The 57,671-nt window shown below is 71.6% G+C and carries 46 protein-coding genes and 1 pseudogene (2 of these 47 running past the window's edge); 24 read left to right on the forward strand and 23 right to left on the reverse strand.

The annotated features are described in order from the left end of the window. Together ACFYRY_RS25305 and ACFYRY_RS25310 are read left to right on the forward strand one after the other, a co-directional pair. A protein-coding gene (locus ACFYRY_RS25305) for an antibiotic biosynthesis monooxygenase (RefSeq protein WP_389149826.1) crosses the window boundary here: on the forward strand, positions 1–563 show its 3' portion. It extends 4 nt beyond the left edge of the window; 563 of the gene's 567 nt are visible here — the last part of the coding sequence; its start codon lies off the left edge, out of view; its stop codon occupies positions 561–563. A 169-nt stretch (positions 564–732) separates the two neighbouring features. Then, positions 733–3,138: a SpoIIE family protein phosphatase gene (locus ACFYRY_RS25310; protein ID WP_389150290.1), complete on the forward strand. Its 2,406-nt coding sequence runs from the start codon at positions 733–735 to the stop codon at positions 3,136–3,138. Positions 3,139–3,395: 257 nt separating this feature from the next. On the opposite strand, the gene ACFYRY_RS25315 is transcribed toward ACFYRY_RS25310, so the two are convergent. Continuing rightward, on the reverse strand, positions 3,396–3,887 hold the full coding sequence (locus ACFYRY_RS25315) for a flavin reductase family protein (protein WP_389149829.1): 492 nt from the start codon (positions 3,885–3,887) through the stop codon (positions 3,396–3,398). Positions 3,888–4,037: 150 nt separating this feature from the next. Further along, entirely contained in the window at positions 4,038–4,790 is a 753-nt protein-coding gene (locus ACFYRY_RS25320; protein WP_389149831.1) for a peptidoglycan-binding protein, read from the reverse strand. Positions 4,791–4,964: 174 nt separating this feature from the next. Between ACFYRY_RS25320 and ACFYRY_RS25325 the strand changes: the two genes are divergently transcribed. Together ACFYRY_RS25325 and ACFYRY_RS25330 are read left to right on the forward strand one after the other, a co-directional pair. Continuing rightward, a complete protein-coding gene (locus ACFYRY_RS25325; RefSeq protein WP_389149834.1) occupies positions 4,965–5,699 on the forward strand; it encodes a TetR family transcriptional regulator in 735 nt (244 codons plus the stop codon). A 188-nt stretch (positions 5,700–5,887) separates the two neighbouring features. After that, positions 5,888–6,316 carry a Zn-ribbon domain-containing OB-fold protein gene (locus ACFYRY_RS25330; protein WP_389149837.1) on the forward strand — a complete coding sequence of 143 codons (429 nt, stop codon included), beginning with the start codon at positions 5,888–5,890 and terminating at the stop codon, positions 6,314–6,316. A 97-nt stretch (positions 6,317–6,413) separates the two neighbouring features. Here ACFYRY_RS25330 and ACFYRY_RS25335 read toward each other — a convergent pair whose 3' ends face one another. Further along, positions 6,414–7,763 (reverse strand): Gfo/Idh/MocA family protein, encoded by a 1,350-nt coding sequence (locus ACFYRY_RS25335; protein ID WP_389149840.1) that lies wholly within the window; start codon positions 7,761–7,763, stop codon positions 6,414–6,416. Positions 7,764–8,017: 254 nt separating this feature from the next. Between ACFYRY_RS25335 and ACFYRY_RS25340 the strand changes: the two genes are divergently transcribed. Then, on the forward strand, positions 8,018–10,810 hold the full coding sequence (locus tag ACFYRY_RS25340; RefSeq protein WP_389150293.1) for an alpha/beta hydrolase family protein: 2,793 nt from the start codon (positions 8,018–8,020) through the stop codon (positions 10,808–10,810). A gap of 43 nt (positions 10,811–10,853) precedes the next feature. On the opposite strand, the gene ACFYRY_RS25345 is transcribed toward ACFYRY_RS25340, so the two are convergent. Continuing rightward, positions 10,854–11,240, reverse strand: coding sequence for a PPOX class F420-dependent oxidoreductase (locus tag ACFYRY_RS25345; RefSeq protein ID WP_389149843.1), 387 nt, complete (start codon positions 11,238–11,240; stop codon positions 10,854–10,856). Positions 11,241–11,303: 63 nt separating this feature from the next. Next, on the reverse strand, positions 11,304–12,488 hold the full coding sequence (locus ACFYRY_RS25350) for a MalY/PatB family protein (protein ID WP_389149846.1): 1,185 nt from the start codon (positions 12,486–12,488) through the stop codon (positions 11,304–11,306). Between the two features lie 24 nt (positions 12,489–12,512). Between ACFYRY_RS25350 and ACFYRY_RS25355 the strand changes: the two genes are divergently transcribed. Both ACFYRY_RS25355 and ACFYRY_RS25360 read left to right on the forward strand, forming a co-directional pair. Then, on the forward strand, positions 12,513–13,544 hold the full coding sequence (locus tag ACFYRY_RS25355; RefSeq protein ID WP_389149850.1) for a hypothetical protein: 1,032 nt from the start codon (positions 12,513–12,515) through the stop codon (positions 13,542–13,544). Between the two features lie 91 nt (positions 13,545–13,635). Further along, positions 13,636–14,988 carry a S1 family peptidase gene (locus ACFYRY_RS25360; protein ID WP_389149853.1) on the forward strand — a complete coding sequence of 451 codons (1,353 nt, stop codon included), beginning with the start codon at positions 13,636–13,638 and terminating at the stop codon, positions 14,986–14,988. A gap of 199 nt (positions 14,989–15,187) precedes the next feature. On the opposite strand, the gene ACFYRY_RS25365 is transcribed toward ACFYRY_RS25360, so the two are convergent. After that, the gene (locus ACFYRY_RS25365) at positions 15,188–15,349 is read right to left on the reverse strand and encodes a hypothetical protein (RefSeq protein ID WP_356772064.1); all 162 of its coding nucleotides are present in this window, start codon (positions 15,347–15,349) and stop codon (positions 15,188–15,190) included. A 113-nt stretch (positions 15,350–15,462) separates the two neighbouring features. Then, positions 15,463–16,623, reverse strand: a complete 1,161-nt coding sequence (locus ACFYRY_RS25370; protein ID WP_389149856.1) for an ROK family protein — start codon at positions 16,621–16,623, stop codon at positions 15,463–15,465. 172 nt (positions 16,624–16,795) lie between these two features. Here ACFYRY_RS25370 and ACFYRY_RS25375 point away from each other — a divergent pair, with 172 nt between their 5' ends. From ACFYRY_RS25375 to ACFYRY_RS25390, 4 genes are read left to right on the forward strand one after another with little or no spacing between them, the layout of a single operon-like run. Further along, positions 16,796–17,761: a carbohydrate ABC transporter permease gene (locus ACFYRY_RS25375; protein ID WP_389149859.1), complete on the forward strand. Its 966-nt coding sequence runs from the start codon at positions 16,796–16,798 to the stop codon at positions 17,759–17,761. Positions 17,762–17,778: 17 nt separating this feature from the next. Next, positions 17,779–18,708: a carbohydrate ABC transporter permease gene (locus tag ACFYRY_RS25380; protein ID WP_389149862.1), complete on the forward strand. Its 930-nt coding sequence runs from the start codon at positions 17,779–17,781 to the stop codon at positions 18,706–18,708. Positions 18,709–18,718: 10 nt separating this feature from the next. Continuing rightward, entirely contained in the window at positions 18,719–20,062 is a 1,344-nt protein-coding gene (locus tag ACFYRY_RS25385) for an ABC transporter substrate-binding protein (protein ID WP_389149864.1), read from the forward strand. Between the two features lie 38 nt (positions 20,063–20,100). After that, positions 20,101–21,300 (forward strand): Gfo/Idh/MocA family protein, encoded by a 1,200-nt coding sequence (locus tag ACFYRY_RS25390; RefSeq protein WP_389149867.1) that lies wholly within the window; start codon positions 20,101–20,103, stop codon positions 21,298–21,300. A 27-nt stretch (positions 21,301–21,327) separates the two neighbouring features. Here ACFYRY_RS25390 and ACFYRY_RS25395 read toward each other — a convergent pair whose 3' ends face one another. The 4 genes from ACFYRY_RS25395 to ACFYRY_RS25410 form a co-directional block, all read right to left on the reverse strand. Then, positions 21,328–22,023, reverse strand: coding sequence for a L,D-transpeptidase family protein (locus tag ACFYRY_RS25395; protein ID WP_389149870.1), 696 nt, complete (start codon positions 22,021–22,023; stop codon positions 21,328–21,330). A 153-nt stretch (positions 22,024–22,176) separates the two neighbouring features. Then, a complete protein-coding gene (locus ACFYRY_RS25400) occupies positions 22,177–23,091 on the reverse strand; it encodes an SDR family oxidoreductase (protein ID WP_389150296.1) in 915 nt (304 codons plus the stop codon). 140 nt (positions 23,092–23,231) lie between these two features. Then, entirely contained in the window at positions 23,232–23,861 is a 630-nt protein-coding gene (locus tag ACFYRY_RS25405; RefSeq protein ID WP_389149873.1) for an MBL fold metallo-hydrolase, read from the reverse strand. Continuing rightward, positions 23,861–24,949, reverse strand: a complete 1,089-nt coding sequence (locus ACFYRY_RS25410) for an S-(hydroxymethyl)mycothiol dehydrogenase (protein ID WP_389149875.1) — start codon at positions 24,947–24,949, stop codon at positions 23,861–23,863. The genes ACFYRY_RS25405 and ACFYRY_RS25410 overlap by 1 nt, the downstream gene beginning before the upstream one ends. A 151-nt stretch (positions 24,950–25,100) precedes the next feature. Here ACFYRY_RS25410 and ACFYRY_RS25415 point away from each other — a divergent pair, with 151 nt between their 5' ends. Both ACFYRY_RS25415 and ACFYRY_RS25420 read left to right on the forward strand, forming a co-directional pair. Then, a complete protein-coding gene (locus tag ACFYRY_RS25415; RefSeq protein ID WP_389149877.1) occupies positions 25,101–26,855 on the forward strand; it encodes an ABC transporter ATP-binding protein in 1,755 nt (584 codons plus the stop codon). 139 nt (positions 26,856–26,994) lie between these two features. Next, the gene (locus tag ACFYRY_RS25420) at positions 26,995–27,360 is read left to right on the forward strand and encodes a nuclear transport factor 2 family protein (protein WP_389149880.1); all 366 of its coding nucleotides are present in this window, start codon (positions 26,995–26,997) and stop codon (positions 27,358–27,360) included. A gap of 23 nt (positions 27,361–27,383) precedes the next feature. Here ACFYRY_RS25420 and ACFYRY_RS25425 read toward each other — a convergent pair whose 3' ends face one another. Further along, the gene (locus ACFYRY_RS25425) at positions 27,384–28,046 is read right to left on the reverse strand and encodes a TetR/AcrR family transcriptional regulator (protein ID WP_389149882.1); all 663 of its coding nucleotides are present in this window, start codon (positions 28,044–28,046) and stop codon (positions 27,384–27,386) included. Between the two features lie 191 nt (positions 28,047–28,237). Here ACFYRY_RS25425 and ACFYRY_RS25430 point away from each other — a divergent pair, with 191 nt between their 5' ends. Continuing rightward, positions 28,238–29,494: a YncE family protein gene (locus ACFYRY_RS25430; protein WP_389149885.1), complete on the forward strand. Its 1,257-nt coding sequence runs from the start codon at positions 28,238–28,240 to the stop codon at positions 29,492–29,494. On the opposite strand, the gene ACFYRY_RS25435 is transcribed toward ACFYRY_RS25430, so the two are convergent. The 3 genes from ACFYRY_RS25435 to ACFYRY_RS25445 form a co-directional block, all read right to left on the reverse strand. After that, positions 29,487–31,352, reverse strand: coding sequence for a cellulase family glycosylhydrolase (locus tag ACFYRY_RS25435; protein WP_389149887.1), 1,866 nt, complete (start codon positions 31,350–31,352; stop codon positions 29,487–29,489). The two genes, ACFYRY_RS25430 and ACFYRY_RS25435, sit on opposite strands and share 8 nt — an antisense overlap. Positions 31,353–31,439: 87 nt before the next feature. Then, positions 31,440–33,410: a GTP-binding protein gene (locus ACFYRY_RS25440; RefSeq protein WP_389149890.1), complete on the reverse strand. Its 1,971-nt coding sequence runs from the start codon at positions 33,408–33,410 to the stop codon at positions 31,440–31,442. A 189-nt stretch (positions 33,411–33,599) separates the two neighbouring features. Beyond that, entirely contained in the window at positions 33,600–34,100 is a 501-nt protein-coding gene (locus tag ACFYRY_RS25445) for a metallophosphoesterase family protein (RefSeq protein ID WP_389149893.1), read from the reverse strand. 249 nt (positions 34,101–34,349) lie between these two features. On the opposite strand from ACFYRY_RS25445, the gene ACFYRY_RS25450 reads away from it, so the two are divergent. Beyond that, entirely contained in the window at positions 34,350–36,293 is a 1,944-nt protein-coding gene (locus ACFYRY_RS25450) for a glycosyltransferase family 2 protein (RefSeq protein WP_389149895.1), read from the forward strand. 195 nt (positions 36,294–36,488) lie between these two features. Here ACFYRY_RS25450 and ACFYRY_RS25455 read toward each other — a convergent pair whose 3' ends face one another. From ACFYRY_RS25455 to ACFYRY_RS25480, 6 genes are all read right to left on the reverse strand, one after another. After that, positions 36,489–37,292 carry a class I SAM-dependent methyltransferase gene (locus tag ACFYRY_RS25455; RefSeq protein ID WP_389149898.1) on the reverse strand — a complete coding sequence of 268 codons (804 nt, stop codon included), beginning with the start codon at positions 37,290–37,292 and terminating at the stop codon, positions 36,489–36,491. Further along, positions 37,289–38,164 carry a dTDP-4-dehydrorhamnose reductase gene (rfbD, locus tag ACFYRY_RS25460; protein WP_389149900.1) on the reverse strand — a complete coding sequence of 292 codons (876 nt, stop codon included), beginning with the start codon at positions 38,162–38,164 and terminating at the stop codon, positions 37,289–37,291. The genes ACFYRY_RS25455 and rfbD overlap by 4 nt, the downstream gene beginning before the upstream one ends. Continuing rightward, the gene (rfbB, locus tag ACFYRY_RS25465; RefSeq protein ID WP_389149902.1) at positions 38,161–39,138 is read right to left on the reverse strand and encodes a dTDP-glucose 4,6-dehydratase; all 978 of its coding nucleotides are present in this window, start codon (positions 39,136–39,138) and stop codon (positions 38,161–38,163) included. The genes rfbD and rfbB overlap by 4 nt, the downstream gene beginning before the upstream one ends. Further along, positions 39,135–40,202 carry a glucose-1-phosphate thymidylyltransferase gene (locus ACFYRY_RS25470; RefSeq protein WP_389149905.1) on the reverse strand — a complete coding sequence of 356 codons (1,068 nt, stop codon included), beginning with the start codon at positions 40,200–40,202 and terminating at the stop codon, positions 39,135–39,137. Before ACFYRY_RS25470 ends, rfbB begins: the two co-directional genes overlap by 4 nt. A 96-nt stretch (positions 40,203–40,298) precedes the next feature. Next, positions 40,299–40,478 (reverse strand): hypothetical protein, encoded by a 180-nt coding sequence (locus ACFYRY_RS25475; protein WP_389149908.1) that lies wholly within the window; start codon positions 40,476–40,478, stop codon positions 40,299–40,301. 192 nt (positions 40,479–40,670) lie between these two features. Then, the gene (locus ACFYRY_RS25480) at positions 40,671–43,136 is read right to left on the reverse strand and encodes a SpoIIE family protein phosphatase (protein WP_389149910.1); all 2,466 of its coding nucleotides are present in this window, start codon (positions 43,134–43,136) and stop codon (positions 40,671–40,673) included. A gap of 188 nt (positions 43,137–43,324) precedes the next feature. Between ACFYRY_RS25480 and lanKC the strand changes: the two genes are divergently transcribed. The 4 genes from lanKC to ACFYRY_RS25500 all read left to right on the forward strand — a co-directional run bounded on the left by lanKC (position 43,325) and on the right by ACFYRY_RS25500 (position 50,076). Beyond that, entirely contained in the window at positions 43,325–46,054 is a 2,730-nt protein-coding gene (lanKC, locus tag ACFYRY_RS25485; protein ID WP_389149913.1) for a class III lanthionine synthetase LanKC, read from the forward strand. 41 nt (positions 46,055–46,095) lie between these two features. Next, positions 46,096–46,212, forward strand: coding sequence for a SapB/AmfS family lanthipeptide (locus ACFYRY_RS25490; protein ID WP_054233519.1), 117 nt, complete (start codon positions 46,096–46,098; stop codon positions 46,210–46,212). Between the two features lie 139 nt (positions 46,213–46,351). Then, positions 46,352–48,154 carry an ABC transporter ATP-binding protein gene (locus ACFYRY_RS25495; protein ID WP_389149915.1) on the forward strand — a complete coding sequence of 601 codons (1,803 nt, stop codon included), beginning with the start codon at positions 46,352–46,354 and terminating at the stop codon, positions 48,152–48,154. Further along, positions 48,151–50,076, forward strand: a complete 1,926-nt coding sequence (locus ACFYRY_RS25500; protein WP_389149918.1) for an ATP-binding cassette domain-containing protein — start codon at positions 48,151–48,153, stop codon at positions 50,074–50,076. The genes ACFYRY_RS25495 and ACFYRY_RS25500 overlap by 4 nt, the downstream gene beginning before the upstream one ends. On the opposite strand, the pseudogene ACFYRY_RS25505 reads toward ACFYRY_RS25500, so the two are convergent. After that, a pseudogene (locus ACFYRY_RS25505) lies at positions 49,999–50,553 on the reverse strand (LuxR C-terminal-related transcriptional regulator); the annotation flags it as partial. The gene ACFYRY_RS25500 and the pseudogene ACFYRY_RS25505 overlap by 78 nt on opposite strands. 295 nt (positions 50,554–50,848) lie before the next feature. On the opposite strand from ACFYRY_RS25505, the gene ACFYRY_RS25510 reads away from it, so the two are divergent. Then, positions 50,849–53,002, forward strand: a complete 2,154-nt coding sequence (locus ACFYRY_RS25510; RefSeq protein ID WP_389149921.1) for a SpoIIE family protein phosphatase — start codon at positions 50,849–50,851, stop codon at positions 53,000–53,002. 299 nt (positions 53,003–53,301) lie between these two features. On the opposite strand, the gene ACFYRY_RS25515 is transcribed toward ACFYRY_RS25510, so the two are convergent. Then, positions 53,302–54,756, reverse strand: coding sequence for a S1 family peptidase (locus ACFYRY_RS25515; RefSeq protein ID WP_389149924.1), 1,455 nt, complete (start codon positions 54,754–54,756; stop codon positions 53,302–53,304). A 190-nt stretch (positions 54,757–54,946) separates the two neighbouring features. Here ACFYRY_RS25515 and ACFYRY_RS25520 point away from each other — a divergent pair, with 190 nt between their 5' ends. The 4 genes from ACFYRY_RS25520 to ACFYRY_RS25535 form a co-directional block, all read left to right on the forward strand. Next, positions 54,947–55,321 carry a thioesterase gene (locus tag ACFYRY_RS25520; protein ID WP_389149927.1) on the forward strand — a complete coding sequence of 125 codons (375 nt, stop codon included), beginning with the start codon at positions 54,947–54,949 and terminating at the stop codon, positions 55,319–55,321. Between the two features lie 595 nt (positions 55,322–55,916). Further along, complete coding sequence (locus tag ACFYRY_RS25525) at positions 55,917–56,132, forward strand: type A2 lantipeptide (RefSeq protein ID WP_389149930.1); 216 nt, start codon at positions 55,917–55,919, stop codon at positions 56,130–56,132. A gap of 121 nt (positions 56,133–56,253) precedes the next feature. Further along, positions 56,254–57,060 carry an HlyD family efflux transporter periplasmic adaptor subunit gene (locus ACFYRY_RS25530; protein WP_389149933.1) on the forward strand — a complete coding sequence of 269 codons (807 nt, stop codon included), beginning with the start codon at positions 56,254–56,256 and terminating at the stop codon, positions 57,058–57,060. Beyond that, a protein-coding gene (locus ACFYRY_RS25535; protein ID WP_389149936.1) for an NHLP family bacteriocin export ABC transporter peptidase/permease/ATPase subunit crosses the window boundary here: on the forward strand, positions 57,057–57,671 show its 5' end (the start). It continues 1,608 nt past the right edge of the window; only the first 615 of its 2,223 coding nucleotides appear in the window; the start codon lies at positions 57,057–57,059; its stop codon lies off the right edge, out of view. The genes ACFYRY_RS25530 and ACFYRY_RS25535 overlap by 4 nt, the downstream gene beginning before the upstream one ends.

The raw sequence follows: 57,671 nt of genomic DNA on the forward strand, positions 1-57,671 counted from the left end.
GTACCACCGAAGCACGGCGCGGCGAGCCGATCACCACGGTCCTCACCTGGCAGGTGCGCCCGGGCCACGAGCAGGAGTTCGAGGAGTGGACGCACCAGATCGCCGACTGCGCCAGACGGTTCCCGGGCAACGAGGGCGTCTCGTGGCTGCGCCCCGAGGACGGTCACCGCTATCACGCGGTGCTGCGCTGGTCGGATCCGAGTCGGCTCACCGCCTGGCTGGAGTCGGACGAGCGCGGCACCTGGCACGAGCGGATCGAGGGCATCGCCACTGAGATCGGCAGCGAGCGCCAGTCGACGACCGGCATGGAGGCCTGGTTCAGGCTGCCGGGCACGACCGTGCAGGCCCCGCCCCGCTGGAAGATGGTGCTCACCACGTTCCTCGGCGCCTATCCCTTCACGGTGCTGATCCAGTGGCTGGTGACTCCCGTCTCCGCCGGCTGGCCGCTGCCACTGCGCGCCGCCGTGTTCCCGCTGATCCTGCTGCCCGTTCTGACCTACCTGGTGATGCCGCTGCTCAGCCGCCTGCTGCGGCTGTGGCTGTACCCCCCGCCGGACCATTGACGTCGTGGGCAGGCACCCGGACAGGCCGGCGGGCGCCCGGCGGTTACCGGTCTCATCGGTACCTGCGATCTACGGGCACAAGCACGCGATTCAAACGGGCCTGATGTGCCATGCTCGTCATGTGACGAGCGAGTCCGCCGGCCCCGCCGAGCCCGGCACCCTGCCCGAGATGGTTGCGCTGGCCAAGGTTGTTGCCCGGCAGCGGGCCGAGATGGACCGGTTGCGGGACCAGGCAGTCACGTCCGCCGTGCTGGAGCGGGCCACGGGCGCACTGATGGCGCTGAGCAGGTGCACCCCCGACGAGGCCGTCGAGGAGCTGCTGCGGCGGGCCAAGGCCGCCAACCGCACCCTGGCGGAGGAGTGCTGGATCACCCTGGGCGGCCTGGTCCCCCCGTTGCACGGCACCGTGCACGAGCCCCGGTCCCCCCTCGCGGGGTCCGGCGACCCGGTGCACTGGACCGGCGTCCCGACCGCCCGCCACACGACCGGCACCGACGCAGACGCCGACGCCGAGGCCTACGGCCCGAACGATGTCGAGGGCGCTGACGACGACGTCGCCGCCCTGGGCCGCCTCGGTGAGGCCCTGATCCACGTGCGCACCCCGCCGGAACTCGCCCGGTGCCTGCTGGAACACCTCTCGCCGGCCGCCGGAGCCGACGGGATCATGCTCTACCAGCGACTGGCCACCGGGGGCCTCGAACTCATCGGGCACGCCGGCATCGACGACACGCTCGCCGCCCAGTGGTGTCACGTGCCGCCGCTGACCGGGGTGGCCGCGCTGGACGCGCTGCGGGCACGGGAGCCGCAGTGGCTGGAGGACATCGAGGCCGACCGGAAGCGGTACCTGCTCATCGGGGATCCGCCCGAGCGCTGGCGCTCCCGGGCCTGGCTGCCCCTGTCCGCCGAGGAGACGGCCGATGTCTGCATCGGCGTCCTGCGCACCCGCGAGGGCGCCTTCACACCGTCGGTCCGACGCCTGTTGCGGGCGGTGCCGCGGCTGTGCGCCGGACGGCTGCGTACGTTCGGCACCCGGCAGACACCGGCCGCCGACCCGACCGGATCCGCGCAGGCGGTGTTCGGTTCGCTGCCGGGTGTCGCGATCCTGATGACCCCGCTGCGGGCAGGGTCCTTGGAGGTCGAGGACTACCGCATCGACGCGGCGACGGCGGACGCGGTCGACATCGTCGGCCGCGCCGGGGACGAGCTGGTCGGCCGCAGGATCCTGGAGTGCTTCCCGAGCCTGGCGGACGAGGAGTTGTGGCAGGGCTGCCTGCGCGCGCTCACCACCGGGGAGCCGTTCGAAAGCGAACCGTTCGCCCGCCAGGAGATCATGGCCGGGGTCGCGGAACTCTCCCTGTACACGGTGCGGGCGGCCCGGCTGGCCGACGGACTGGTGGTCACCTGGATCCGGCGGGAGTCCTCGGACCGGCAGGAGCAGCGGCTGGCGGACGTGCAGCGGCTGGGCAATCTGGGGTGGGCGAACTGGAACCTGGTCACGGACGAGGGCAACTGGTCGTCCCAGGTCTTCGCGATCTTCGACCGGGCCCCCGATCAGGGGACGATCCCCCTCGCCGAGCTTCCGGCCCACACCCTGCCCCAGGACGCTCCGTCCCTGGCCCGCGCCATCCGGGAACTGGTGCGGACGGGACGGGCCTTCGACGTGCCGTTCCGGATCCGGGCGGACGGCGGGATCCGGCATCTGCGGGTCGTCGCCGAGGCGCTCACCGACCTCGACGGCACGCCCGTCGAGGTGCACGGCTTCGTCCAGGACCTCACCGCGCAACGCAGCGTGGAGCTGGCCCTGGTGGAGAGCGAGCAGCAGAACCTCACCCAGCACGGCGTGCTGCGCGCCGAGCGCACCCTGGCCGCCCGGCTCCAGCACGCGCTGCTGCCGCTGCCCACCAGGCCGGTGCGGCTGGCCGGGCTGCGGGTCGAGGTCGCCTATCTGCCCGCCCAGACGGGGCTGCACGTCGGCGGCGACTGGTTCAGCGCGATCGAACTGCCCGACGGCGACGCGCTGTTCGTGGTCGGCGACGTCGCCGGTCACGGCATCGACGCCGTCGCCACCATGGCCCAGCTCCGCTTCACCGCCAAGGGCATGGTCATCACCGGGTCGTCCCTGACCGGCGCGCTGGCCCGGCTCAACACCCTGCTGCTGCACTCCCGGGACTCCCACGGCGCCGCGACCATGGTCCTGGCCCGCTACAGCCCGGGCAAGCGCCGTCTGGTGTGGGCGCAGGCGGGCCATCCGCCGCCGCTGCTGCTGCGCGACGGGGTCGTGCGCTACCTGGAGCGCCCGCGCGGAATGCTGCTCGGTGCGAGCTCCTCGCCGCTCTACACGGAGTCGGAGTTCCGTCTGGAGCCGGGCGACCGGCTCATCCTGTACACGGACGGTCTGGTGGAACGGCCCGGGGAGAGCATCGACCTCGGCCTTGAGCGGCTCGCGGAGGCTGTCGTCGCCCACCACCCCGACGGGCTGGGCTCCCTGGGACCGCTGCTGGCCGCCCTGCTCCGGGACGACCCGCGGGACGACGTCTGCGTCGTCGACATCCGGGTGCCGACCGAGCCGGAGTGACGGGCGGCACCGCGCCGAGCCCGCCGCGGGTTCACTCGTCGCCACGGTGCCGCCAGTACCAGACCACGCCCACCACCAGGGCCAGCAGGAATACGGCGGGCAGCACCAGGCCCGGGATACGGGAGCCGCTCATCGGCGTGGCCTTCGTTCAGGACGTACGGGACCCCTGAAGGGGTGCGCCCATGGTGGCGTCCGCGGGGTGTTCTCGCCATGACTTTCCCCAGCCCTTGCTTGATGTTCGAGTACCCGGCGGGATCTCAGTCGGCCGGGTGACCGGGCGGGATCCGGTGGGCCTCGTCGAGTCGCAGCAGCGGTCCGTCGTCCGCGTCCTCGCGCGCGCCGGCCGCCACCGGGTCGAGGACGAAACCGACGTGGTCGCCCGCGTCGGCGTGCAGCATGACGCTGCCGACGTACCAGGCCGCGGCGTCCCGCAGCACGATCGCTCCCTGTGGCCCCTCCTGCCAGCGGACGTGCTCGAACTTGTCCGTACGGTCGCCGGTGCGGGAGCCGAACAGCTCGGCCAGGTCCCGTTGTTCGCGGGTGAGCAGATGCACGCCGAGGTGCCGGGCCGAGCGGGCCACCCGGTAGGTGTGATTCATCCTGGACAGCCACACCACGAAGCGCGCCGGGTCGATGGAGCACTGGGAGGAGAAGCCCACCAGGCACCCGGCCCGCTCTCCGTCCGCGGTCGCGGTCACCACGCACATGTCGGGGTTCAGCCGGTCGATGAACGCGTCCGTGCCCGTCATACCGCTCCGCATCCGTTCGTCCTGTCACCCGCGGCCGGTGTCCCGGCCCCAGCCCATCACGGCACGGGTACCCACGCCATCCGGAATGACGTGCCGGGCAGAGCGGTCGTCCTGGCGGCCGCCGTCCCGTCAGCCGCCGTCCCGTCAGCCTCAGGTACGGGACTCCAGGTCGCGGCGGGTGTCGTCGCCGTAGACGCCGGTCTCGTCGCCGCGGATGCCGTACCAGAGCTGGAAGCGGGCCACCGCCTCGGTCAGGGTGGCGTCGTAGCGGCCGCTGGTGGAGCCGCCGGTGTAGACGTCCGGGATGCGCAGCAGGCGCTGCTGGAGGTCGGTGACCTCGGGACCGTCGGCTCCTTCGCGGAGGGTTCCGGCGCCGTCGGGGTCGATCGCGCCGGACGGGGCGCTCGGCGTGGGTGCGGCGGACGGGGGCGCGGCGGACGGGGGCGCGGCGGACGTCGGGGCGGGTGGTGCGGCGGGCGACGCGGCGGACGTGTCGCTGCGGCCGGGCAGCAGGAACGCGCAGCCGAAGCCGACCACCGCGGCGGCCACGACGGCACCGATGACGGCCGTGCGACGCAGATGCCGCGGCCGGTCGCGGCGAGCCTGGCGTGGGGCCGGGCGCCGGACGGGGGCGACGGGCGGGAGTTCCTGTGTCTCCTCCTCGGCGGGCGGCGGCGTCTTGGCCAGGGCGACCGCCTCGTAGGCGCGGTTCCACTCCCGCTCGTCGGCGCCTCGCTGCTCCCGCTCGTGGGCGCCTGGCTGCTCCCGGTCGTAGATGCCGTTCTGCTCCCGGTACTCCCTGATGAGCTCGGCGAGGGCGTCGGTGCGGCGCGGACGCAGCACACGGATCGGTTCCAGGGGCTGCCTGTCCTGAGGCGAGCCCTGGTCGGGCGGTGTCGGCACGCTGCTCTCCTTCCGGCCCCTGCGCAGGGACCTGCGGCATCCCCCGGGGAGGGATACGTCGCGGTGGGGCGAGGAGTTCAGCGTCCGCCACCCCGGGTCGCTACAGAGCACTCAGTTCCCTGAATTCGCAGCACTGAGTGCCATCCGGTCCGACCAGGTGCTACTTTCCGGTCCATGAGCTCCAGCAGCGCGGCGCCCCGCCGCGGCGAGAAGGCGCAGGCGGCGGCCGCGAAGCCGCCGATGCGGGACGCGCTCGTCGCGGCGGCCTTCCGACTGTTCCTGGAGCGGGGGTACGAGCAGACCACCGTCGACGACATCGTGGCGCTCGCCGGGGTCGGCCGCCGGTCGTTCTTCCGCTACTTCCCCTCCAAGGAGGACGTGGTCTTCCCCGACCACGAGCGCTGTCTGGCCGACATGACGGACTTCCTGTCCTCCGGCGACGACACGGAGGAACCCGTGGGGCGGGTCTGCGACGCGGCCCGGCTGGTGCTGCGGATGTACGCCGAGAACCCGACCTTCTCGGTCCAGCGCTACCGCCTCACCAAGAAGGTGCCGGGGCTGCGCGCGTACGAACTGTCCGTGGTGTGGCGCTACGAGCGGGCCCTCGCCGAGTACCTGCGGGCCCGGTTCGCGGGCCGGCCCGACGGAAACCTGCGGGCCGACGTGATCGCCGCCGCCGTCGTCGCGGCCCACAACAACGCGCTGCGGTCCTGGCTGCGTTCGGACGGGCAGGACGACGCGAGCACCACGGTCGACCACGCCCTCGGGTACGTGCGGTCGGCCTTCGGCGCCGCTCCGGAGCGGTTCGTCGCCGAGCGGCCCGAGGACGTGGTGGTCGTCGTCTCCCGGCGCGGGGCTCCGCTGTGGCGGGTGGTCCAGGAGATCGAGACCACGCTGGGGCGCGACTGACCGCTCGCAGGTGCCCGGTCCCAGGGACCGATATCAGTCTTACCCATTTCAGGGGTACGGAGTGCCTTTACGCGTGGCACTCAGTGCCATACGCTGGGCGCGTGCACGGTGGCACGGTGAGCCGGGCATGTGCGTGCCCGGTGATCCGGGCGCGCGGGATTCCGGCCGAGCGCAGGGAGTTGACCAGCGTGTACCACCCTTCAGGAAGCGTTGCTCGTCAGACAGCCGGTTTTGCCGCGGGTCTGCTGGAACCCAGGAGCGACGCCCCGCGGAGCGTCGACAGTGAGGCCATCCTCTTCCAGCGCTGCACCTGGTGTGCCACCGCCATGTACCACCGCCTGCTGTGTCCGGTCTGTCAGGGCAGCGATCTGCGGACGGAGCGCAGCGGCGGCACGGGGACGATCCGGCACGCCACCGTGGTGCACCGCAACACTCCCGCCGCACGCAACGTGTCGCTGATCGAGATGGCGGAGGGCTTCGTCGTGCGCGGCCGGGTCATGGGCCCGCTCATCGGCATCCACAGCGGTGACCGGGTGCGGCTGTCCACGGCCAAGGATCCGGTGCGCGGCGAGCCGGTCTTCCAACTGCTCGACGAGCCCTACCGGGCCTGGATCTGACGAGCCCTTCCTGCTGCCCGGCCTTCCGGGAAACTGCCCGGACTTCCGGGAAACCTCCCTCACGCAGGTCACCCGCAGGCCTCGCCCACGACAAGCCCTACCCCCGCCACACCCCCGGCACCAGGTCACGCACCCGCACCGGCAGCCCCGACTCGAAGCACTGGTTGGCCGCCAGACCGACGGCCAACGCGAGAGCGCCGTCCCGTTCGGTGGCCGTCGGGTGGGTTTCGGCCCCGGTGTCCGCCGGCTGTCCCGAGCCCACCGGCCCGAAGAGGGCGTCCAGCATGCGCGGGTCACCACCCCCGTGGGCCTCGTGCGCGGTGACCAGCGGGACGTCGACCGGTGGCCGCCACAGCGGACGGAGGGTGAGACGGGCCCCGCCCGCGTGTTCGGCGGCAGTGTCGCCGTGCACCGCGCCACTGCCCGAGGTGATCCGGCTGCGGGGCGGCTGCCAGCGGCTCTCCTCCACCTCCAGCTCCAGCCGGCCCGCGCTGCCGTTGAACATCACCCGGTAGCCCTCCCACGGGGAGTAGGCGGTCAGGTGGTACGTCATCGTGGCGCCCCGGGCGTAGCGGACCAGGACGGCCATGTCGTCCTCGATGGTCACGGGGCCGTCGAAGACGTTGCGGTCGCGGACGTACCCGTTGTCGGGTTCGGCGTCCAGGTAGAGGGCGCGCAGGGTGTCGTCGGCGGTGAGGTCCAGCGCGAAGGGGTCGTCGGCGGCCGGCGCGGCGTCATGGGCGCGGTCGTAGTCGCGGCGCAGTCCGTGCCGGGCGCCCGCCTCGGGGCCGTAGAAGCCGAGTCGCCCGTAGCCGAAGACGTCCTGCGGCTCGTCGGCGAGCCACCAGTTGACCAGGTCGAAGTGGTGGCCGGACTTGTGCACCATGAGGCCGCCGCTTCGGTGCTTGTCCCGGTGCCAGCGACGGAAGTAGTCGGCGCCGTGCCGTACGTCGAGCAGCCACTCGAAGTGCACGGACAGGACCTCGCCGATCGCGCCGTCGGCGAGCATCGCGCGGACCTTCTCGTGGACGGGGTTGAAGCGGTAGTTGAAGGCGACGGTCAGGGAGTTCTCGGTGTCCCGGACCGTGTCGAGGATGCGGGCACAGCGGTCCGCGTCGACCGTCATCGGTTTCTCGGTGACCACCCGGCAGCCGGCGTTCAGGGCCGGGACGATGAAGCGGTCGTGCTCGGCGTCGACCGTGGTGACGACGACCTCGTCGATGTCCTCCGCGGCCAGCATGTCACTGAAGCGGTCAGGCTCCCACGTCGTGGCGGCGGGTTCACCGGCCGCGGTCAGCAGGGAATTGTGGAAGGCCATCCGGGTGGGGCTGGGATCGCAGAGGGCGGCGAGGCGGTGGCCGGGGCGTTCGGCCAGGGCCCGGGTGAACAGCTGGGCGCGGTGGCCGGTGCCGACGACGGCGGCGCGGTGACGGGTGGTTCGGCTCATGGAAAGCGCTTCCCCAAGGGTGGGTCCGCCTAGTCCTCGACGCCCACCGTGACTCGATCGCGTCATCGGTCACCTACGAGTTCCGCTCCACAGACAACCCACAGCGAGCCCTGCCCGTCCTCTGTGACGCGAGGCCTCAGTGGCGAACGGGGCGCCTGGGCCCGCGAGTTGCGCCGCGTGAACGGCACGTGGTGAGCGGCCGGCGACTGATGACGCGTCGCTGGTCACGCTCGGTGAGTGACGAGGAGGGGACATTGATCCGTGCCCGGCGAATATGTGTGACCGCCGTGGCGGTACTGGCGGCCCTGGCGGGGGCACCCGGACCGGCCCAGGCTCAACAGCCGCCCGGAGCGGGGCCGTCCAGTGCCGCGACCGCCGACCGCGGGCTTCCGCCGGGTTGGCGGATCAGCGGGGAGGGCAGCGAGCGCGAACTGGTCTGGCGTGCGCCCGATCGCGCGCCCATGGGAGACGCGCGCGTCGAGTTCCACGCCGGTGACCGGCTGCTCGGACTGCCGACCGCGGGGAAGGACGGGCGGACTTTCCGTCTGGACCTCGACGAAGCCCGGACGTCCCACCTGACGGACCTTCACGTCCTGTCCGGGGGACGGCGGTTGGACGCTCCCGCGGACACGACCGGCAAGCTCCGTGAGCGGGACTCCCGGGCCGCCGCGCAGCCGCCCGCCCCGCTTCCGGCGGGCGCCGTCGACCCCGGGAAGCCTGGCTCGTACCGCACGGTCAGCGGGGAGTACAAGCTCGACCCCGTGCGGCTGCCCGGCCTCGCCGTGCCGGTCGAGATGCGCGCCGAGGTGGTCGCCCCCAAAGGGGCCACCGGCAAGCGCCCGCTCGCGCTCTTCCTGCACGGCCGCCACCCCACCTGCTACAAGCCGGGGGGCACCGAGGACGACGTGAACATCGACTGGCCCTGCCCGGCCGGTACGACGGAGATCCCCAGCCACAAGGGCTATCTGCGCGACCAGAAGCTGCTCGCCTCCCAGGGCTATGTCACGGTGTCGATCTCGGCCAACGGCATCAACGGCCAGGACGGGGAGCTCGAGGACGCCGGCGCCCAGGCGCGCTCCTCGCTGGTGCGGCGGCATCTGGGCCGCTGGGCCGACTGGACCGCCCACCCGAACACGGCACCGGCCGTCGTACGCGCCGCGCCCAAGGCCGACCTGTCCCGGGTGCTGCTCGTCGGGCACTCCCGCGGCGGCGAGGGCGTGAACCGGGCCGCCATGGACAGCCTCTACCCGCCGCCCGCCGACCAGGACGGCTACCGCGGCCGGGTGCGCTGGCACATCCGCGGAACCGTGCTCATCGGGCCGACGATCTTCGGCCAGAACCCGGTCGCGGACGTGCCGTCGATGACCATCCTGCCCGGCTGCGACGGAGACGTCTCCGACCTGCAGGGCGAGGTCTACGTGGACGGGACCCGCGGAGTGAGCCGGGGCACGGCCCTGCACAGCGCCGTGTACATGATCGGCGCCAACCACAACTACTTCAACAGCGAGTGGACCCCGGGACAGTCCGTGGCCCCCTCCTGGGACGACTTCTGGGAGGACGAGGAGCAGCCCCGGGACCCGCTGTGCTCGGCGGGAACCCGGACCCGGCTCACCGCCGACCAGCAGCACAAGGCCGGCGCCACCTACATCGCCGCCGCGGCCCGGCTGTTCGTCGCCGGGGACGACGCGGTGCGCCCGCTGCTCGACGGCTCGGGCCGCCGCGCCCCCTCGGCGGACCCCGCCCGCGTCCTGACGCACGCCGTCGGCGCCGGGCGCGGCGCCGGCTTCCTGCCCGACGGACCGGTCACGGTGACCGGCGGCCGGCTCTGCTCGGCGGTGGACCCCGATCCGGCGGTCGCCTGCCTGGGGCCGGAGAGTGCCGCCGTCTCCCCGCACTTCGCGCGATGGGACACGGACCGTGAGACCGCGCGCCGTGCCGTGGCGCTGTCGTGGTCGTCGCCCGGTTCGGTGACGCGGGTGCGTCCCGCCGCGCCGCTGTCCCTCTCCGGCGCCAAGGACCTGGCGCTGCGGGTGATGGTGCCGCCGAACACCACCGGCACACAGCTCGACGTGGCCCTCGCCGACGCCTCCGGCCGACGGGCCACCGTCGGACGGGTGAGGGTCGACGGGCTCCCGGGCAGCGACCGTACGGCGTCCTACTGGGCCCGCGAGGTGCGGGTCCCGCTCACGGCCGCCGCACGGGCGGGGCTCGACCTCAAGCACGTCAAGTCCCTTGAGTTGACGCCGCGTTCAGGGTCAGGGCAGGCCTGGCTGATGGACGCGTGGGGTTGGCGGCCGGGCACGCCCGCGGTCCGGGAGGCCGCGCTGACGCGCGTGGACATCGGCCGCGTCTCGGTGCGGGAGGGCGACTCGGGCGTCCGGACCTACCGCGTTCCGGTGCGGGTGGCCGGACGGGGCGGCGGTCAGGTGCGCGTGTACGTCATCGACCCGGTCACCGACACCGCCGAGGACCGGGTCGTGACCGTGCGGCCCGGCGGCCGGGACATCGACGTACCGGTGCGAGTGGAGGGCAACACCCGCTACTCGTACGACCGGCAGTACGACGTCGCGGTGAAGGCGGTCCGCGACGCGGTCGTCGGCTCACCGCACGGCGGCGTCACCGTGCAGAACGACGACCGGATGCCGACGGTGAGCGCGACGCCGCTCGCGGACCGGGTGACCGAGGGGCAGCCCCTGAGGTGGCGACTGTCCCTGTCCGAGGCCGCGGACGTGGAGATATGGCCCTTCTTCGTGGCGGCCCCGGTCACCGAGGGCTCGGAGCTGTCCACCAAGGACGTCGACCCGCAGTGGCTGACGGACACCTTCGGCATCGACCCGGACCCGGAGCGCCCGCTGTCCCAGGCGGACACCGTGTATCTGCAGGCGCCCGTACCGGTCGGTGAGACCAGCACCGAGGTGACCCTCCCCACCGTGAAGGACACGGTGGCCGAACCGGCCGAGTCCGTGCGCTTCCGGTTCGACGACGAGATGGGACGGCCGCAGGAGGGCGGGCCCGAGCTGACCGGCACGGTGCTGGACGCTCCGTAGTCCGACGAGCGTGTGGGGCGGGCCGCACGGCCCGCCCCACGCGTCACGGCTCCAGGGTCACCCGGATGCCGACCGTCCCGTCCAGACCCCGGCGCAGCTTGCTGCCCAGCAGGCTGAGGCGGCCGAGGATCCCGTACTTGCGGGCGAGGAGCTTGCGGTAGCGGGCGGTGGTCGCCGCGTCGGTGATCTCGGCGGTGGCGGGGAGCTGGTCGCCGGTCGGGTTCCCCCGCACGTCGCAGGGGCCGACCAGAACATCGCCGCGCGCCCGGATCCGCTTCACCTTCCAGGAGTCGGCCACCGTCCACACGCCGAGCGTGTCGCCGTCGCGCACCACCCACACCGGGGTGGCGACCGGGGTGCCGTTCCTCCGGAAGCTGGTGACCAGCAGATACTTGCCCGAGCTCAGGCGTCCGAGCGCCGTATCGTCCATGGCGGCAGTCTAGGTCCTGTCTGCCCCTTCCCGTCTGCCTCGCGGCGACCGCGACGGGGCAGGTCAGGTTCGGCCGAGCGCCGCCGCCATCCGCCGTACCGCCTCCTCGAGGATCTCCGGCGAGGTCGCCAGGTTCAGGCGGACGTGCCCCGCGCCGCCCGTGCCGAAGGGGAGCCCGGAACTGAGGGCCACCCGGCCGCGGCGCAGGAAGGTGTCCGCCGGATCGTCGCCGAGACCGAGCGCACGGCAGTCCAGCCAGGCGAGAAACGTGGCCTCGCCGGGACGGCAGGTGATCTCCGGGAGACGGTCGCCGAGCAGGTCGGCGAGCAGGCGCCGGTTGTCGTCGAGGCCCCCGAGCAGGGCGTCCAGCCAGCGGGTGCCGTCCCGCAGGGCGGCGGTGTGGGCGAGGACACCGACGTGGCTCGGGCCGTGCCCGACCTCTTCGGGCAGCCGCGCGAGGTCGGCGGCGGACCCGGGTCCGGCGACGGCGAGCGCGGCCTTCAGCCCCGCGAGGTTCCACCCCTTGGACGCCGACATCAGTGACAGCCCGTTCTCCCCGCCCGGCACGCTGAGGTACGGCACGAAGCGCACGTCGGCGGCGAGGACCGGCGCGTGGATCTCGTCGGCGACGACCCGTACGCCGTACCGGTCGGCCAGGGCGGCGACGGCGGTGAGTTCGTCGGCGGTGTGCACGGTGCCCGTCGGGTTGTGCGGGCTGCACAGCAGGTAGGCGGCCGGCCGTCCGCCGGTCACCGCCCGCTGGAAGGTCTCCTCCAGGATGTAGAGGTCGATCCGGCCGTCCGGGCCCAGTGGTGCCTCGGCCACCCGCCGGTCCATGTGCTCGACGAACTGGAAGAACGGCGGATACACGGGCGGGTTCACGACCACCTGATCGCCCGGCCCGGTGACCAGCTCGATCATCTCGACGACGCCGAGCATCACGTCGGGGACGATCGCGGTGCGGTCCACCGCGAGCCCGTCCCAGCCCCACCGCCTCTCGGCGAACGCGGCGAGCGCCTCTGCGTAGGCGGTCCCGGCGGGGTAGCCGGTGTCGCCGAGCGCGAGCGCGTCCGTGACCGCGCGGACCACGGGTTCGGCGAGCGGTACGTCCATCTCGGCCACCCACAGGGGCAGCACGTCCTCGGGGTAGGTGCGCCACTTCATGCTGGTACGACGTCGGAGGCGGTCGAGGGTGAGGACGCGCAACGGATTCGGTTCACCGGACGGTTCGTGCGGGATCCTGGTCATGGGCACAAGATAGGGGGCTCGGGCGTGACCTGGAGTGATGAGGACGGGGCACGGAAAGCGACGTCGGTGCCGACGGGCGGGTTCCTGGAGGTCGCCTGCGACGAGTCGGGTTCGGACGGGGAGAACCTCACCGGCGGGAACACCGACGTGTTCGCGCACGCGAGTGTGCGGATGCCCGTGGCGCACGCCGCGGCGGCCGTGCAGGAGATCCGGGACCGGATCCGCTCCCCGGCGGAGGAGTACAAGGCGAACCATCTGCTGCGGGAGAAGCACCGGGCGGTGCTGGAGTGGCTGCTCGCCCCGGACGGCCCGATCCACGGGCGCGCCCATGTGCACCTCACCGAGAAGACGTTCTTCGTCGTGGACCGTGCGGTCGACCTGCTGCTCGGCCCCGGATCGGCGCAGGCCGAGGCCGTCACGCTGTACCGGGCGGGCCGGGGCGCGTTCGACGGCGAGCGGTGGCGGGAGTTCCTGGCGGCGGCCAACCAGCTGCTGCGGGTCAGGAACGACGGGGAGCCGCAGGCGCCCGTGGAGGCCTTCTTCCGTGAGGTCGACGCGTTGCGGGAGGCGCGCGCCGGTACCGGCGTGTCGGACGTCCTCGACCGGCTCGCGTCGGCCCGGCCCCGCGCCGTCGCCTACCGGGCGGGCCTGGGGGACGGCCCCACCCTGGTCCCGGTCCTCAATCCGCTGCTGCCGGCCATCGTCGCCACGGCGGCCCACTGGAGCGCGGGCGGCAGTCCGGTGCGGCTGGTCCACGACCGGCAGAACATGCTGACGCCGGAACGTATCGCCTGGATCGCGACGATGACCCGTCGGGAGGGGGTGGGCCTGGCGGGGCTCCGGCTGGTGGAGGCTCGCCGGGATCCGCGGGTGCAGGTCGCCGATTTCCTCGCCGGCATCGCCCGCAAGATCGCTTCGGACGAGCTGAACGGGCGTGCCGATCCCCCGCTCACCGCCCTGCTGCGGCCCTATGTCGGTGCGACGTCCGTGTGGGGTGACGAGCGCAGCCGGCTGCGTCTGGCCCCGGCCGGCGAGGAGAGATCACCTGTGACGTGAACACCCACGGCTCCGCCCACGTATGGAAGGAGGGTGCGCAACGACGGGAGCGCCCCGCGGTGTTGACGAGTTCAGGGTTCGGGAGCCATGCATGAGGCACGCACGACGAAGGGTCGTCCGGCGAGTGACACGACTGGCGGCCGTCGGCGGACTCCTCCTGGGAGGGACGATGGTCACGCGGGCCATGGCCAGTGAGCCTCCCGCCACCACCGTTCCGCGGACCTTCGCGCAGGAGGCCGGGGACATGACGTCGGGTCTTGTCTCGCGGCTCGGTCCGTCCCGCACGGCGGGAACCTGGATCGGCGCCGACGGCCGGCCGGTGGTCGCGGTCACCGACAAGGACGCGGCGTCCGAGGTGCGGCAGGCGGGCGCCACGCCCAAGATGGTGTCGCACAGCATGAACGAGCTCAAGTCGGCGACCACGACGCTGCGTTCGGCCCCCCGAGTGGCGGGCACGGCGTGGTCGATGGACTACAAGACCAACGAGATCGTGGTACGGGGGGACAGCACGGTCTCGGCCGACGACTGGTCGCGGATGACGCGCATGGCGAGCGGCATCGGCAGCTTCGTGCGCATGGAGCGCACCCAGGGCACCTTCACGCCCCGGGTCAACGGCGCGCAGGCGATCCTGTCGACCGGCGGACGCTGCTCGGCGGGCTTCAACGTGACCAACGGGCAGAGCGACTTCATCCTCACCGCCGGGCACTGCGGTCCCACCGGCTCCATCTGGTTCGAGGACTCCAGGGCCACCGAGCGGGTGGGCAAGACGGTCACGCAGAGCTTCCCGGGCAATGACTTCTCCCTGGTGCAGTACGCCGACGGGAAGGCGGGTGACGGCGCCGCCGTGGTGTCCATCGGGGACGGCAAGGGCGTGCAGATCACGGGCGCCGCCGACGCGGAGGTCGGCCAGCGGGTGTTCCGCAGCGGCAGCACCAGCGGGCTGCGGGACGGTGAGGTGACGGCGCTGAACGCGACGGTGAACTATCCCGAGGGCACCGTCACCGGCCTGATCGAGACGAACGTGTGCGCCGAACCCGGGGACAGCGGCGGCCCGATGTTCGCCGAGGGGATCGCGCTCGGGCTGACCTCGGGCGGCAGCGGCGACTGCACGAGCGGCGGTACGACGTTCTTCGAGCCGGTGACGGAGGCGCTGGCGGATCTCAACGTCAAGTTGCTGGTGGCGAAGCCCGCCGCCGGCTCGGGCGGTCCGGCGCCGACCGCGTCGGGCGCGCGGGGCGCGGCCGGTTCGGCCTCGCCCGGTTCCACGGTGGCGGGGGGCGCGAGCGCCGAGCCGCTGCTGTCCCGGCTGACGGACCCCCGGAACGTGGGGCCGGGGCTGCTGGTCATCGCGGGCAGTCTGGTCGCCCTGGCGGCCACCCGGTACATCCGCTCCGAGCAGGACCGCAAGGCGTACCGGCAGTACTACTCGGCCACATGGAACTGATCTCGGCCGCGGCGGCCCCGGCCTCGTCCGATGGTCAGCAGGACGGTGGCCACGGCGGCTCCGAGCATGGGTGAGGGCCGAGCCGAGAGCGAGGAGGGGGCCCATCCGGTCAGGGGTGCCCCGGGGGCGGGGGCCCCTACCGGGCGACGGCCGTAGGCAGCGGCCTCAGGCGGTGTCAGCGGCAGTGTTCAGGCCGCCTTCACCGACTGGGGGCCGCGGCGGCCCACTCGAGGACGAGGCGCCGGTATTCCTCACGCTGCTCGCCGTTCAGTGTCCCGCCCGACCGGAGCCACAGGGCCCGGATCTCCTCGTTGACCTCGTCAGCCGAACGTTCGGTAGCGGGTTCAACACTGGTGGACATGATGTGAAGCATACGGTTCCGGAGGTGAAGGCGATGTGAGTAATCACGAGCCAATCGGGCATTCCGGACAGTGTCGCTGATCACGTCTCATCTACCGACTCCCGCCCAGGACTTCACGCCGCCACCGAGCCCAGGACCAGCACCTGGATCGCCAACACCGCCGCACCGCGGGCCCAGTCGTGAAAGTCGGACACTTTGGTCTCCAGGTCGAGCGGGGCGGCCAGCGGATGCCGGTGGGCCCGGACCGTGTCCTCCACCACCTTGCCGGCCACGTCCATCAGTCCGACGCCCTCTCCGGCGAGCAGGATCTTCTGCGGCAGGACGAAGTTGGCGATCTGGGCCACCAGGACACCGAGGGCGCGTGCCGCCTCGTCGATGATCCGGGCGGGCATGGCCGCTCCGGCCGCGGCGAGGGCGAGGATCTCCTCGTAGCTGTGGTCGCCGCCAGTGGCGGCCCGTACCTGGTAGCGGATGTTGGGGATGGTGAGCAGGGAGACGGCACTGCCACGTTCGCCCTCCGGCGTGAGCGGGCCGTTGGGATTCACGATCCAGTGCCGGCCGAAGCCGCGGTCCTCCTCGGCGTAGGGCACGCGGGTGCCGTTCAGGACGAGGCCGTAGCCGATGCCGGCGCCGATGGTGAGGACCACGAAGCGGTCGAGGTCGCGGCCCGCACCGAACCAGGTCTCGGCTTCGACGAGGGCTGCGACGTCGTTCTCGACGACCACCGGGAGGCCGGTGCGCTCCTTGACGAGCGCGGCCAGCGGAACCTCGTTCCAGTTCAGGAACGGCGACTCCCCCACCACGGCCCGGCCCTGCACCAGGCCGCCGACGCCGATGCCGATCCCGGCGAGCCGGGGGTGCTCGCGGGCGAGTTCGTCCGTCATCTCGGCGAGCAGATCGACGACGCGGTCCGGGTCGTGGGTGGTGAGCGGGCGGTCATGGCGGGCGACGATGTGGCTCCTGAGGGTGGTGACCACGCCGTAGACCATGTCCTCGGTGATCTTGAAACCGATGAAGGAGCGGGACTCGGCGACGACGTCGAGCGGCTGCGAAGGGCGCCCCTGGCGCGCCTCGGCCGGGGACCCGCCCTCGGGGGCCTCGATCAGGAGGCCCGACTCGATCAGTGGTTTGGTCAGCCGGGTGAGGCTTCCCGGGGAGAGGTCCAGGCGTCGCGCCAGTTCGGTGCGCGACAGCGGGCCGTGGACGAGCACCTCGATCGCCACCGAGCGCTCACCGGCACTCAGCGGTAGCCAGCTGGCGGTACCTGTGGTCATGAAGGTCAGTCTCCCCCCAGGCCCATTTATTTTGCAACGAAAACAACATGGCCAATCCGGGTGGCATCCGATGCGCGGAAAAGATGTTCGCCGCAACCCTTGACGCCTGGATTCTTCCGCCACAAAAGTAAGTGCGCGAGGACGAGCCGCCGTAGACGAGGGAGTCTCCCCGATGACTATCGCCTCCAGCAGCCCTCCGTCGCGTCTGCCCGTGGGCGACGCCGAGGGCGCACGGACCAAGCCGAGGACCGGCCGGGCGAGGGCGGGTGAGACGGGGGGCGACGGACGCCTGGCCGCCGTGTTCATCGCACCCGCGTTCCTGGGTTTCGTGGTCTTCCTGCTCTGGCCGACCCTGCGAGGTATCTATCTCAGCTTCACCCGCTTCAACCTGCTCACGCCGGCGGAGTGGGTGGGCCTCGACAACTACGTGCGGATGGTGCACGACCCGATCTTCTGGAACTCGCTGAAGGTCACCGTCGAGTACGTGGTCATCAACATCGGCATCCAGACGGTCGCGGCGCTCGCCATCGCGGTACTGCTGCAGCGGCTGACCCAGTCGGCCCTGCTGCGGGGCATCGTGCTCACCCCGTACCTGATGTCGAACGTCGTCGCGGGCCTGGTCTGGCTGTGGATCCTCGACACCCAGCTCGGCATCGGCAACGAGATCGTCACGGCCCTCGGATTCGACCGCATCCCCTTCCTGGCCGACGAGACCTGGGCGATCCCCACCATCGCGCTGATCAATGTCTGGCGGCACGTCGGATACACCGCGCTGCTGCTGTTCGCGGGGCTCCAGGCGATACCGAACGACATGTACGAGGCGGCGAGGGTCGACGGCGCGAGCGAGTGGCGGATGTTCTGGCGGATCACCATGCCGCTGCTGAGGCCGGTGCTCGCGGTTGTGCTGATCATGACCGTGATCGGGTCCTTCCAGGTGTTCGACACCGTGGCGGTGACCACCGCGGGCGGTCCCGCGAACGCGACCAACGTGCTCCAGTTCTACATCTACGGATCCGCCTTCGGCCGCTTCCAGTTCGGCTACGCCTCGGCGATGTCCGTCGCCCTGCTGGTCGTACTGAGCGCGATCACCGTCCTGCAGTACCGGCTCACCCGGGCCGGCCAGAGCGACCTCGGCTGACGGAAAGGAGAACCGACATGGCTGCCGTGACCACCACGACGACCGCACCGCCGACCGTACGACCCGCCAGGCGCAGGCTCTCCCTCGGGCGAGCCGCCGCCTGGACCGTGATGGGACTCATCGTCCTCATCACCCTGCTGCCGTTCTACTGGATCCTGCGCACCGCGCTGTCCACCAACGCGGGCCTGAGCTCCGACCCCACCAGCCTCCTCCCCGTCGGCCTCACCGGCAGCGGCTTCGAGCGGGCGCTCGGGCTGCAGTCGGCGAAGGAGGCCATCGCGCAGGGCGGCGCCGGCGGCGGACTCGACTTCTGGCGCTACCTGCTCAACTCGGTGATCGTCTCCACGCTGATCACCGGCTGTCAGATCTTCTTCTCCGCGATGGCCGCGTACGCCTTCGCACGCCTGCGCTGGCGCGGACGGGACAAGGTGTTCAGCCTGTTCCTGGCCGGACTGATGGTGCCGACCATCTTCACCCTGCTGCCGAACTTCGTACTCATCAAGCAGCTGCACCTGGTGGACACCCTGCTCGGCATCGCGCTGCCCAGCCTCTTCATGACCCCGTTCGCGGTGTTCTTCCTGCGGCAGTTCTTCATGAACATCCCCCGCGAGGTCGAGGAGGCCGCACTGCTCGACGGCGCCGGAAAGGTCAAGATCTTCTTCCGGGTGGTCCTGCCGATGGCGTCCACGCCGATCATCACGCTGTCCGTGCTGACGTACATCACCGCCTGGAACGACTACTTCTGGCCGCTGATGGTCTCCTACAGCGACAGTTCGCGCGTACTGACCGTGGCACTGGCGATCTTCCGGGCGCAGACCCCCGCGACCGGCGTCGACTGGTCCGGGCTCACGGCCGCCACGCTCATCGCCGCGCTGCCGATGCTGGTGCTCTTCGCCTGCTTCGCCCGTCGCATCGTCAGCTCCATCGGCTTCACCGGGATCAAGTGAGGGACCTCTGATGCGACTTCGTACGCTGACCGCGCTGACCGGGGCGCTGGCGCTGTCCCTGCTGACCGGCTGCGCGAAGGGCGATGCCACAGGGTCGTCCGCGCACACCGTGACCTACTGGCTGTGGGACGCCAACCAGCTGCCCGCCTACCAGGCCTGCGCGAAGGGGTTCGAGCAGGAGAACCCCGGCCTGAACGTGAAGATCACCCAGCTGGGGTGGAGCGACTACTGGACCAAGCTCACCGCCGGGTTCATCGCCGGCACCCAGCCGGACGTGTTCACCGACCACATCCAGAAGTTCGGCCAGTTCGCCGACCTGAAGGTGCTGGAGCCGCTCGACGACCTGGACGTCAAGGCGTCCGACTACCAGCCGGGGCTCGCCGCCAACTGGGTCGGCCAGGACGGTCACCGCTACGGGGCCCCCAAGGACTGGGACACGGTCTCGCTCTTCTACAACGACAAGATGGCGAAGGACGCCGGTCTCACCGCGGACCAGCTCGACAGTCTCTCGTGGAACCCGAAGGACGGCGGCACCTTCGAGAAGGCCATCGCCCACCTCACCGTCGACCGGAACGGCAAACGGGGCGACGAACCGGGCTTCGACAAGAAGCACGTCAAGGTGTACGGCCTGGGAACCCAGGGCGGCGGCTTCGCCGACGGCCAGACGCAGTGGAGCCCCTTCACCGGCTCCGCCGGGTGGAGCTACACGGACAAGGCACGCTGGGGCACGAAGTACCAGTACGACAGCAAGACCTTCCAGTCCACCATCAAGTGGTACTTCGGCCTGGCCAAGAAGGGCTACATGGCCCCCTTCTCCGACTACAACATCCAGTCCAACCAGGGCAACACGCAGGTCGCCGCGGGCAAGGCCGCCGCGGTCTTCGACGGCGCATGGATGATCTCCACGTACAGCGGCTTCAAGGGCCTGGACATCAAGACCGCCCTCACCCCCGTCGGACCGACCGGCAAACGGGCCACCATGATGAACGGCCTGGCCGACTCCATCACCAAGGGATCCAAGAACAAGGCGGGCGCCCGCAAGTGGGTGGCGTACCTGGCATCCGACAAGTGCCAGACCGTCGTCGGCAAGTACGGAGTCGTCTTCCCCGCCACCCCGGCTGGCACCGACGCCGCCATCGCCGCGTACCGGAAGAAGGGCATCGACGTGTCGGCGTTCACCGGCCCGGTGGCCGACAAGAAGCACGCCCGGACCTTCTCCTACCCGATCACCAACTACGCCGCGGACGTGACCGCGCTGATGCAGCCCGCGATGGAGGACATCTACGGCAACGGCAAGCCGGTGAGCAGCCTCGACCAGACCAACGATCAGATCAACCTGATCCTCGACCAGTGAACCGATCAGTCACACCACCTTTGAAGGGCACGCCACCCATGACGTTCTCCCTCGGCATCGTCGGCGCCGGACAGTTCTCGGGCCAGTTCGCCAAGCTGTTCCTGGCCCACCCCGGCGTCAGCGACGTCTACGTCACCGACCTGCTCCCCGAGCGGGCCGAGCAACTCGCGGCGGCCGAAGGCCTCCGGGGCACCTTCCCGTCATACCAGGCCATGCTGGAGTCGGAGGCCGTCGACGCGGTCGCGATCTTCACCCAGCGCTGGACCCACGGCCCCCTGGTCGTGCAGGGCCTGAACGCCGGCAAGCACGTGTACTCCGCCGTACCGATGGCGATCACCACCGACGAGATCGCGACGATCATCGACACGGTCAAGGCGACCGGGCTGACCTACATGATGGGTGAGACCAGCCAGTACAACCCGGCGACCGTGCACGCCCGCAACCAGATAGCCGAGGGCTCCTTCGGGCGGCTGTTCTACGCCGAGGGCGACTACGTCCACGACATGGACCTGGGGTTCTACGAGGCGTACCAGTACAGCGGCGGCGAGAACTGGAAGGCGACGGCCAGCTACCCCCCGCTGCTGTACCCGACGCACTCGGTGGGCGGGGTGCTGGGCGCCTGGCAGACGCACGCGGTGAGCGTGTCGGCGATCGGGGTGGTGGACGACCGCGGCGACGGGGTGTTCGACAAGGACGTCAGCCAGTTCGGCAACGACTTCTCCAACGCGACCGCGCTGTTCGAGGTGGCCGGCGGCGGGTCGTTCCGTACGAACGAGTTCCGGCGGGTCGGCTACCCCTCGCACATCAGGGAGTCCCGTTTCCGGTTCTTCGGGACGGAGGCAAGCATGGAGCAGCTCGCCACGTTCGCGCTGTGGCAGGACAAGAAGGGGGTCAAGGACATCAGCGAGCTCCTCGAGCCCAAGCCCACCATGTCCCCCGACGACCCGTCGCTGCAGCACATCGCGCCGGAACTGCGGGCCGCCTTCACCTCGGGGTCGGCGCCGGTGCACGACCGGTCACGGCTGCCCCGGGAGTTCGACAACCTGCACAACGGTCACGAGGGCAGCCATCACTTCCTGGTCGACGACTTCGTGACGGCCGTCAACACCCGCTCGCTGCCGTCGGTGAACGCGTGGGTGGCCGCGCGCTACACCCTGCCGGGCATCCTCGCGCACGAGTCGGCCCGGCAGGGCGGGGTCAGGCTGGAGATCCCGGACTTCGGGGACGCGCCCCAGTAGCGGGGCGCCGCCGGGCCGGGTACCCGATCAGGTGCCCGGCTTGCGGCCGTACACGAAGACGTCGTCGCCGTTCTTCAGGAGCGACCAGTACTTCTTGGCGGTGGTCTTGGTCATGTTGACGCAGCCGTGCGAACCCGGCGGGTTCCACATGCTGAGGCCGACCGAGTGGAAGGCCTGACCGCCGTCGAAGAACTGGCTGTAGGGCATCGGCACGTTGTAGATGCTGGAGACGTGGTCGATGTCCCGCCAGTAGATCTTCTTCAGACCGGTGCGGGTCTCGTAGCCGTCGCGGCCGGTGCGCACCGGTACCGGACCGTAGACGAGCGTCTTGCCGTCCTGGATCCAGCTCAGCTGGAGGGTCAGGTTCACGCACGCGATGCGGCCCTTGTTCACCGGGCACTTGCCGTCCTTGTTGGGCTTGTTCCCGACGGCCTTCTGCTTGTTCATCAGGTCCATCACGCCCCAGGTGACGGAGCCCGCGTACCCGGCGTTCGGGGTGATGCCGTGCTTGGTCTGGAAGGCCTGGATGGCCTTGCAGTCGGCGGCGGACTGCTTGCCGTCGACCGGCCGGCCGAGGAACTTCTCCACTTTCTTCTGGTACGGCCCGGCCTGGGTGGTGCAGCTCGCGGCCTGCGCGGGCGCGGTGCCCAGCGCGAGGGTGAGCGGTGCCACCAGTCCGGTGATCCCGAGTACGACGGCACTCCGTCTGCGGATGTCCCCCATGGCCTTCCCCCTTCATACGGTCCCGTTCACACGGTCCTGCCATCTCTGCAAGCTAGACCCTCGCACGGGGGAACCGGTTGTAGGGCCGCTCACACCGCGACGAAACGGTGACATTCGGCACTCCGGGTGACGGCGTCCCGCGCGTGAGGGCCCTCACCGGTAACCGGCCGTGTCCGCGGGCCTGCCCGGGTCCTGCACCTCGACCATGTACCGCCAGGCGTCCGGGCGGCTGCCGTCGAGGTCGGTGAAGCCGTACTCCTGTGCGAGACCGCCGCTGGAGAGGGACGCGCCGTTCCAGCGCGCCACGTCGGGGTCGGCGGCGAGGGCGGCGACCGCGCGGCCCACATAGCGGGGCGTCTCCGAGATGGCGAAGTGGGGGACGCGGTCGAGGGCGTCGCGCCAGTTGTCCTCACGCACCCCGAAGTTCTCGAGCATCATCTCCGAGCGCATCCAGCCCGGGGTCAGCGCCACGGCGGTGGCGCCGAGCGGTCCGAGCTCGTGACCGAGGGCGAAGGCCATCCGCAGCACGGACGTCTTGGCCAGGTCGTAGAAGAAGCTGACGCGGTAGGTGTCGCGGTTGTACTCGGTGGTGCCGTCGGTCATCTCGACCACCAGCCCGCCGGGGCTTCGCAGCAGCAGGGGCAGGGCGTGGTGGCTGGTGATCGCGTGTGTCTCCACCGCGAGCCGCAGGAGCCTCAGGCCGTCGTCGAGGTCGTGCTCCCAGACCGGGGTGTCCCAGGCGAAGAGCGTCTCGCCGCCCCAGATGTCGTTGACCAGGACGTCGAGGCGGCCCTGCTCGTCGGCGACGCGGTCGACCAGGGCGCGGACCTGCGTGGGGTCGAGGTGGTCGGTCGGCACGGCGATGCCGTGGCCGCCCGCCGCGGTGACGAGGTCCGCGGTGTCCTCGACGGTCTCGGGGCGGTCGTACTCGGAGCGACGGGCGCGGGTGGAGCGGCCGGTGACGTAGACGGTCGCGCCGGCCGCCCCCAGCTCCACGGCGATCCCGCGCCCGGCTCCCCTGGTCGCTCCGGCGACCAGAGCGACCTTGTCCCTCAGTGGCTGTGCCAGTGGCTGTGACATGTGCTGCCTCCCAGATGCCCGGTTGTGGTGTCGAGCATCGGGGGTAAGCCGGACATCCTCTGTCGCCATTCGGAGCGAGTCACCCGGCTTTCGGGTCAGGTCACCCGGCCACGCGCGGCTCCGGCCCGTCAGTGGCCACGGGCGATCCACTCGTCGAGGTGGGGAGCCTCCGCGCCGATGGTGGTGGAGTCGCCGTGTCCGGTGAGGACCCGGGTGTCGGGCGGCAGGGCGAGGAGGCGGTCGCGGATCGAGGTGATGATCGTGGGGAAGTGGGAGTAGGAGCGGCCGGTGGCGCCGGGGCCGCCCTGGAACAGGGTGTCACCGGTGAAGACGGTGGCCAGCCGCGGGTCGTACAGGCAGACCGCGCCCGGTGCGTGCCCAGGGGTGTGCAGCACCCGCAGGTCTGCTCCGGCCGCCTCGATGACCTGGCCGTCGGTGAGCCAGGCGTCGGGGTCGCGGTCAGGATGGGTCTGCTTCCACAGCGGCAGGTCGTCGGGGTGCAGCCAGATGGTGGCTCCGGTGCGCTCGGCGAGGGCGGGGGCGGCGTCGATGTGGTCGTTGTGGGCGTGGGTGCACACGATCGCGGTGAGCCGTCGGTCCCCGACCGCCTCGGCGATGGCGTCGGCGTCGTGGGCGGCGTCGATCACGATCGCCTCGTGGTCGTCGCCGACGATCCACACGTTGTTCTCCACCTCCCAGGTACCGCCGTCGAGGGTGAAGTGGCCGGAGGTGACGAGGTGTTCGACGCGGGCGGCCATCACAGCACCACCACCGAACGCAGCACGTCCCCGTCGTGCATCCGCTCGAACGCCTTCTCCACATGGTCGAGCTGGATGGTCTCGGTGACGAACGCGCCGAGGTCCAGGCGGCCCTGCAGATGCAGGTCGATCAGCATCGGGAAGTCACGCGAGGGCAGGCAGTCGCCGTACCAGGACGACTTCAGCGCACCGCCCCGGCCGAACACGTCAAGGAGCGGCAGTTCGAGTTTCATCTCCGGGGTGGGCACGCCGACCAGGACGACGGTGCCGGCCAGGTCGCGGGCGTAGAAGGCCTGCTTGTACGTCTCCGGGCGGCCGACCGCCTCGATCACCACGTCCGCGCCGAAGCCGCCGGTCAGCTCCTGGATCGCCGCCACCGGGTCGGTGTCGCGGGAGTTGACCGTGTGGGTGGCGCCCATCGCGCGGGCGGTCTCCAGCTTGCGGTCGTCGATGTCGACGGCGACGATCCGTGCCGCGCCCGCCAGCCGGGCGCCGGCGATCGCCGCGTCGCCCACTCCGCCACAGCCGATCACCGCGACCGAGTCGCCGCGCCCGACCTGCCCGGTGTTGATCGCGGCACCGATCCCGGCCATCACCCCGCACCCCAGCAGCCCCGCCACCTGCGGCGCCACCGACGGGTCCACCTTGGTGCACTGTCCGGCCGCCACCAGCGTCTTGTCCGCGAACGCGCCGATCCCCAGCGCGGGCGACAGCTCCTGCCCGGTGGCGGCCAGCGTCATCTTCTGCGTGGCGTTGTGGGTGTCGAAGCAGTACCACGGCCGCCCCCGCCTGCAGGCGCGGCACGTGCCGCACACCGCCCGCCAGTTCAGGATCACGAAGTCCCCGGGCGCGACCTCCTCGACCCCCTCCCCCACCGACTCCACCACGCCGGCGGCCTCGTGCCCGAGCAGGAACGGGAAGTCGTCGCTGATGCCGCCCTGCTTGTAGTGCAGGTCCGTGTGGCACACCCCGCAGGCCTGCACCTTCACCACGGCCTCGCCCGGACCCGGATCCGGCACGATGATCGTCTCCACCCGCACCGGCTCGTCCCTGCCCGGTGCGATCACGCCGCGTACTTCCTGCGCCATGTGGTCGGCCCCTTCCTCGGCTCGTGTCCTTCCGTCCTGCGACCCTACGGGTAACTGATCAGTAACGGGCGGGTCCACCTCGCTGGGCGCCGGGGTGCCCGGCGCCGACGTAGCCTGAGCTCTCCGCCCGTCGCAGGCCCGAGGGAGCTCCGTGAGCAACGCAGAGACCGAGACCGGCCCGCCCGCGTGGCGGCTCATCCTCGGATACGTACGGCCGCACCGGTGGGCGCTGCTGGCGGGTGCGGCGCTGTCGCTCGTCACGGGTGGCACCGGGCTGCTGCTGCCCCTGGTGGCACGGGAGTTGATCGACGACCTGTCGCACGACCGGGCCATCACCGGCGCGTTGGTCGTCATGTCGGCGCTGGTGGTGGCCAACGCGGCGCTGGGGGCGATGGGTTCGTACGTGCTGCGGCGCACCGCCGAGTCGGTGGTGCTCGGTGCGCGGCGCGAGCTGTCCTCGTACTTGCTGCGGCTGCGGATCACGGCCGTGGACCGCACCGAGCCGGGTGACCTGATGGCCCGGATCACCGCGGACACCACCCTGCTGCGGGAGGTCACCACCGACTCGCTCGTGGGCCTGGGCACCGGGGGGCTCACGCTGCTGGCGACGGTGGTCATGATGGGGTTGGTGGATCCGGTGCTGCTCGGGGTCACCATGGCGGTGATCCTGGGCGCGGGCACGATCCTCGGCGTGATCGTGCCGCACATCAACCGGGCGAGCCGGCAGGCGCAGGACGCGGTCGGCGTGATGGGGGCCTCGTTGGAACGGATCCTCGGCGCGCTGCGCACGGTGAAGGCGTCCGGTGCCGAGCACCGTGAGGAGCAGACCCTGCACGCGGCAGCCGAGGAGTCGTGGCGGCAGAGCGTGCGGGCCGCCAAGTGGTCGGCCGCGGCCGGCAACACGGCGGGGCTGGCCATGCAGATCGCCTTCATCACGGTCCTCGCGGCCGGCGGGGCACGGGTGGCGACCGGGGCGATCGACGTGGGCACGCTGGTGGCGTTCCTGCTGTTCGTGTTCTACCTGATGTCCCCCATCCAGCAGGTCGTCGGCGCGATCACCCAGTACCAGACGGGTGCCGCGGCACTGGCCCGGATCCAGGAGGCGCTGCGGCTGCCCGCCGAACCGGCCGTGCGTCCCGCGCCGTTGCCCTCGCCGGACGCGCGGCCCGCCGCCGTCGCCTTCACCGACGTCCGCTTCCGGTACGCCGACGACCTGCCGTACGTCCACCACGGGGTGACCTTCGAGGTGCCCGCGCAGGGCATGACGGCGTTCGTCGGCCCGTCCGGTGCGGGCAAGACCACCGTGTTCTCGCTCATCGAACGGTTCTACGACCCCGAGTCCGGCGTGATAACCCTCGACGGCCGCGAACTCGCGGACTGGGAGCTGCCCCGGCTCCGTTCCGCGATCGGCTATGTGGAGCAGGACGCTCCGGTGCTGTCGGGCTCGCTGCGGGACAACCTGCTGCTGGGCAATCCGGAGGCGGACGACGACATGGTCACCCGGGTGGTGAAGACGACCCGGCTGGACGGGCTGGTGAGCAGGCTGCCGGACGGTCTGGACACCCTGGTGGGTCACCGCGGCACCAAGCTGTCGGGCGGTGAGCGCCAGCGGGTCGCCATCGCCCGCGCCCTGCTGCGCCGCCCGCGGCTGCTGCTCCTCGACGAGGCGACCTCGCAGCTGGACGCGGTGAACGAGGCGGCGCTGCGGGACACGGTGGCCGACGTGGCCCGGACCACCACGGTGCTGGTCGTGGCGCACCGGCTGTCCACGGTGACGATGGCGGACCGGATCGTGGTGATGGACGCGGGCCGGGTCCGTGCAGTGGGCACCCACCGTGAACTGGTGGGCGCCGACCCGCTGTACGCGGAGCTTGCGGCGACACAGTTCCTGGCGACCGCGGGCTGACGCCGGTGGCCCGGCCGCTCACTCGCCGGACGCGGCGCGCACAGCGCTTGCCCAGACCGCCGGGGCGGAGGAGTCTCTAAAGAAGGAGGCCCCAGCGGCCCGCTCCTCGTCGGGCCGCGGCCCTCGAAGGAGGTTCATCATGGGCACCGCGACAGGCTCCGGATTCGACACCGAAACGTTGCGCCAGGGCATCGAAGGCCCGAGCGAGCAGACTCTGTTGTCGTTCTACGCCGACGACGCCGAGATTCGAATCGTGGACCGCAACACCCAGCCCAGCCATCCCATGGTCCTGCACGGCCGTGCCGAGATCGCCGACATGCTCCACGAACTCTGCAGCCGCGACATGACACACAAGATGGAAGGGTGCGTGGCAGAGGGTGACCAGGTCGCCTTCAGCGAGTCCTGCGAGTACCCGGACGGCGTGCGCGTCCTCGCCGAGTCGATGCTGCAGCTACGGGACGGGAAGATCGTCAAGCAGACCATGGTCCAGGCCTGGGACGAGTAACCGACGCAGGTCAGGCTGACTGATCACGCGGCGGACGGCTCCCAGCCCGGTGGGCGCAGGATGGCGAGCAGTTGCCGGACCAGTTCCTCGACGACCTCGTCGAGGGTCGCGTCCACCCATCCGGCGGTCCAGTCGTGGAGGAGCCCGTTGACGCTGCCGATGAACGCCGTCGCCGCGAGCCGGTAGTCGCGGGGTGCCGCCTCCCCGCGGGCCACGGCCGCCACGGCCTCGGCGCACACCAGGTCGACCCAGCGGGCACGGCGTGCCAGGCGCTGCTCCTCCAGGCTCGGGGAGACGCCGATGATCTCGACGAAGGTGATACGGATGCGCCGCGGGTCCCCGGTGACGTTCGCGGCGTACGCGCGAAAGATCGCGGCCGCGCGCTCGGGGAGCGGCAGGTTCTCCGCCGCGCTCACGGCGAGCACGACCGCTTCCTCGGCCCAGTCGTTGACCTCCAGGTGGAGGGCGGTCAGGACGTCCTCAAGGGTGCGGAACTCCTCGTAGAACTGGCGGGTGGACAGGCCCGCGGCCTCGCTGAGCGCGGCGACGGTGGTGGCGCGGTAGCCGGGGGTGTCGCCGAAGAGCTGGAGCGCGGCGTCCAGGAAGCGGCGGCGCCGCTCGGCCTGGCGCTCCACTGCCGACTTGCCGCCGTATCGGCCGGTCGGCGCCCTGAGCCTGCCTGCCACCGAGCCTCCTTGTCCCGCCCGGCTCCCGGGCGTTTCGTTCGCCCTCCCATTTTGTCGTGTACGCAGTCTTGTGGAGAAGGGCGCTCCTTCCTTACTTTGCAGTAAGTTGACTCTGAATCCACTCGTGTTCAGATTCGCCATGCCTTTTGGCATGCCCCACTCATGAGCCCTCCTCAGAGGAAAGAGCAGTCATGCCTGCTTTCAGCACCAGGCACCTTTGCTCCGTAGCAGCCGCCCTCGTGCTCACCGTCACCGCCCCGGCCGCCGCCGCCACGGCCGTCCCGGACACCTCGGCCGCCGCCCTGCGCGAGGTGATGTTCGTGGGCAACAACTGGGACGGCACGGCCGATGTCATCAAGTCCAGCGGTGACTTCGCGAAGATCGGCCGGATCAACGTCGTCCCGGACAAGGCGGAGCGGATCGCGGCGATCAACGCCGATCCGATCAAGTGGATCTACTACACGGCCATCCGCAACGGCGTCGGCGAAGGGCACGACCAGTTCGTCGACGACATGTACTCCACGCCGGACGGCAGGTCGATGGTCGTCTCCCGCCCCAGCTTCGCCGATGTCGTCTCCATCGACCTGGCCACCGGGAAGATCAACTGGCGCTTCCCCGTGTCGGGTTACCGCTCCGACCACATGGCCGTCTCCCCCGACGGCACGCGCGTGGCGGTCTCGGCCTCGATCTCGAACACGGTGCACGTACTGGACATCAACACCGGAAAGCAGCTGGGCTCGTTCGGGACGGGCGACAAGCCGCACGAGAACATCTTCACGAAGGACGGCAAGTACATCTGGAACATGGCCATCGGCGACGTCAACACCTCGATGGACGAGCCGTGGCAGGACTGGACGAAGGGCAACCGCAAGATCACGGTCGTCGACGCGACCACCTTCAAGCAGGTGAAGGTGATCGACATGCGCGAGCGGCTCGACGCGATCGGCCTGAAGGACTACTCGGACGCGGTCCGCCCCGCCGTCTTCAGCCCGGACGAGTCGAAGCTCTACTTCCAGGTGTCGTTCTTCAACGGCTTCCTGGAGTACGACGTCGCCTCCGACAAGATCACCCGCGTCAAGACCCTCCCCAAGAACCCCGCGACCAGCACGGACCGCACGACCTGGGTCAACGACTCACGCCACCACGGCCTTTCGATGAGCCCCGACGGCAGCAAGCTGTGCGTGGCGGGCACGATGGACGACTACGCGACCGTCGTGAACCGCTCCACCCTCCAGGAGGGCCCGCTCGTCACCGCCTCCAAGCCCTACTGGGCCACGGTGAGCGGTGACGGCAAGAGCTGCGTCATCTCGGAGAGCGGCGCCGACCAGGTCACGGCGATCGACTTCGCGACAGGCCAGAAGGTCCTGTCCGTCCCGGTCGGCGACCACCCCCAGCGTGTCCGCCTGGCCCATGTCCCGGCGGACTGGACGGGGCCGTCCGCTAGTTGATCTTCGAAGCCGCCCAGGACGACAGCTCCGCCCGCGCCGCGCTCAGCAGGCTCGCGGACGGAGCCGTCGCTCCGTTCGTGACCAGCGCGTAGTGCACGGTGCCCGAGTCGGACGCGGTCAGCAGGAGGCGCCGGGTGGCGCTCCCGCCCGGTTCGCCGGCCACCGCGATCGGCGTCGTCCTCGTGTACGCGGGCGGGCCCGAGACCGTGCCCAGGTCGGAGACCACCGTCGTGGACGCCGTCGGGAACGATGCCGGGAGGTGCAGTTCCGAGGGGGCCGTGGAGCCGTTCGACCGCCAGACGAGCAGGCCGTACTGGCCCGTGCCGACCAGCCGGGAGACGTTCGGCAGGGAACTGGGGACCGGGTTCCAGGTCAGGGTCGTCGAACCGTCCCGGGAGCGGTCCTCGTAGGTGAAGGCCACCGTCCTGCCTGCCGTGGCGCTCGGGTAGAGACGGTCCAGGAGCCGGGCGTCCTGGCGCAGCACGGCCGTGCCTGAGTCGTCGAGTCGTACGGCCGACAGGTCCTCGTCGTTCCAGGCGTCGCCGGAGGTGAGCACCTTGCCGGCGTTGCCGTTCATCAGCTCGTGGTGGCGGCCGTTGTAGATGTCCCACTGCCACTGCGTACCGGAGAGCACCGGGCCGGAGGCCGTCGGGTTCGCCCACCAACTCGCCCCGGACACACGGGAGTCCAGTGCCTGGTACATCGCCTTGAGGACCGTGGGGGCCTTGTCGGAGACGCTGCCCGCCAGGGGGTGACCGAACTCGCTGACGATGCCGGCCGTGCCGGTGGCCGCGGCCCGGTCGCGGACCGTGCCGAAGTCGGTCGCGTACTGACCGTCCTTCGCCTTGCCCGGCATGAAGATCCCTGAGATGGCCTTCTGGTCGTAGAAGTGGGTGTTGAAGACGTAGTCCGGGCCGAGGGTGCCGGCGTCCAGCAGGCCGCCCTCCTGCTTCTGGAAGCTGATGTTGGCGTTCCAGAACATGTTCGGCTCCACGAACGCGGGCTTGTCCTGCCAGCCCGCCGCGTCCATCCGGGCGCGGAACTTCTCGTAGAACGGCCACAGCACGTCGCGTTCCCAGGCGCGGCTGGTCTGGTTCGAGTCGTACACACCCGCGTGCGGCTCGTTGTAGGGGTCGAAGCCGACGACACCCACGAACTCGTCGGCGCTGACGTGCTGTTTGACGTACGCCATCGTCTTCTGGGCGGTGCCGAGGAACGCGTCCTGGAGTCCGTACGCGTTGTGCCAGAAGTCGTACGTCGCCTTCTTCACGGCCTCGTTCTGGGTGATGTTCTGGCCCCAGAGCAGGCAGATCCCGCAGCTCTCGTCCGGGTAGTTCCCGGCGTCCACGGCCCACTGGGGGGCTCCGTCGCCCGTGTACCAGCTGTCCGGATCGAACAGGTGGCGGGAGTAGAGGTCCTGGTGGAAGTCGGGGTAGACGCGGATGCCCGCGTCGAGGAACGCGCGCATCTGTTCGGTGGCGGCCGCCAGGTAGGCGGTGTCGACCTGGCCGCGTACGGGTTCGGCGTACGCCCAGGAGAGCAGGAAGCGGACCGAGTTGCCGCCGCCGAGCGCTCGCAGCGCGGTCGCCGACTTCTTCGCGTCGGCGGTGGAGGCGAAGGGCAGGCCCTTGTTCTCGGCCAGTTTGGTCTCACCGGAGACGTTGTAGCCACGCAGGACGACCTCGCGGCCGAGCCCGTCGGTGAAGCGGCCGTTCTGCGCGGTGACGGGGGTGTCGTCGAACCAGAGGGAGTCGGGGAGGGCTTCGGCGGTGGCGGGTCTGACACCCGCCGCCGTCAGGAATCCGGAGAGGACAACCAGAACAACGAGCAGACGCGCGCGTATATTCGGCATGTCCATTACAGTCCGGCGATTTCATGAAACAGTCAACAGCTTCTGACTGATGAGTAAGTTTCACATTCGTCCACCGCCGCAGGGGGCGGACAGTCATCCGCCGGTCCGGCGTGTCACCCTCAGCAGGTACTCCTTCCTGTTCAGCGGGTTGTGGTCGGTACGCGCCCGGCTCGGCACCGCGCCTCGCGTGACCGGTGCGTAGTGGTCGAAAGAACTCTCCAGTTCGCCCTCGCCCCGGGTGAGACCCGGAAGTCGCTGTTCCAGTTCATGTACCCGGTCCGCCGGAATCGCACCCTCCAGTACGGCGGAGTCGCCATCCGTCCGGGTGGTCCGCGGTACGGCACGCAGGGCGGCCAGCACGGGCAGCAGAGCCCCGACGGTGTCCGCGGGGGCCTCGAGGCGGAAGCGGTGCATCGGCTCGTGGACCGTGGTGCCGGCCCGGCGCAGGGCCTCGGTCAGCACCAGCGGGGTCAGCCCGCGGAAGTCCGCGCCGGTGCTGGACATGCTCTTGTCGAAGCCCTGGTGGGCGTGGCTCTGGCGGGGCGAGTAACCGCAGTCGGTCAGGGTGACCGTGCAGTCGGCGACCTGCCAGCCGTGCAGGCCCTGGCCGAGGGTGTCGCGCACGGTGTCCTCGATGGCCTTGAAGAAGGCGTACGGCATGGAGCCGAGTTCGACCGCCAGCCGGAAGTCCACCCCCGCTCCGGCCGGGGCGGGCTCGACGCGCAGACCGACGGTGGCGAGGAAGGGGTTGTCGTCCTTCCCGTTGAACTCGACGGCCGCGCCCGTACCGGCTGGTTTCTCCACGCACAGGGGTGTGGTCTCCCGGAAGGTGACGTCGAGTCCGAACTCCTCGGCGAGGGTGGCCTGGACGACCTCCTTCTGCACCTCGCCGTAGAGGGACACGGACGTCTCCCGCCGGATCTCGTCGTGCCGCAGGTCGATCAGCGGGTCCTGTTCGGCGAGTCGGGTGAGCGCGAGGTGCAGGGCCCCTCGGTCGGTGCCCGGCCCGGGGACGACGACCGTTTCCAGGGTCGGCGGGGCGAAGAAGTGGCCGTCGGCCCCGCGGGGTTCACCGAGGGCGTCGCCGATCCGGACGTCCGCGAGACCCCACACCTTGGCGATCCGGCCCGCGCGGACCGCGTCCCGGCGGACGTCGGTGCCCTGGTCGAAGACGCTGATCGCGGTGATCCGGCCCTCCTCGCGGGCGTCCGCGTAGGGCACGCGGTCGCGGGCGCGCAGGGTTCCGGAGAACATCCGGGCGTACGCGATCTTCTCCCCCGCCGGGCCCCGCTCGACCTTGAACACCGTGCCGGAGACGGGGCCGTCGGGATCACCGCCGGCGGCGGGCAGCAACTCCCTGATCCCGGTGATCAGTTCGGGCACGCCCGCGCCCGTGACGGCGGAGCCGAAGAACACGGGGTGCACCAGGGCACGCCGGGTCCGGGCGGCGAGGGCCGCGTGGAGCCGCGCGTCGCAGAGCGTCCCCTCGACATAGGCAGCCAGCAGGTCGTCGTCCTGGTCGGTGAGCACATCGAGCGCGGCCGGGCCGAGACCGGGGGCGAAGCGGGCTTCCCGGGTGCCGAGTCCGGTGACCGTTCCCATCGGGACGACGGCCGGGGTGAGCCGTTCGGACACGGCCCGCAGCACGCCCTCGTGGCGGGCGCCCCGTCGGTCGACCTTGTTGACGAAGACCAGGGTGGGAATGCGCAGGCGTCGCAGGGTGCGCATGAGCACCCGGGTCTGCGCCTGGACGCCCTCCACCGCGGAGACGACCAGCACGGCCCCGTCGAGGACCCCGAGCACCCGCTCCACCTCGGCGATGAAGTCCGGGTGGCCCGGGGTGTCGATCAGGTTGACCGTCACGTCGTCGAGCGCGAAGGACACGACGGCGGACTTGATGGTGATCCCGCGCCGGCGCTCCAGCTCGAGGGTGTCGGTCTGCGTGTTTCCGGTGTCGACGCTGCCGATCTCGTCGATCACACCGACCGAGTGCAGCAGGCGCTCGGTCAGGCTGGTCTTACCCGCGTCGACATGGGCGAGGATTCCGAGGTTGAGCATGTGCACGAAGCGTCATGTCCTTTGAAGAGGGGGTCATTCCTTCCGGGGTGGACATGGACGGTGCGCGCATGGGTGCTCCTGGATCGTGCGGTGACAAGGTCATGTGAAGTGCAGCAGGTCCGGAGCCACCGAGGCAACGGAATTACGCCCGGCCAGGCGTCCCCACCTCTCGGCTCCGGCGGGGGCGGCGGCCCGCTAGCGCGGCGGCAGCGGGTGCAGGGTCACGTCCGTGAGCGTGCCGTCCGCCACGGACGCGGTCATGTAGGTGTGGTGGGGCTGACGGCGGCGGTCGGTCGGGGAACCCGGGTTGAGCAGCCGGAGCCCGGTGCGGGCGGTGGTGTCCCAGGGGATGTGACTGTGCCCGAAGACCAGGACGTCCGCGTCCGGGAAGCGGGCGGCGCAGCGTGCCTCACGCCCCTGGGCGGGGCCCGTCTCATGGACGACGGCGAAACGCAGGCCCTCCAGGTCGGCGTGGGCGATCTCGGGCAGCCGGGCGCGGAGCTGCGGACCGTCGTTGTTGCCGTACACGGCGACGAGCCGGCGACTGCGGCTCTCCAGCAGGTCCAGGGTGGCGGTGTCGACCCAGTCCCCGGCGTGGAACACCACGTCGGCACGCGGGAGTTCGGCGAGCAGCGGCGCGGGGAGTTCCTTGGCGCGCTTGGGGAGGTGGGTGTCACTCATCAGCAGCAGACGCACGGGGTCAGCCTAGGGCGTGTTGCGAAAGTCCCGCCTGGCAGGAACCCGGCGGTTCCGCTCTCGTTCGGGTGAGGGAGCGACGGCTCTGATTCCGGACGCACCGGCCGATCCACTGGGCTGACCGGATCACTTGGTTGCGCTGTCGGGGGGGCCGGAGGTGGGCGGCGTGCCCGGTGGCGTTAGCATCTGCCCACGCGTAGCAGCCCAAATCGCCACGCGGCAAGCGACCCAAGGGGGGCCCGGAGGCCGATGCCGGTCAAAGTCAGCGTCATTGTTCCCGTCTACAACCCGGGGATCTACATCGAGGACTGCATCGCCTCACTGCTGAGGCAGTCGCTACCGTCCGACGAGTACGAAATGGTCTTCGTCGACGACGGCTCCACCGACGACACCCCCGCCCGGCTCGACGCGCTCGCCGCCGAGAACCCGCAGGTCAAGGTGATCCACCAGGAGAACTCCGGCTGGTCGGGCAAGCCCCGCAACGTCGGTATCGCCGCCTCCGAGGGCACGTACGTCATGTTCGTCGACAACGACGACTACCTCGGCGACGAGGCCCTGGAGCGGATGTACGACTACGGCGTGGCCAACGGCGCCGACGTCGTCATCGGCAAGATGGCCGGCAAGGGCCGTCCGGTGCCGGTGGAGCTGTTCCGCCGCAACCATCCGCACGCCGGCGTCGAGAACGCCCCGCTGATCGACAGCCTCACCCCGCACAAGATGTTCCGGCGGGCGTTCCTCGACGACATCGGGCTGCGCTTCCCCGAGGGGCGACGGCGGCTGGAGGACCACGTCTTCGTCACCGAGGCGTTCCTGCGCGCGGACAACGTCTCGGTGCTCAGCGACTACGTCTGCTACTACCACGTCAAACGCGACGACGCCTCCAACGCGGGCTTCCAGCGCTTCGACCCGGTCGGCTACTTCAGGAACCTGCGCGAGGCCCTCGACGTCGTCGAGCGCTACACCCAGCCGGGCGCGCTGCGGGACCGGCTCCACCGGCGCTGGCTGCGCAACGAGATGGTCGAGCGGATGCGCGGCCGACGTCTGCTGAACGCACCCGAGGACTACCGCAAGGAGCTCTTCGAGGAGATCCGCGGTGTGGTCGTGGAGCGTTTCGAGCCCGGCGTCGCGGCCGGGCTGCCGCTGACCCAGCGGATCATCGCCGACCTGATCGCCGCCGACCGGTTCGACGACGTCGTGGCGTTCGCCGAGTGGGAGGCCTCGGTCGCCGTGCGCGCCGAGCCGGGGCCCGTCCGGTGGGAGGACGGCTCGCTGAAGATCGACCTGACTGCCGAGTACCGGCTCGGCGGGCAGCCGATGACGTTCCCGGCCACCCGGACCGGCGCCGCGCCCGCCGGTCCGCCGCGGGACGTGACCGAGGCGGTCGCACGGGTGGGTGCCGACACCGTCGAGCAGTTCGGGAAGGCCAAGGCGGACCTGATGGTCCGCGAACGTGCCAGCTCGGCGCAGTACTTCCAGCCGGTCGAGTTCACCCGGGAGATCGTCCCGGTGGAGGACGGCGAGGGGGTCCGGCTGGTGCTGCGGGCCACCGCCACCGTCGATCCCGCCACCGCGGCCGGGGGCATCGCGCCGGGCAACGGCCTGTGGGACGTCCATGTCCGCGTCAAGCTGGGCGGCTGGACCAAGGAGTGCCGGCTCGGCCCCGTGCCCCGCAAGAGCCGGGCGGCCACCTCGGCCGGTGTGGTGGCCGACCGGGTACTGCTGCCGTACTGGACCGACCGGGGCAATCTCGCCCTGGACGTGGACCGCGCGACCAAGCGTCTCGGCCTGTTCGGGCTCGGCGCCGACGACGTCACCGTCACCGGCGACCGGCTGCGCGCGTTCCTGCCGCTGCATGTGCCCGGCGACACCGAGGTGCTGCTCCGGCTCACCCGCCCGACCTCCTCGGACATCCCCGGCACACTGTCCCCGGACGGCTCCCGGGCGCGGCTGGAGGCCGTACTGCCCGCCGGTGACCTCACGGGCGCGGCCCGGCAGGTCATGCTCTGTCCGGCGCCGAAGGCGGACGAGCGGCGCTTCTTCGCGCTGCCGGTCGCGGTGCGCGCCGGGGCGGGCGGAGCGCAGGTGGTACGCCCGTCCGGGCCGAGCGTCGCACGGCGGCTCGCACGGCGGGCGCGGCAGGTCCTTGTCCGGGTCCGTTCCACGGCGGCCCGGGTCAGGACGAAGAGGGCCTGAGCGGCGCGCCTGCCCGGTGGCTCAGCGGCGAGAAGTTCCGCGGGGCCACCGGGGAGGGCCCGCGCCTCGCGCGGGCCGGCCGCTCGCCTTCACTTCACGACAGGGCGCCGCACGCCGAGGCGGAGCGGGTCCGGCCCGCTTCCGCGGTACCGGACCCGCTCCGCCTGAGGTACGAGGGCCTGCGCGGCCCGGGGTTCAGCGGCTGACGGCCAGCTGCTCCAGTGCCTTGCGCAGCGGCTCCCAGCCCCGGGAGCGCCGGATGCCGAGGTTGCGGGCCCGCACCAGCGGACGCCAGAACGGCGCCTGGACCAGCGTCTCGGGGGTCACCGCCTGCACCCGCTCCAGGATCGCCTCGGGCACCTTCTGCGGGTCGGGCACCTCGAACTCGGCGATGATCTCGTCGTACTTCTCGTCCAGCACGGTGTTCTCCGGGTCGGCGCCGAAGACGACGAGCTGACCGGTGGGCTGCGTGTCGACGAGGACGGTGACCAGGTCGGGGCGGTAGCGGTTGAGGATCTCCACGACCTTGTAGACGTCGCCGGTCCAGGCGCCGGTGTGCCGGTCGCGGGCGGCCTCGTCGATGTTGCGCGGCAGCATGTCGTCGAGGACGATCACGCTTCCCCAGTCGGAGTGCTTCTCCACGTTCATGAAGTCGCGCAGCGCGTACTCGAACAGGTGCATGCCGTCGATGAACGACAGGTCGAGGGTGGTGCCCCGCCAGTAACCGATCGGGCTGCGGCCGCGGCGCAGGTTGCGCACCGGGTGCCGGCCGCCCTTGAGGTGCGCGAGGGGGTTCTCGCGGGCGAAGAAGTCGTCGCTGGTGGCCTTCACCAGGTGGACGTCGCAACGGATCTCGCTGACCACCTTGAAGGCGGGGTCGATGGCGATGCTGGGGACGCGGGACAACGTCAGGCTGCGGCCGTCGTTGACGCCGATCTCCAGGTAGTTGCGGTTGGCGCTGACCTTGTGCAGCTCCCGGAGGAACTCATGACGTTTCACGCGTGCGACTCCTTGCGGATCCGGGGTAGGGCTTCGGGCAGGGCGGAACGCCAGTCACGCAGCGGCGGCAGGCCAAGGTGCTGCCAGCGGCCGTGCGCTAGGGCGCTGTAGGCGGGTCGGGGTGCGGGCCGGACGAAGGCCGCGCTGCCGACGGGGCGCACCCGGTCCGGGTCGGCCCCGAGGAGACGGAACACCTCGCGGGCCAGGTCGTACCAGGTGGACTCGCCGGAGTTGGTGGCGTGCAGGATACCGCTCGCGTCCGTGCCGATCCGGGGGCCGAGGTCGGCGACGCGCTCGGCGACGTCCGCGCTCCAGGTCGGCTGCCCGCGCTGGTCGTCGACGACGTCGACGGTGTCACGACGGGCTTCGAGTTCGGTCATCGTACGGACGAAGCTGCGTCCGTGCACGCCGTACAGCCACGCGGTGCGCAGGACGACACTCGCGCCGGGGAGTTCCCGCAGCACGGCGCGTTCCCCGGCGAGCTTGGTGCGACCGTACGCGGTGCGGGGTGCGGGCTCGTGGTCCTCCGGGTAGGGGGTGGTGCGGGCGTCGCCGGAGAAGACGTAGTCGGTGGAGACGTGGACCAGCCGTGCGCCCTGTCCGGCGGCGGCACGGGCCAGCAGGCGCGGGCCGTCGCCGTTGATCGCGAGGGCGCGTTCCTCGTCGGTCTCGGCGTCGTCGACGGCGGTGTAGGCCGCGCAGTTGACCACGATGTCGGGCCGGTGCTCGGCGAGGGCGTCCTCGACGGCGTCGGGCCGGGTGATGTCGAGGGCCGCACGGTCCAGGCCGGTCACCTCTTCGCCGCGGCCGCGGAGTTCCTCGACGACGTCACGGCCGAGCATGCCGCCGGCACCGGTGATCAGCCACCTCATGACAGGCCCTGCGCGCGTCGCTTCAGGGGCTCCCACCAGGCGCGGTTGTCCCGGTACCAGGCGACGGTGTCGGCGAGGCCGGCCGCGAAGTCGTGCCGGGGCCGGTAGCCCAGCTCGTCGCGGATCTTCGTCCAGTCGACGGAGTACCGCAGGTCGTGGCCCTTGCGGTCGGTGACGCGGTCCACCCGGTCCCAGTCCGCGCCGCAGGCTTCGAGAAGCAGGCCGGTCAGCTCCTTGTTGCTGAGCTCGGTGCCGCCGCCGATGTTGTACACCTCGCCCGCGCGGCCCCTGGTGCGGACCAGTTCGACGCCCTGGCAGTGGTCCTCGACGTGCAGCCAGTCGCGGACGTTGAGGCCCTCTCCGTACAGCGGGACGTTCTTCCCGTCGAGGAGGTTGGTGACGAACAGCGGGATGACCTTCTCGGGGAACTGGTGCGGCCCGTAGTTGTTGGAGCACCGGGTGACGCGCACGTCCAGCCCGTGGGTGTGGTGGTAGGCCAGGGCCAGCAGGTCGGAGGAGGCCTTGGAGGCGGAGTACGGGGAGCTGGGCCGCAGGGGGTGCTCCTCGGGCCAGGAGCCCCGCTCGATGGAGCCGTAGACCTCGTCGGTGGAGATGTGCACGAAGGTCCGCACACCCTGACGCAGGGACGCGTCCAGGAGGGTCTGGGTGCCCACCACGTTGGTGAGGACGAAGTCGTCCGCGCCGGTGATCGAGCGGTCCACGTGCGACTCGGCGGCGAAGTGCACGACCTGGTCGGCGTCCGCCGTCAGCTTGTCGACGAGTTCGGCGTCACGGATGTCGCCCTGCACGAACTCCAGCCGGGGATGGTCGAGTTCGAGGTTGTCGAGGGTGCCGGCGTAGGTGAGCTTGTCCAGCACGGTGATGCGGGGGGCGTCGGGTTCGTCGGACGCGAGGAGCGTACGCACGTAGGTGGAGCCGATGAACCCGGCGGCTCCGGTGACGAGAAGGTTCATGAATGGATCTGCACCTTGCTGTGATCTCCGAGGACGAGACGGTGGGCACTGGGCACGCTGGGCGCCGGGGTCACCTCGACATGGCGGCCGATCAGTGAGGCCTCGATCCTGCCCACGCCACGGATCGACGAGTCCCGCAGCACGATCGAGAACTCCAGCTCGCTGTCGGTGATCCGGCAGTTCTCCGCGACGGAGGTGAAGGGGCCGACGTAGGAGTCACTGACCACTGTGCCGGAGCCGATGACGACCGGCCCGACGACACGCGAGTTCGAGACGCGTGCTCCCTCCTCCAGCACCACTCTCCCGATGGTCTCGGAGTGCTCGTCGACCTCGCCGTCGATGCGGCGGTCCAGGGTCTCCAGGACCCGCCGGTTCACCTCCAGCATGTCCGCGACGTTCCCGGTGTCCTTCCAGTAGCCGGTGATGACCGTGGAGCGGACGTCGGAGCGGTTGTCGATGAGGTGCTGGATGGCGTGGGTGATCTCCAACTCGCCCCGCCAGGACGGTTCGATCGCGCGCACCGCCTCATGGATCAGCGGCGTGAACAGGTACACGCCGACCAGGGCGAGGTCGCTGCGGGGGTGCTCGGGTTTCTCCTCCAGGCCGATGACCTGCCCGTCCGGGCCGAGTTCGGCGACGCCGAAGGACCGCGGGTCGGGTACCTGGGTGAGCAGGATCTGGGCGTCGGGCCGGTTGCCGCGGAACTCGTCGACGAGGTCGCTGATGCCGCCGACGATGAAGTTGTCGCCGAGGTACATGACGAAGTCGTCGTCGCCGAGGAAGTCCCGGGCGATCAGCACCGCGTGGGCGAGTCCCAGGGGGCGTTCCTGGGGGATGCAGGTGATCTCCAGACCGAACTTCGAGCCGTCCCCGACGGCCTCCTGGATCTCCGCGGCGGTGTCCCCGACGATCATGCCCACCTCGGTGATCCCGGCCGCCGCGATGGACTCGAGGCCGTAGAAGAGGACGGGCTTGTTCGCCACGGGGACCAGCTGTTTGGCGGAGGTGTGCGTGATCGGTCGCAACCGGGTGCCGGCGCCCCCGGACAGCACGAGTGCCTTCATCTGCTTCACCTTAGTGCGTTGCCTCACGTACGGGGAACGCGCCATGGCGATTGGGCAGCTCGTCGGTTAAGAGGACGACAGGAGGAGCGGGAGGGTTCAGTCCTCGCCCCGGAAAATGTTCCCCTCGGTGCCGGTCTGCGCCGGGCGGGGCGCGTTGTTCTCCTCGACCGCCGGGAGGCAGGTACGCAGAGCACGGACGCCGCGCAGGCGGCGGGCCCTCGACCAGCCCGTCTCGGGCCTGCGGACTACTGGTTGCTCACTTGTCTGCGCGGTCACAGCGCTTCATCTTCCTTCTGTGTGCCGTCCTGCCTCCGGCCCACCGCGGACCGGGGCGGCTTCGTCCTTCGGTGCCGTGCATCCGGGTCCCCGACGACGGCCCGAATAAACCCGCGGCGGTCGAACGTCCGATCGGGTCCGATGTCCCCGATCGGGCGCTCAGGTGGGGGCCCGGGGGGCGGCCGGGCGTCGTCAGCCGGTCAGTGCGATCTCGCTCCACACCTGCTTGCCGCCGCTGACGGGCACGGCACCCCAGGCCGCCGACATGGCCTCGACGAGGAGGATGCCGCGGCCGCCGGTGGCGTCCCAGCTGACACTGGTCGGCTTGACGGGGGTGCGCGGGGAGGAGTCGGCGACGGCGACGCGCAGCAGGTGGTTGACGCGGGTGAGGTCGAGGCGGACCCGGCCGTCGGTGTGCACCAGGGCGTTGGTGACGAGTTCGGAGACGACGAGCAGGACGGTGTCCAGGGCGTCGTCCGGGACGCCCCAGGCCCGCAGGGTGCGGCGGGTGAACCGGCGGGTGTGTCCGACGGCCTGGGGGACGCGCCACACCGTCCAGCTCTCGCGTTGCGGGCGGGAGGCCATGCCGTCGTAGCGGACCAGGAGCAGGGCGACGTCGTCGCTGCGGCGCGCGTTGCCGAGCAGGGCGTCGGCCATGAGTCCGAGGTCGGCGGTGTCCAAGGCGGCCAGATCGCGGGCGAGGCGTTCCATGCCGGCGTCGATGTCGGTCTCCACGGACTCGACCAGGCCGTCCGTGGTCAGCGCGAGGACCGTGCCGGGCTGCAGCCTGAGGGGGCTCATCGGGAAGTCGGCCTCGGTCAGCACGCCGAGCGGCGGTCCGCCCTCCGCTTCGGCGATCTCCGTTGCGCCGTCCGGGTGACGCAGCACCGGTGGCAGGTGACCGGCGCGCACGCACCAGGCGGAGCCCTCCTCCAGGTCGACGTCGACATAGGCGCAGGTGGCGAAGAGGTCGGTCTCCAGGTCGGCGAGGAGCCGGTTGGCGCGCGAGACCACCACGTCGGGCGGGTGGCCCTCGACGGCGTAGGCCCGCAGCGCGGTCCGCATCTGGCCCATGAGGGTCGCGGCGGCCGCGCTGTGGCCCTGGACGTCGCCGATGACGAGGGCGACATGGTTGTCGGGCAGCGGGATGACGTCGTACCAGTCGCCGCCGAGTTCCAGACCGGCCGTGCTCGGCAGATAGCGGGTGACGGCGACCGCGCCGGGCAGCTCGGGCAGCCGGCGGGGCAGCAGCTGGCGCTGGAGCATGCCGACGAGCTCGTGCTCGGCGTCGAAGGCGTGGGCGCGCATCAGGGCCTGCCCGGCGAGACCCGCGGAGGCGGTGAGCAGGGCGCGTTCGTCGGGGCCGAAGTCGTGCGGGGCGTCCCAGCCGATCAGGCAGGCTCCGGCCATGCGGCCCACGGCGGGCAGGGGCAGTACGGCCAGGCCGCCGGGGCCGACGTCGGCGAGGGCGGGCTCCAGGACGGTGCCGGCGGGCCAGATCTGGGCGCGGCCCTCGCGCAGGGCGGCGGCGAGGGTGGGCATCGTGCGCACCGGGGCGTCGGGCCACTCGCTGCGCCACTCCCGACGCCACAGGTCGGGCCAGGCCTCCTGTTCGGGCGGGTCGAGGACGGTGACGACGAGGCGGTCGTTCTCCAGCTCGGCGAGCGCGATCCGGTCGGCCCGCAGCGGGCCCCGCAGCGCGGAGACCACCGCCTGACTGACGTCGCGGACCGTGCCGGCGATGGCGAGGGCCGCGGCCAGGCGCTGCACCCGGGCCACGTCGGTGACGTCGGACCGCAGCTTGGAGGCGTCAGTGACGGTGCCCTCCAGACGTACGGGCCGGCCCTCGCCGCCCGGCACGAGGCGTCCGCGCAGCCGCAGCCACTTGGGCGGGCCGGAGGGCTGCAGCACCCGGAACTCCAGCTCACGGTCGCCGATGGACATGTGGTCGGCCTCGACGACGGACATCAGCGAGGGCAGGTCCTCCGGCACGGTCAGCCGCAGCAGCGTCTCGATCTTGCCGTCGAATTCCTCCGCGCCCTCGGCACCGAAACCGAACAGCTCCAGGACCTCCTCCCCGACCTCCACCCGGCCGCTGTCCATGGCGAGGCTGAAGGCGCCCGAGGCCAGGTCTACGCCCTCGGCGGGCTGGACCAGGGCGGGGTGGGAGACGGCGTCCGCGATCAGTTCGAGGCAGGCTCGCTCGTCGGGTTCGAAGCCGGCCTTCTCCTCGCTCACCGCGAGCAGACAGGCCTCGCCGCCGTCGCCCCGCGCGGGCAGCGCCGCCAGGAAGAACTCCCGCGGCCCGGCCCGCCGGGACTCCGGGCAGTCGGCGAGTTCGTCCGGGCCGAGCCACACCGGCCGCCCGGCGCGCAGGGCCTCGGCCACCGGGGAGCGGCCGGTGCGCGGATAGCTGTCGCGCAGCCCGTACAGCCTCCTCGGCAGGCCCACCGCCTCCACCAGGCGCAGCGGATCGCCGCCCTCTTCCGGGGCGTACACGGCGGCGAAGCTCGCCCCGGCGAAGACGAGCGCCAGTTCGAGTACATGGCGCAGCCGTTCGGGTGAGTCGGGGTCGGCCGTGAGCGTTTTCAGCGCGACTTCGGCATGCGGCGGTCGCCTTCCTCCGTCCGCAGCGCCCTCACTGACCACATTCGCCATTACAGCGCGTATGCGCCACCCGCGCAGCCCCTGTGGGCGGTCCGTGGGGTCCGCGGGGCACCGACGTTCGAAACCGTCCGAACATGACTTGACGCATGCGTTCCGCACGGTGAGCTCGTGACAGCCGTGACTGTCCGTGGCCACCCCCTCACTGGAAGGCTCTTGCCGTCGCCATGGGAGGGGGACGCATGGACAAGCGGTACGAGGTGTACGCGCTCGCCGACAGACACTTCTACGAGACGCCGGACCGGCTGTCCGTGGGAGGGCAGGAGGCGGCGCCCGGGTACGAGACGGCACGGCGTCCGGTGCCCGAGGGGTGGGACGCGGCGCGGATCGGCGACTGGCTCACGCTGACGCCGCTCGACGCGGACGGCTCGCCGGTGTCCGGCCCGGCCCAGGGCTGGAAGATCCACGCCTCGGCCACCCGGGCGAACGCCGAGGAGATCGCCGCGATCGTCTGGGACTACTGCGTGCCCCGGCGCATCCCGTTCAAGTTCGTGCCGGGCCCGCACCTGCTGCACCTGCGCAACACGAAGTACGCGGGCCGCGACACCAGCGGCAAGTTCGTCACCGTGTACCCGGCCGACGAGGAGCAGCTGCACCTCGTCCTGCGTGAGCTGGGCGATCTGCTGAAGGGCTACGAGGGGCCGTACATCCTCACCGATCTGCGCTGGTACGACGGTCCGCTGTACGTCCGTTACGGCGCGTTCGCGCGCACCTTCGTCGTCGACGAGCGCGGTTCGCTGGTACCGGCGGTGCGGGACGGCGAGGGCCGGCTGGTGCCGGACCGGCGGGCGCCGTCGTTCCAGGTGCCGGAATGGGTGACCCTGCCGGCCTTCCTGGAGCCGCATCTGGCGGCCCGCAACACCACGACGGTGGGCGAGCTGCCGTACCGGATCGAGAAGGCGTTGCACTTCTCCAACGGCGGCGGGGTCTACGCGGGCACCGACACCCGGGACGGCAGCAAGGTCGTGCTGAAGGAGGGACGGCCGCACGCGGGGCTGGCCTCCGACGGGGCCGACGCGATCGCCCGCCTGGAGCGGGAGAAGTACGCCCTGGAGCAGGTGTCGGGGACGGGTGTGGTGCCGGAGGTGCGGGACTGGTTCACCCTCGGCGACCACCGCTTCCTGGTCATGGACTTCCTGGAGGGCCGCCCGCTCAACTCGTTCTTCGCCGAGCGGCACCCGCTGCTGACCCCGGATCCCGATCCGGCGGCGCTGGCCTCCTACGCGGCATGGGCGGTGCGGATCCACGGGGCGGTGGAACGGGCGGTGCGGGCGGTGCACGAGCGCGGGATCGTCTTCAACGACCTGCATGTCTTCAACATCATGGTGGCGCCCGACGAGGAGTCGGTGTCGCTGCTCGACTTCGAGGCCGCGGCCCCCGTCTCCGAGCAGGGCCGCCAGGTGGTGGCGCACCCGGGCTTCTTCGCCCCGCCGGACCGCACGGGCGTCGACGTCGACCGTTACGCGCTGGCCTGCCTGCGGCTGGCCCTGTTCATGCCCGTCACCACGCTGTTCGTGGTCGACCGGGGCAAGGCGGCCCACCTGGCAGAAGTGATCATCCGTCAGTTTCCGGACGTCCCGCGGGAGTTCCTCGACGAGGCGGTCGCGGAGATCACCCGGGACGTGGACGCGCGCACGTCGTCACCACGGCCCTCGTCCCCGCGGCCCGCCGCCTCCCCCGTGGAGCGGGTCTCCCCCGTGGACGCCGCCGCGTTCGTGGACCCCGGGGACTGGCCCTACAGCCGTGACTCGATGGTCAAGGCTCTGCTCGCCTCGGCCACCCCGGAACGCGACGACCGCCTCTTCCCCGGTGACATCGTCCAGTTCTCCGACGGCGGTGGCCTCGGCCTCGCCCATGGAGCGGCCGGTGTGCTGTACACGCTGGACGCGGTCGGCGCCGAGCGGTACGAGGAGGGCGAGCGCTGGCTCCTCGCGCGCACCGCGCCGCCGCCCGCGGGCACACCGCTGGGTCTGTACGACGGTCTGGCGGGCGTCGCCCACGTCCTGGACCGGCTCGGCCACCGGCAGCGGGCCCTCGACCTGGTCGACGGGATCCTGAAGGAACGGTGGCAGAACCTCTCCTCCGACCTGCACGGCGGGCTGGCCGGCCTCGGCCTGGTCCTCGGTGAACTGGCCCGCACGACCGGTGAACCGGAGCTGCGGGAGCGTGCCGCGGAGGCCGCCGACATCCTCGTACGACGACTCGCGGAGCCACTGCCGGACAGCCCACGGAAACGGCGGGCGGGGCTGCTGCGGGGTGCGAGCGGGCCCGCGCTGTTCCTGCTGCGGCAGTACGAACTCACCGGCGAGCGACGGTTGTTGACGGCGGCGGGGGTGGCGCTGAGACGGGACCTGGAGTGCTGCGCGACCCGCGAGGGCGGCGCGCTGGAGGTCGACGAGGGCTGGCGGACCCTGCCCTACCTCGGCGACGGCAGCGTGGGCATCGGGATGGTCCTTGACGACTGGCTCGCCCAAGTCACCGACAGCGACGGGGTGTTGGGCGCCCTCGGCGGCAGCGACGGCGGTCCGGCCGACGTCGTCGACGAGTTCGAGCGGGCCCGCGCCGGCGTACTGACGTCCGCCACCTCACGCTTCTACGCACAGCCGGGCCTCTTCCAGGGCCGCGCCGGGATGATCCTGCACCTGGCCCGGACCGGCACACCGGGCGCCGACACCGAACGGCTCGGCGAACAGATCGCCGGGCTCGGCTGGTTCGCGATGTCCTACCAGGGCCAACTCGCCTTTCCCGGGCACCAGATGATGCGGTTGTCGATGGACCTGGGCACCGGAACGGCAGGGTGCCTGCTCGCGCTCGGCGCGGCCCTCGACGCCCGGGAATCCGCTCACCTGCCGTTCCTGCCGCCGCTCGGGCGGCCCCCACAGCACGGTTCCGCAGACCTGTCGGAGTCGTGATTCAACCCCGTCCCCACGGACGACACACAAGGAGAAACGACATGGCACTTCTCGACCTTCAGACGATGGAGTCCGACGAGCACACCGGTGGCGGCGGCAACAGCACGGTGAGCCTGCTGTCCTGCATCAGCGCGGCCAGCGTTCTGCTCTGTCTCTGACGAGCGCCTGAGGGCTCCGGGCGGTCCGCTCCCACGAGGGAGGGACCGCCCGGCGTCCCCTTTTTCCACCTCTGCTCTTTCCGCTCCCCCGCGCACCGCTTTCCGCTCTTCCGCTATCGGATGCGAGGCCAGCAGCCGCATGACGACTCGGAACGCCGACTCCTCGGCGCCTTTCGGAGCGCTCGGCCGGGACGCCGCCCGGCACAGCGGCGGCCGCTGTGTGGTGCTGTGCCTGGTGAGCACGGCCGCGACCGGGGCCGGACTGTTGCTGCCGACCGCCCTGGGCCGGGCCCTGGACCTGCTGCTCGCGCGGGCCCCGGCGAACCGCTGGGTGCTGTACTGCGCCGGGCTCGTCCTGCTGCTCGCCCTTCTCGACGCGTGCCAGACCGTGCTGAGCGGCACCGTGGACGCCCGCACCACCGCCTGGCTGCGGCGCCGGCTCACCGGACACGTGCTGGCCGTCGGCCCACGGGCGGCGGCCCGCTTCGGGTCCGGTGACCTGGTCGCCCGTCTGGTCGGCAACGCCGCACAGGCCGGAACGGCACCGGCCGCGCGCGCCGCACTGCTCGCCGCGCTCGCCGGACCGGTCGGCGCGATGGTGGCGCTGGCCCTGATCGACCCGTGGCTCGCGGCCGTGTTCCTCGCCGGAGCACCGGTGCTCGCCGTGTTGCTGCGCACCCTGGCCCGGGACACCACGGAGTGCGTGACCCGCTACCAGGAAGTGCAGGGGCGCATCGCGTCCGCGCTCGCGGAGGCCCTCGGCGGCCACCGCACGATCCAGGCAGCCGGTACGGCGGACCGGGAGACGGCACGGATCCTGCGGCCACTGCCCGAACTGTCCCGCTCCGGCCACCGTATGTGGCAGGTGCAGGGGCGGGCCGCCGGGCAGGCCGTCGCCGTCGCCCCGCTGCTCCAGCTCGGGATCGTCGCCGTGGCCGGCGTTCTGCTCGCCCGGCATCGGCTGACGGTCGGCGAGGTGCTCGCCGCCTCCCGGTACGCGGTCCTCGCCGCCGGCGTCGGTGTGCTCGTCGGACAGCTCTCCGGCCTGGCCCGGGCCCGTGCGGCGACCGGACGCCTCGGCGAGCTCCTGACCGAAGCCGTGCCCGCCTACGGATCCCGGCGGCTGCCGGCCGGTCCGGGCCGGCTGGAGCTGCGCGGTGTGGTCGCCCGGCGCGGCGGGAGGGCGGTGCTCGACGGCGTCGACCTGCTGGTGCCCGGCGGGACGACCCTCGCGGTGGTCGGCCGGTCGGGCGCGGGGAAGTCGCTGCTCGCCGCGGTCGCCGGGCGGCTCACCGACCCCGACGCCGGGGAGGTGCTGCTGGACGAGGTGCCGCTGCGTGAACTGAGCCACGCCGAGCTGCGGCGCGCGATCAGTCACGCCTTCGAACGCCCCGCGCTGCTCGGCACCACCGTCGAGGACGCGATCGGGCTCGGCCTGGCGTCCCCCTCCCCCACGCGCGTCCGGGACGCGGCCCGTACGGCTCGCGCCGACGACTTCGTCCGCCGTCTGCCCGACGGCTACGCCACCGCAGTCGCCGACGCGCCACGCTCCGGAGGTGAGTCCCAACGCCTGGGCCTGGCAAGGGCGTTCGCCCACGGCGGCCGACTGCTCATCCTCGACGACGCCCTCTCCAGCCTCGACACGGTGACCGAGGCGCACATCACCCGGGCCCTGCTGGGCGACGGCCCGGGCACCACCCGGCTCCTGATCGCCCACCGCGCGGCGACGGCGGCGCGCGCGGACCTGGTGGCCTGGCTGGACGGGGGGCGCGTGCGAGCGGTGGGACCGCACGAGGAGCTGTGGCGGGATGCGGGGTACCGGGCGGTGTTCGGGGAGGGGGACGGGCCCGGGGGATCCAGAAAACCCTCCGAGGCCGACGCGCTCCGGGAACTCGGCACGCCCGAAACACCTGGAGCGCCCGGGAAAGCGGTGTCGTCGTGACCGAGGGGCTGTTTCGGCTCGGGTTCCGCTTCCTGCGGGACAGGCGGCGGGTTCTCGGGCGGCTCGGGGGCTGGTCCGTGCTGGAGACCGGGCAGACCTTCCTCACCGGGTACGCGCCCGCGCGCGCCCTGGACGAGGGATTCCTGGCCGGACGGACGGAGGTCGGGCTCGGCTGGCTCGCGGTGGCCGGGATCGGGGTCGTCGTCGGCGCGTACGGTACCGCCCGGGTGTACGCGGCGGTGGCCGCGCTGGTGGAACCGCTCCGGGACCGGCTCGTCACCCGGGTCGTGGCGCGCGGGGTGCGGGAGGCGGACGGCGGGGCGCTGTCCGGGCTCACCCAGCAGGTGGAGATCGCCCGGGACACCTTCGCCGGGCTGGTGATGGTGTCGCGTTCCTTCCTGTTCACCACGGTCGGCGCGCTCGTCGGCCTGTTCTCGCTCGACCCGCTGCTCCTGCTGGTCGTGGGCCCTCCGCTGCTCGCCGGAACGGCCCTGTTCGCGGCGACGCTCCGCCCGCTGGCCCGCCGCCAGGAGACGTTCCTGGTCGCTGACGAGGCACTGGCCGAGGGTCTCGGAACCGTCTGTCCGGGCCTGCGGGACATCACCGCGACCGGCGCCGAGCAGCAGATCGCGGCCGGGACGGGTGACCGGATCGACGCCGAGCTGCGGGCCGCGCGCTCACTCGCGCGCTGGAGCGTGCTGCGGGTGGCCTCCCTCACGCTCGGCGGCCAGCTGCCGATCCTGCTGCTGCTCGTCACCGCGCCCTGGCTCCTCGCCCACGGTGTCACCACGGGCGCCCTGGTCGGCGCCCTCGCCTACGTCACCCAGTCCCTCCTCCCCGCCCTGCGCGACCTGGTGCACGGCCTGGGCACCAGCGGCTCCCGCCTGGTGGTGGTACTGCGACGACTGGTCCGGGACAGCAGCGCCACACCGGAGGCGAGCGGCCACGGCCGGCCGGCTCCCGACGGGCCCACCGAGCAGCACGGCTCACCTGTTCTCCCGGGACCCTCGGGGCTCTCCGGCCCCCCGACACCGCCGAGCCACCCCGCCCTGTCCCTCACCTCCGTCGCCTTCGCCTACGGCCCGCACAGCGCGCCCGTCGTCGAGGACCTCGACCTCACCCTTCCGTCCGGCGGGCACCTGGCCGTGGTGGGCCCGAGCGGCATCGGGAAGTCCACGCTCACCGCACTGGTCGCCGGACTGCTCACCCCTCGTCGCGGCACGATCCGTATCCACGGGAGGCCGGTCCCAGGACCGGAGGCCGCCGCGCTGCGGGTGCTCGTCCCGCAGGAGGCCTACGTCGTCACCGGCAGCCTCGCCGAGAACCTCGGTCTGTTCCGGCCGGATCCCGTCCCCGAGCGGGAGCTGTGCGCCGCGGCGGAGGCGGTCGGGCTGCTCCCGCTGCTCGAAGCGCTCGGCGGGCCCTCGGCCCCGGTGGATCCGGCGGCGCTGTCCGCGGGCGAGCGGCAACTCGTCGCCCTGACCCGCGCCTATCTGTCGTACGCCCCGCTCACCCTGCTCGACGAGGCCACCTGTCATCTGGACCCGGTGGCGGAGGAACGCGCCGAGCGGGCCTTCGCGGCGCGCCCGGGCGGCACCCTGGTCATCGTCGCCCACCGCATCAGCTCGGCCCGGCGGGCCCAGCGGGTCCTGGTCATGGACGGGCGGCACACGGCGTACGGCACCCATGACGAGCTGGTACGCCGTTCGACGCCGTACCGCGAACTGGTCGGCGGCTGGACGCCCGGGTGTCCGGAGCGGTCACAGCCAGCCCTCTCCCTGCGAGATCCGGATCGCGTCGATGCGGTTGCGGGCCCCGGTCTTGCGCGTGATGGCCGCCATGTAGTTGCGCACGGTCCCGTGGGACAGGTGCAGGTTCCCGGCGATCTCCGCGACGGAGGCTCCCTCCGCCGCGAGGGTTAACACACTGAGCTCTCTTCGGGTCAGCGGCATCTGCGCGGCCTTGAGGAAACCGAAGCCGAGCGAGTCGTCGACGAAACGTTTCCTCTCGGCGACCAGCCGGATTCCACGGACCAGGTTCTCCGGCGAGCCCTCCTTGTCGACGTAGCCGAGTGCCCCCGCCTCGGCAGCCCGCTTCAGCAGTCCGGGCCGGTTCGCGGAGGCCAGCACGAGCAGCCCCGGCGCGAGGGGGTCCGGGCCCCGCACGGACAGGTCGCCGAGCGGCGGGATGCCGTAGGTGTCCGAGCACTCCAGGTCGGCCGCGCAGACGTCCGGGCGGACGGAGCGCACCCGGTCGCGCGCGCCGCGCCACGTGGTGTCGAACACCCGCAACTCCGGGTCCCGGCACAACCATTCCGCCAGTACCGATCGCATCAGACACTCGTCGTGCACCAGAAGCACCCGGATCACTGCCACCCCTTCAGCTCGCCGTACACCCATTCATGGTGGAGAACGCGTGCCCCATTGTTCGCGCCCCTGACACTTCGCGAGGGCGGAGAACCGGCCATCAGGGGGCGCGGGGGCGCATACCCGGCGCCCGCACACCGCCGCGCGCATCGAATGTGGGGGCATGTGCCGGGCGCAACGGGGTAACCACGGCGCTCACCGTGCCCCGGGTACGGGTTGTGCCCTCCCGCGGCCGGTCTCGGACGGCCCGGCGGGCCCTCGCCGTGCACGGCGGGCCGCCAAGGGGGAGATTTGATCCCACAGACCCGTCGCGCGGCCCTGCGAGGAGGTGGTCGGCGTGTCCGAGGGACAGTCGTCCGCCCACACGCCGGTGAGCGCCAGGACCCGGGTCGGCCGACCGCTGCTGTCGCTGGCGCTCACCGCGATGATGGACGAGGTCCACGCGCACTCCGGCGCGGTCTACCTGCTGGCGCCCGACGGCAAGGTGCTGGAGATGGCGGTGATGGCGGGGCTGCCCCGCGCGTTCGCGGCGCCCTGGGAACGGGTCGGGCTGAGCGCGCCGATCCCGGTGGCCGAGGCGGCCCGCGAACGGCGGCTGGTGTGGGTCGGCGGGGAGCAGGAGATGGCGGCCCGCTTTCCGCGGATCGCGGTGGTGCTGCCGTACCCCTTCGCGCTGGCCGCCGTTCCCGTGGCCACCGAGTCGAAGGTGTACGGGTCGGTGTTCGTGACCTGGCCCGGGTCACATCCGCCGGAGCTGTCCGACCGCGAGCGGGACCATCTGACGGCATCCTGCGACCGGCTCGCCGTGCGGCTGGAGCGGGCCGTCGAGGAGAGCGTCCCGCCGCACACCGAACAGGAGCTGCTCGCCGCGCCCGCGCTGGGCGGCGCGGCGGGGACGCTCGGCACCGTGGAGGCGGCGCGGATGGTGGCGCGACTGCCGTACGGGCTGTGCTCGCTGGATCTGGACGGGCGGATCACCTTCGCCAACACGGCCGCGGCCGAGCTGATCGGCGTCCCGGCCCGCGATCTGCTCGGTTCCCAGCTGTGGGCGTCGGTGCCCTGGCTCAACGACCCGGTGTACGAGGACCGTTACCGGGCCGCGCTGATCAGCCAGCACAGCACCTCGTTCGTGGCGCTGCGGCCGCCCGGCGAGTGGCTCTCGTTCCGGATGTATCCGAGCACGAACGGGCTGAGCGTGCGGATCAGCCGGGCACGGGCCGTGGCGGAGATGGAGCGGTCCGGACCGCGGCCCGGCGACGCCTCGCCCCGGCTGGTCACCATCTCCCAGGTGCTGAGCCTGGCCGGCGCGCTCACCGAGGCGGCCGGCGTGCAGGACGTGGTGCAGCTGGTGGCGGACGAGATCGCGCCCGCCGTGGGCAGTCACGCCCTGGTGCTCCTCGGGTCCCGGGCGGGCCGGCTGCATGTGCTGGGGCATCGCGGATACGCGGATCCGCACGTCGTGGAGCGGTTCGACGGGCTGCCGCTGACGGAACGGACCCCCGGTACGCACGTCCTGGCCAACGGGGTGCCCGGCTTCTTCGAGTCCCGGGAGCAGTTGGAGCGCCTGTATCCGGGTCGGCACGAGCCTCCCGACGACTTCGCCGCCTGGGCGTACCTGCCCCTGATCGCCTCCGGCCGCCCGGTGGGCATCTGTGTGCTGGCCTATCCCGAGCCGCACCCCTTCCCGGCGGACGAGCGGGCGGTGCTGAACAGCCTGGGCGGGCTGATCGCCCAGGCGCTGGAGCGGGCGATGCTCTACGACGCCAAGCAGCAACTCGCGCACGGTCTGCAGGAGGCGCTGCTGCCGCACTCGGTGCCGTCGTTGCCGGGCATCGAGGCGGCGGCGCGTTATTTGCCGGCCACGCAGGGCATGGAGATCGGCGGTGACTTCTACGACCTGGTGCCGACGCGGGGGCTCGCGGCTGCCGTGATCGGGGACGTTCAGGGCCACAACGTGACGGCGGCGGGGCTGATGGGGCAGATCCGTACCGCCGTGCGTGCCTACACCGCGGTCGGGCAGCCGCCGGAGGAGGTCATGCGCAGCACCAACCGGCTGCTGATCGACCTCGGCTCCGATCTGTTCGCCAGCTGTCTGTATCTGCGGCTCGACCCGGGGCGGGGGCGGGCCGTGATGGCCCGGGCGGGACATCCGCCGCCGCTGCTGCGCCGGCCGGACGGGCGGGTACGGGTGCTCGACCTGGCGGGCGGTCCGTTGCTGGGCATCGACGGCGCGGCCACCTATCCGACGACGGAGGTGAGCATGGCCCCCGGCTCCGTCCTCGTCCTCTACACCGACGGTCTGATCGAGTCGCCCGGCGTCGACATCGAGGACGCGCTCGCGGATCTCGGGCGCCGACTGGCCGAGGCCGGGGACCGACCGCTGGACGGGCTGGCCGACGATCTCGTGCGGCACAGCACGGCCACCCACGAGCGAGTCGACGACGTGGCCGTGCTGCTGCTCCGGGCCGACCGGGCCGACTGACCCGGACGCACGCGTCCCGCGGGCCGGGCGGCCGCCGCGTCGGTCCTCAGAAGACGGCGCGCATGCCGACGCCCCTCGTCCGGCACCCGAGTGGGTGCCGGACGAGGGGCGTCGGGAAACGGACCGGTCCGGCCCTTCCGCCGAAGGGCCGGACCGGTCCCCACCGGCCGGAACCCGCGGTTGGGGCCGGGGTGGGTTCGCACGGTCGAGAGCGGCTCAGTGGGGGCGAACCGCTGTCGACTCGGCCGGCGGGGCCGAGGCGGCCGGACTGGGGGGCCGGACCGCCGTCGGCTGCGGGATCAGCGGGACTCGGTCAGACCCGAGCCGCCCTCGACACCGTTGTTCTGGCCCGTTCCGCTCTGGTCACCGGCTCCGGCCTCCTGGCCGGCACCGGCTCCCTCGCCGCCTGCTTCCTGACCGGCTCCGGCCTCCTGGCCAGCTCCGGCCTCCTGACCGGCACCGGCCTCCTGACCGGCACCGGCCTCCTGACCGGCACCGGCCTCCTGACCGGCTCCGGCTTCCTCGCCGCCGGCCTGGTCACCGGCACCGGCCTCGCCACCGCCGGCCGCGTCACCGGCACCGCCGGCCTGGTCACCCGCGCCACCGGCCTGGTCGCCGGCGCCGCCTGCCGCGCCGCCCGCGCCGAGCGTCGCGCCGACCGCCTGCAGCGCGGTGGTGACCGGCTGGAAGAAGGTCTCGCCGCCGGCCGTGCAGTCGCCGCTGCCGCCGGACGTCAGGCCGATGGCCTGGCCCTCCTGGGTGAACAGCGAGCCGCCGCTGTCGCCGGGCTCGGCGCAGACGTCGGTCTGGATGAGCCCGGTGACGGTGCCCTCCGGGTAGTTCACGGTGGCGTCGAGTCCGAGGACCTGGCCGTCGTTGAGCCCGGTGGTGCTGCCCATCCGGGACACCGCCTGGCCGACCGCGGCCTCCGCGGCCTCCGAGATCTGGACGGTCTGTCCGCCACCGACGTTGACCTCGCTGGCGGCCTGGGTCGCCGGGTCGTCGTACTTCACGAGCGCGAAGTCACCGTCGCCGGGGAAGGTCGCCTGGTCGACGGTGGCGATCGGCTGGCCGGTCTCGGAGTCCGACCACTGCTCGGCAGCGACCCCGCAGTGACCGGCCGTCAGGAACGCGGGGCTGCCGTCGCCCGCGGTGACGTTGAAGCCGAGGGAGCAGCGCGCGCCGCCTCCGAAGATGGCGTCACCGCCGGAGACGAACGTCTTGAGGGTGCCGGCCGACTTCTTGATGGTGGCCATGTTGGTACCGAGACCGTCAACGGTCGATTCCAGTCTGTCCCACTTGGCACCGGTCACGGTGCTGTCGGCGGTCACCAGAAGCTTGTTCGTCTTCGGGTCGACGGCCCAGGAGGTGCCCGGGATGGTCGCCTTGGCCTTCAGGGTCTGCGCGCCGGACTCGAGTTCGGTGAGGCTGTTCTCGACCTCACGGACCTTGGCGCCGGCCTTCTTCGCCTGGACGATCACGTTGTTGTCGCCCGATACGACGTTGACGACGAGCTGCTTGCTGTCGGATTCGTAGTAGGAACCGGCGAAGGCGTCACCGAGCAGACCTGCGAGCTGTGAGGCGAGGTCCGAGGCATCCGCCGCCTTCAGAGTCTTCGGCGCGGCGGCGGCGTCGTTCGAAGCACCGTCCTGGGACGCGTTGGCGTTGGGGAGCAGAATCGCGGCTGCTCCGAGCGCCACTATGCCGCCCGCCGCGATAGCGGCCTTGCGCTTCGGAATTCGCTTGTGACTCAAACTTCTCGACCTCCTGAGGGACCGGAGTCCGGTGCCTGGTGCGGCAGTTGATGGGGCGCCTGGATGGCTGGAGGTACGCATGGGGTGCGCGGGGCGTTCAATTCCGTTTTCAATCTCCTGGCGCACGACATCGAATCGGCCATGGCCGACCACCACCGGTCAGGCACGGGAGACAGCCGCCCATATCCCGATGACAACGGCCGAGACCGACAAGATCCTCGGCGTCGACTTCGCCCTTTGCGTTCCCGAATCGAGCACACACATCGAGGAGTTCGCCGATGACCGCGCGGCGGCGCGTCCTCCCAGGTCGGACCGGATGCCCCGGGAGGTCTGCGCGGCGCTCGGGCGGTTCCCGGCGGCCACCGTCGGCGCCGCGACCGTGATCGCCGTGACGGCGGCCCGGGGCGTCGTCGGACCCATACCGACGGGGCGGCGATCGGCATCCTGTCGGCGTTCGACGGCCGGTGCGGATGTCTTGATCGAAGCGGTCGTCATCGAGCCGGGCCGTAGGAACGTCCTCCGCATCGCGGCACCGGCGAGCTCGCTCCGCGAATGTCCGAGCTGACAGGGCCGTCCGGCTGACACGTCGTCCGGGCCGACACGGCCGTCGTCCGGGCCGATACGGCCGTCCCGGCTGACACCTCGTCCGGACTGACACGGCCCACCCGGCTGACACCTCGACGGGGCCGGCACGACCGTCCGAACTGACACGGTCGGCGACACGTCGGCGACGCTGGGTCGCGATTGTGGTGCTGAATCCTCCCTCCAGGGAATCTCCACACCGACCACCCGAGGTGATCACCTCGCGGGGTGGTTCCGCACATGCCCGGGACACGGGCCGTCCCATGGGCGCGGAGTGTCGGATTCGCCCCCGGGGCCGCAAGCGCTCGTATGAATGAAAGCCGCCCACGGTGTGAAGAAGTCGCCACCAACACGTGCGCACACCTGCACCGAACGGTGCTTGTGAGTCACAAATGCGCTGGTGGGGCGGGTGGTTGATTGGAAGCGCGGACCCGTCGCGTGCTTTGATCCATCGCACCGCAGGGACCGCCAAGGGCGTTCGGCAACGAGTGCCCGGCACCTGCGGTACGGCGGTCCGTCTGTCCCCCAGAGGGGGCCGCTCCCCCCTTGTGAATATCCATATGAAGGGAAGTTCCACCATGAACTCCACCCCCCAGGTTGCGACCGTCGAGATCTCCGACGCCGAGCTCGACAACGTCTCCGGCGGCCTCGCCGTGAACGCCCTCGGCACCGTCACCGGCCTGGTCGACGGCGTTGCCCCGGTTTCCGGCCTGGTCAACACCGCTGTCGGCACGGTTGAGGGCGCCACCGGCCTGAACACCGCCCCGGTCACCAACCTGGTCGCCGGTATCTGATCGCACCTTTTGTGATCTTCGAGTCCCGGAGCCGCTCTGCGGTTCCGGGATTCTCGGGTGCTGTGACCCAGCCGGCTCACGCGAGCCGGTCCTCTCTCTTTCGCAGGTGAGGGAAAGTTCCGTGCAGTTCCGCCAACAGGCCCTCGCCAAGCTCCAGTCGCCCGAAGAGCTGGATCTCCCGGTGCGCTTCGCGCGCCCTCAGGGCTGGCTCGTGCTGGCCGTGACGGTGGTCGTGATGGCGGCCGCGTGTGTGTGGGCGGTCACCGGCTCGGTGGCCTCGACGGTGAGCGCGCCCGCGATCCTCACGCACGGGCAGGGCAGTTACATCCTGCAGAGCCCGGTGGCCGGCCAGGTGACCGAGGTCGTCGCCGAGCAGGGCCAACGGCTGCCTGCCGACGCGCCCGTACTGAAGGTCCGTACGGCCGACGGCGTGACCGTGGTCCGCACGGTCGCCGCGGGCCGGATCACCGGGCTCGCCGCGACCATCGGGCAGATCATCCAGACCGGCGCGAACGTCGCCTCCGTGGAGAAGATCGCCCGCACCTCCGACCCCCTCTACGCGACGGTGTACGTGCCCGCCGAGAACGCGGCCTCCATCCCGGCGGACGCCGCCGTGGACCTGACCGTCCAGTCGGTGCCGACGCAGGAGTACGGCGTGCTGCACGGCCGGGTGAAGACCGTGGACCGTTCCGCCCAGTCGGCGCAGCAGATCTCCGCGTTCCTCGGCGACAGCCAGCTCGGCGAGCAGTTCACCAAGGACGGCAGGCCGGTGGCCGTGCTGGTGAAGCTGGACAAGTCGTCCGGCACGAAGAGCGGTTACGAGTGGTCGTCCGCGGACGGGCCGCCGTTCGCCCTCACCTCCATGACGTCGGCCACGGGTTCGATCCGGCTGGCCGACCAGCATCCCGTCGATTGGCTGCTGCCGTGACCACCGCGCAGGACACCCGCGGCAGGCGCCGCGCCGCGCCGCCCAAGCGCCCCGTCCCCAAGGGGAAGGCGAAGACCGTCCGCACGCCCACCGTGCTCCAGATGGAGGCGGTCGAGTGCGGCGCCGCCTCCCTCGCGATGGTGCTGGGCCACTACGGCAAGCACGTCCCGCTGGAGGAACTGCGCATCGCGTGCGGTGTGTCCCGGGACGGCTCGCGGGCCAGCAACCTGCTGAAGGCGGCCCGCAGTTACGGCCTGACCGCCAAGGGCATGCAGATGGACACGGCCGCCCTCGCCGGCGTACGGACGCCGGCCGTGCTGTTCTGGGAGTTCAACCACTACGTCGTCTACGACGGCATGGGCCGCCGTTTCGGCCGCCGGGGCGTGTACATCAACGACCCCGGCAAGGGCCGCCGCTTCGTGCCCATGGAGGACTTCGACGGCAGCTTCACCGGTGTCGTGCTGGTGATGGAGCCCGGCGAGGACTTCACCAGGGGCGGACGCAAGCCCGGTGTGCTGGGCGCGATGCCGGCCCGGTTGCGCGGCACCGCGGGCACCATGCCGGCGGCGGTGCTGGCGAGCCTGCTGCTGGTGCTGGTCGGCGCGGCGGTG

Source organism: Streptomyces sp. NPDC005263 (assembly GCF_042872365.1).
Lineage (GTDB): Bacteria > Actinomycetota > Actinomycetes > Streptomycetales > Streptomycetaceae > Streptomyces.

What these genes read in the sequence shown, in the direction of transcription:
- ACFYRY_RS25310 (WP_389150290.1), top strand. Translation starts at nt 733, where the DNA reads ATGGTTGCGCTGGCCAAGGTTGTTGCCCGGCAGCGGGCCGAGATGGAC.
- ACFYRY_RS25315 (WP_389149829.1), bottom strand. Translation starts at nt 3,887, where the DNA reads ATGACGGGCACGGACGCGTTCATCGACCGGCTGAACCCCGACATGTGC.
- ACFYRY_RS25325 (WP_389149834.1), top strand. Translation starts at nt 4,965, where the DNA reads ATGAGCTCCAGCAGCGCGGCGCCCCGCCGCGGCGAGAAGGCGCAGGCG.
- ACFYRY_RS25335 (WP_389149840.1), bottom strand. Translation starts at nt 7,763, where the DNA reads ATGAGCCGAACCACCCGTCACCGCGCCGCCGTCGTCGGCACCGGCCAC.
- ACFYRY_RS25345 (WP_389149843.1), bottom strand. Translation starts at nt 11,240, where the DNA reads ATGGACGATACGGCGCTCGGACGCCTGAGCTCGGGCAAGTATCTGCTG.
- ACFYRY_RS25350 (WP_389149846.1), bottom strand. Translation starts at nt 12,488, where the DNA reads ATGACCAGGATCCCGCACGAACCGTCCGGTGAACCGAATCCGTTGCGC.
- ACFYRY_RS25360 (WP_389149853.1), top strand. Translation starts at nt 13,636, where the DNA reads ATGAGGCACGCACGACGAAGGGTCGTCCGGCGAGTGACACGACTGGCG.
- ACFYRY_RS25365 (WP_356772064.1), bottom strand. Translation starts at nt 15,349, where the DNA reads ATGTCCACCAGTGTTGAACCCGCTACCGAACGTTCGGCTGACGAGGTC.
- ACFYRY_RS25370 (WP_389149856.1), bottom strand. Translation starts at nt 16,623, where the DNA reads ATGACCACAGGTACCGCCAGCTGGCTACCGCTGAGTGCCGGTGAGCGC.
- ACFYRY_RS25375 (WP_389149859.1), top strand. Translation starts at nt 16,796, where the DNA reads ATGACTATCGCCTCCAGCAGCCCTCCGTCGCGTCTGCCCGTGGGCGAC.
- ACFYRY_RS25380 (WP_389149862.1), top strand. Translation starts at nt 17,779, where the DNA reads ATGGCTGCCGTGACCACCACGACGACCGCACCGCCGACCGTACGACCC.
- ACFYRY_RS25385 (WP_389149864.1), top strand. Translation starts at nt 18,719, where the DNA reads ATGCGACTTCGTACGCTGACCGCGCTGACCGGGGCGCTGGCGCTGTCC.
- ACFYRY_RS25390 (WP_389149867.1), top strand. Translation starts at nt 20,101, where the DNA reads ATGACGTTCTCCCTCGGCATCGTCGGCGCCGGACAGTTCTCGGGCCAG.
- ACFYRY_RS25395 (WP_389149870.1), bottom strand. Translation starts at nt 22,023, where the DNA reads ATGGGGGACATCCGCAGACGGAGTGCCGTCGTACTCGGGATCACCGGA.
- ACFYRY_RS25405 (WP_389149873.1), bottom strand. Translation starts at nt 23,861, where the DNA reads ATGGCCGCCCGCGTCGAACACCTCGTCACCTCCGGCCACTTCACCCTC.
- ACFYRY_RS25410 (WP_389149875.1), bottom strand. Translation starts at nt 24,949, where the DNA reads ATGGCGCAGGAAGTACGCGGCGTGATCGCACCGGGCAGGGACGAGCCG.
- ACFYRY_RS25420 (WP_389149880.1), top strand. Translation starts at nt 26,995, where the DNA reads ATGGGCACCGCGACAGGCTCCGGATTCGACACCGAAACGTTGCGCCAG.
- ACFYRY_RS25430 (WP_389149885.1), top strand. Translation starts at nt 28,238, where the DNA reads ATGCCTGCTTTCAGCACCAGGCACCTTTGCTCCGTAGCAGCCGCCCTC.
- ACFYRY_RS25435 (WP_389149887.1), bottom strand. Translation starts at nt 31,352, where the DNA reads ATGGACATGCCGAATATACGCGCGCGTCTGCTCGTTGTTCTGGTTGTC.
- ACFYRY_RS25450 (WP_389149895.1), top strand. Translation starts at nt 34,350, where the DNA reads ATGCCGGTCAAAGTCAGCGTCATTGTTCCCGTCTACAACCCGGGGATC.
- rfbD (WP_389149900.1), bottom strand. Translation starts at nt 38,164, where the DNA reads ATGAGGTGGCTGATCACCGGTGCCGGCGGCATGCTCGGCCGTGACGTC.
- rfbB (WP_389149902.1), bottom strand. Translation starts at nt 39,138, where the DNA reads ATGAACCTTCTCGTCACCGGAGCCGCCGGGTTCATCGGCTCCACCTAC.
- ACFYRY_RS25470 (WP_389149905.1), bottom strand. Translation starts at nt 40,202, where the DNA reads ATGAAGGCACTCGTGCTGTCCGGGGGCGCCGGCACCCGGTTGCGACCG.
- ACFYRY_RS25480 (WP_389149910.1), bottom strand. Translation starts at nt 43,136, where the DNA reads ATGGCGAATGTGGTCAGTGAGGGCGCTGCGGACGGAGGAAGGCGACCG.
- lanKC (WP_389149913.1), top strand. Translation starts at nt 43,325, where the DNA reads ATGGACAAGCGGTACGAGGTGTACGCGCTCGCCGACAGACACTTCTAC.
- ACFYRY_RS25490 (WP_054233519.1), top strand. Translation starts at nt 46,096, where the DNA reads ATGGCACTTCTCGACCTTCAGACGATGGAGTCCGACGAGCACACCGGT.
- ACFYRY_RS25495 (WP_389149915.1), top strand. Translation starts at nt 46,352, where the DNA reads ATGACGACTCGGAACGCCGACTCCTCGGCGCCTTTCGGAGCGCTCGGC.
- ACFYRY_RS25520 (WP_389149927.1), top strand. Translation starts at nt 54,947, where the DNA reads ATGACAACGGCCGAGACCGACAAGATCCTCGGCGTCGACTTCGCCCTT.
- ACFYRY_RS25525 (WP_389149930.1), top strand. Translation starts at nt 55,917, where the DNA reads ATGAACTCCACCCCCCAGGTTGCGACCGTCGAGATCTCCGACGCCGAG.